We start from the raw sequence: 57,671 nt of genomic DNA on the forward strand, positions 1-57,671 counted from the left end.
TAATTGTAGTGTCGATGTCCTGTTTATTCAAGATGAGCAGCTCATATTCTTCGTTGATCACTTTGAACACTTCGGACTGGTAAGCAGCAGGCGGGATAATTTTGGACGCCTTGGACATCGCCAATACGGAGTTGAGCGAAGCTTTGTCGACTTTCTCCGGACTCTTCGTTTTGGACAAAATGGTGTCGATCATCGCGCTCATGTCGCTGTCCTTAACCTTGCTCCACGAAGGGATGTTTTTGCCTTGTACGATTTGACCTTCCGTCGTGTACCAGCGAACGAATTTGTAAGCCTCTTCCTTATGCTTGGAGCTGGCCGCTACGGACACATAGTCGGTCGTAACCGGAGTCAGACCGGCTGCGTCTCCAGGAGCGTTCTTAGGATAAGGAGCAACTGCGACATTGAAGTTCAGCGGGAACTGATCCGTACCGCCAAGCTCGGTATTCATCCAGCTGCCGATGAGCAGCATACTGGCGTTTTGGTTAAAGAACTGCGCGCGGTAAGCCAGCTTCTGCGAAATGATATCGGTGTAAGGAGTGGCGGATTTGTCTTCCTTCTCCATCTTCACGCGCATTTCGAGCGTTTTCTTGAACAGCGGACTGTCCAGGTTGGATGTGCCGTCCTCTTTGAGGAACTCGGTGCCGGTCGTTTGGTTGCCCATCGCGAGCTTCATGAATTCCATCCAGCCGCCGCCTTGCGGACCGTGGAAGTACGTGCCGTAACGCTTAGTAGCGCCTTCGCCCTTGGTCAAGGTTTTGGCATACGTCATGAACTCGTCCCAGGTCCAGTCCTTCGGCACCTTCAAGCCGGCCTCATCCAAATGATTTTTGTTCAGCAGCACATACCAAGGATTGAACTTGCCCGGCAACGCGTAAACCTTGCCGTTCAGCGTCGTGTCGACCTTGTATTCATCGGTCACTTTGTAGTTGCCGTCTTTGGCGATAAAGCTGTCGAGCGGCTCCGCCATGCCGAGGGAAATACGTTGCGCGTAGGAAGCAGGGTCCGAGAACATCAGCACGTCCATCGTGTCGCCCGAAGCGGCAGCGAGGTCGAGCTTCTTGAGCGATTCTTGCGAGTCGCCTTTCTCGGAAAGAACGACTACTTCCACTTTGATGCCCGGGTTCGCTTTCTCGAACGCCGGAATCGTACCGGTCCAGTTGTAGCCGACTTCATTGCCGAACGTGTATAGCTTGAGCGTTACCGGTTCTTTCGGCGGTGTGCTGCCGCCAGGCGATGTAGTGCTGCCCGAGGTACCGTCTCCGCCATTGCCGCAAGCCGCCGTCAGCATGCTGACTACAACCGCTGTGCTTGCTATTGCCATCCATTTTCCTTTGAACACCAGGAACCCCTCCCTAAAGTGTGAAGCTGTTTGTGTGTTTAGTGTACTCATTTTTGAATTCGATTCCATGCTTCAATCTTGACTAGTTTTGTTACTTTTTTGACACCCGGATGGTGGCAGGCTGGCCAAGGCTTACCCTTTCACGCCTCCGGTAGCGATTCCTTCAATAACACTTTTTTGACCGATGACGAAAATAATCAAGAGCGGAATAATGGCAGACACAGCCGCCGTCATGATGAGCGAATAGAACGCTCCGTTGATGGAAGTGAACTTCTGCATCGCGAGCTGGATCGTATAGAGCTTGTCGGTCCGCAGGAAAATCAGCGGATTCTGGTAATCGTTCCACGTCCAGATGAAGCGCAGAATCGCGTAAGTGGCGATAGCAGGCTTAACCAGCGGAAGCGCAATTTTCGTGAAAATGGTCCAATGACCCGCTCCGTCTATTTTCGCCGACTCGATGAACTCGTTGTGGATGCCCATGAAAAACTGCCGCAGCATAAAAGTACCCAAGACGCTGAAGCTGCTAAGCAGAATCAAGCCGATATGGCTGTCGAACAGGCCGATGTAGCGGTACAGAATGAACTGCGGGATCAAGATCGCTTGGCTCGGAACCATGTATGTGGCAAGGACGATCAGGAACAAATAGCTGCTTGCTTTGAATTGGACCTTCGAAAAGCCGTAGGCGGCCATGGCGCTTACCAAGGCGGAGATCGCCGTCGTGGCGACCGTTACCTTGATCGAGTTCCAGTAATATTTGTAGAAGGGGAACTTGCCGACCCATACTTCCTTGTAGTTGGCCCAAGCGTTCCAGTGCTCCGGAAGCCATTGAATCGGGTAGGTGAACACTTCCCCCTCCAGCTTGAACGAAGCGGACAGCATCCAGAAGAAAGGAAGCAGGAACGCGATACTGCCGGCCAGCATAATCGCTGTGACGATAACTTTCGGTATTTCAATGCGCGGCTTCACGGAATCGGCCTCCCTCTCTTAATAATTTACCCATTTTTTCTGACCGATCCATTGCAGAATCGTAATGATGAACACGCACAGGAACAGCACGATGGCCATCGAGGAGGCATAGCCGATCTTCAGGTTGATGAACGCCGTTTCGTACAAATACCACACGATCATCGTCGTCGAGCCTGCCGGTCCGCCTTGCGTCAGCACCGCGATCAAGTCGAATACTTTGAAGGTGGAGATGATGCCTGTGATAAGCAGGAAAAAGGAAGTCGACGACAGCATCGGGAACGTGATGGAGCGGAATTGCACCCAACGGTTCGCTCCGTCGATTTCAGCCGCCTCGTACAAATCCTTCGGGATCGACTGCAGACCGGCCAAGTAGACGATCATGTTGAAGCCGATCGACACCCAGACCGAGATTGTCATCACGGAGATGAGCGCGAAGGACGGATCCGCAATCCACTTCGGCGGGTTCTCGATACCGATGGCCATCAGGAACTGGTTGATCGGACCGAACGAAGGGTGGAACAGCACCTGCCACACGACGGCTACCGCCACGACGCTGGAGATGTAGGGCATGAAGTAAGCGACTTTGAAGAAGCTTTTGAAGTAGACGAATTTGTCGATAATGATCGCGAGTGCCATCGAGATCGCCAAGTAGATCGGTACGACGAGCAAGAATATCGCGTTATTGCGCAGCGACTTCAGGAACGTCGCGTCCTGGAACAGGCGGTCGAAGTTTTTCATCCCGACCCACTTGAAGCCATTGAAGCCTTGAACGAAGTTCCAATCGCCGAATGAGAGCAGCACGGTGGCGAGGATCGGCAGGATGGTTAGGACGGTAACCCCGATCAGCATGGGGCTTACGAATAGAAATCCGGCCAGCGTCTCGCGGCCCTGGATCGATTTTTTGCGGCGCGGACGCGGCTGAGCCGACGGGATGGCTGTACTTTCGGCCACGGTGACCACCTCATCTTCGTTTGTAATGTAGAGTTGCTTTTTCACTCATTATAGTGGATCAGGGTGAAGCGGGCTTAACAGTATATTGCCCAGTTTCACAACTATATTGACTTTTGCAGCGAGCGGCTGTGAACAAAAGGAAAAACCGCCGCTGAAAGCCGGACGGTTTAAGTAGAACGACATTATTATGGCTTGCGAACCGTTGCAAAAAGCTTGTCCAATTCGACAAAAACGCACGGGAACCTCTCCGAGGTCAGCACGTCGCCGATATCTACGCCATACGAGTGGCTTAACAACAGCTTGTCGCCTTGATGCACGAATTGGTCGACGGTAAAGTGTGTCGGATCAACAATCCAATATTCGGAAACTTTATGCTTTTCGTATTGGCGCTTTTTCCGGATTTTATCGTTGCTGCTGGTGCTCGGCGACAAAATCTCTACGACCAGATCGGGAGCTCCTTCAATTCGAGCAGGCTTGATGATATGTTCTCGCTCGTGAAGCACCATGACGAGATCCGGCTGGAAGCTGTTGTCCTTATCCAGGTAAACGTCAAGAGGCGCGAAAAGGATGGTTCCGTTCGTATGACATGTTGCGTAAATTGCAAGATGAAGCTGAGCGATCACTTTTTGATGCGACACCGTTGGAGCCGGCGATAGATCGTACCGCACCCCTTCAATGATCTCATAACGCCCTTCGATAAACGGGTTATGCAAGGTTCTGTCGACCGGCTCGTAGGAATCCATCTGCTCTTTGACCCGACCGGGCTTCTGGACCGGCTGGTTTCTTGGATTAGCCATAGTACGCTCCCCTGCCGCTATAGGCAAGCTTATTTCCTATTATTGTACTATTGAACCAAACGCCAGTCTATCTCGTTGTAGTACGCCGTGCCTGCTCGATCCACTCGAACAGGTGGTCTAGCACTTGTTCGTCCTCCTCACGCGGGAATACGTGACCGCGCCCTTCGTAGATGCTGAGCGTGTAGGGCTTGCCCGCTGCGCTTAGCGCCTCGGCGAGCCGGTAGGCATGCTCTACGCCGACGTGTTCGTCGACGGAGCCGTGAATGATCAGCACCGGCGAGCGGATGTCTTCGGCCCAGTCGACCGGCGAACGCCGTTCGTATGCGGCCGGGTCTTTGCGCGGGTGGCCGACCACGCGCTTCAGCATGCGGCGGAGGTCGACGCGCTCGTCGTATGTGAGGCGGAGGTCGCTGACGCCGCCCCACACGACGACCGGGCCGACGCCCTCGCACTCGCGTGCCGCGAGCAGCGCCATCATGGCGCCGCGCGAGAAGCCGATCAGCGCCGGCGCGAGCGGCTCGGCCTCCGGCAGCGCGCGGACGAGCCGCACGGCCGCGTACAGATCGTGGCGGTCGTCGCCGCCGAAGTCTTCGCGGCCTTCGCCGCCCTCGTTGCCCCGATAGAACGGGGCAAACACCGTGTACCCGCGTCGCGCCAGCGTCACAAGCCGCGCCACGCGCACCATGCCGACGCCGCGGATGCCGCCTCGGCAATAGATGAGCGGCGGCCTGGCGCCTCCGTCCGCCCCCGTCATGAGGTACCCTTTCACTCGCAGCCCTTGGCTCGTATATGTAACCCGCTCCAACCGCAAGCCTTCGGCGGGATCCGGAAGTCGCTCGCGTTCCACGTTCAGCGCCGCCACCTCCGCTTCGCCTCCAGCCGCCCTACTCTCACTTTCCCCTTCCACCGGCCGTCCCCCACTCTCATTTCCTTGTTTCGCCGCCCGTTTTCCGCTTTGACACGTTCCAGCCGCTTCGCTAGACTAGAATTACCGTAATCACCCGGTTGACTTTGGATTAGTTTAACACGCGAAAGGCAGTTGATGCACATGAACCCGGTTTTCGATCAAGAATTCGATGCGCTAGTAGAGAAATTCGCCGAGCTGGTGACCGGCAAGAGCAATACCGAGATGGTCGACAAGATCATCAAGTGGTCAATCTACAACCACATTCATAAGAGCATGCCCGCGCTTACCGCGCATTGGGGACAAACCCATCCGGAGGCGAAGCGCGAGGTTCGGCTGCTTTTCGAGGAGATTCGCGATCTGAACCAAGCGCAGCGCGCGCATGCCCAGACGTCCGGCGCCACAGGCGCGCCGAAGGAAGAGGAGTAGGTATTAGTAGCAAAACCGTCCGGGGAGACACCGATCAGTTCCATGGTCGTTGAGTTCCGTTGGTGCGGAGGAGGGCAGGCTATTGGGTTCCCATCGCACTTGAAATTTCGTGCCTGGGATGGAGCAGGTTAAGGTGGCACCAGATTTCAGGGGCGTCCGCTTCGCTTCTCCACTCTAGTCCTCGCCCTCTTTGGTTCTTCTTTTGTCTATGCCCCCTCCGTTTTTCTCAGAAATAATAGCGCTCCGAAAGTGACTGTCGATTGATTGTGAATAAACTTGAGCGAGACTAAAAATGCCGCATAGCTATCCGCCAATCCCACCAAGTAGACCAGTTTTACCCTACTTCGCATCCATCCGTCCGTACAGTCCGCTTACGCCCGCCGGTTGAAATCGCCGCACTTCCTGGAAGAATAATACAGCACCGGTCACTGCTATATAGGTATAAAGCATCATGAAATTAAGAAAAAAGTAGCAGGGGATCGGAAAAAAATGAAGAAAATCTATATAGACGTATCTCTTTATGGTGTTCAAAACAAACAACTTGGTGCTGCGCGGGGGTATTCGCGTACAATCTGCCGCGTTTCACGGGGCAAAAAAGTTTGGAGAAACCGGATGCCTCTCTTAGATGGTGCGAGGAAACCCTTGCCCCGTCTGTATTGACGAATGCCGAGAGGCTATTATTAGGGGGGAGGAAGTTTCGAACCGAAATACGGGGTTCTTGAACTCGAAGGCGGAAGATTTTTATCGCGAGCGGATTTCTTTATGGGGCGGTCTTTTTGCTTTCCTAAAAATGGTGATCGATGCAACGGCTCCTTTGCTTCCGGTTTCCACTTAATTCTGATTGCGGTTACTATTATGCCAGAAATCCATTACAATCGGAGAGGATGTTTGGGGATGCGCAAGAAAGTTTTTTCCCTTTTTGTGATTATCAATATGGTTTTTGCTTATTTTTTTGGGACCGTTTTCGCGGATGGGGGGCCGGTGCAAGCCGGCGAGTTCACGGTACAGGGCGATGCGGCAAGTTACAATTTTGACGCTGGGGCTGGGACTCTATTCATAAAGGGAGCCGAGGTTTTAGAGATATCCGGAACGACGGCTATACATAAGATCGTGGTGAAAAACGGAATTTCCGCCAATCTTGTTCTGGACAGTCTGAACATTGACGCAAGCGACTATGGCGGCTGCGCGTTCGCGGTCGAAGCGGGTGCTACGGCGAATCTGAGGCTGCAAGGCAACAATTCGCTGAAGAGCGGCGGAGGTTGCGCAGGGTTGAATGTGCCTGACACCGCGACACTTGTAATAGATGGAACGGATGATGACAGTCTGACTGCAACGGGCGGCCCAAGAGGCGGTTCGGGGATTGGCGGGAATGCCGGCAATCCCGGGGAGCCGGGGAGCAGTAACGGCGCGTCGGGAACACATGGCAGCAAAGGAGAAGCCGCCGGGGATATCAGGATCAAGGGCGGTATGGTTATTGCGACGGGAGGAGTCGGCGGCACCGGCATCGGCGGCGGCGCAGGCGGCGCGGGTGGAGCGGGCGGCGATGGCGCGGATGGTATGGATGGCGCGCATAGCGTCGCCGCTACCCCCCAGTCAATAAATGGAGGAGACGGCGGCAACGGCTGGCGCGGAGGAGACGGCGGCGACGGCGGCAACGGCGGAGCGGGTGGCAACGGTGGTGTGATTGCAATAGCCGGAGGGATTGTACGCGCATCGGGTTCCGGCGGCAGTGCGGATATCGGCGGCGGTGCCGCCGGAATTGGCGGTGCCGGCGGTTTTGGCGGCAACGGCGGTTTTGGCGGCAACGGGGCGGACGGATACGCCAATCAGGGAGGCGACGGTGGCGACGGCGGCGGCCGCGGCGGCAACGGGGGCGCCGGCGGTTTTGGCGGCGATGGCGGTAATGGCGGTACAGGGGGTACGGGGGGAAGCGGCGGCGCTGTGAGCATTACCGGCGGGACGGTCGTCGCAACGAGCATCGGCAGCGGCAACGGCGCCGCAGGCGGCATTGCCGGCACGGGCGGCATTGCCGGCACGGGTGGCGGTGGCGGTGCCGGCACGGGCAGCGGCAACGGCGGTTTTGGCGGCGCCGGCGGAATGGGCGGCAACGGCGGTTTTGGCGGTAACGGCGGTTTTGGCGGCGCCAGCGGGACGGTCGTCGTCATCGGCGGATCGGTGAATACGTCCGGTCCGCACGGCGGAAGCGGCGGTACGGGTGGTGCGGCAGGCGGTGCGGGTATTGCGGGTACCGGCGGTAAGGCAGGAGCGAACGGTATAGCGGGTGCCGGTGGGCTCGCCGGAAGTCCCGGTACGAAGGGGGCCGACGGCAATGGCGGAGGAAATACTGTTTTTTCCAACGGATCCGGTCACGGCAATAGGAGCTTGGCGTTATACGTGCTGACCGTCGGCGCGCCGGCGACGGTGAATGCTTCTGTATACTCGCTGACGACACAACCGATGCTTGACTATGACTATGGCGTCCAAGGGATGCGGACGGACGACTTGGGGAAATTGTATGTCCACTTGCCGGACGGGATCGATACAGTTTATGTCAAGAGCGGGGATACGACGTACGAAGGTACGGTATCATCTGATACGCCCCATTTAGCGTTGCTCCAGGCTCAAAGCTTCACTATTTCATCCGATATATCGGCGGCGGACTTCGGTGCCGTTACGGCAGATTATCCGACACAGCCTGTAAAGATCGTTACGATCGCAAACACCGGCAATAAACCGGTGACGCTCAGGCAACCTGTGGCCGCCCATTACGAAGTCGGTCTTCTGAGTGGGACGACGATTGGCACACCGGATACGGCAACGTTCACGATAAGACCCAAAGACGCCTTGGCGGCAGGCAATTATGACGAGACGATCACAGTTTATACGGAAAGCGATACGGAAACGACGATAGAGGCCAAGTTTACGGTTAACGCCGCGCCGTCGAACGAGCCTTCTGAACCGGACAAGCCTTCAGACGGCAATACGGGCGGCCCCTCGGCGCCGGCAACGAACCCGCCAGGAGTAAATGTACTGGTCAATGGCAAAGTCGAAAGCGCGGGAATCGCGACGACAACGGAACGGAACAACCAGACCGTCACGACGATCACCATCGATCCGAAGAAGCTGGATGAGAGGCTCGCGGAGGCAGGTCAACATGCGGTCGTCACCCTTCCAATTACTTTGGAATCCGATGTTTTCATTGGCGAACTGAACGGACAAATGATGAAGAACATGGAGCAGAAGCAGGCGGTGCTGGAAATCAAAACAAGGAACGCCGGCTATACGCTGCCTGCGGGACAAATCAATATTGATGCCATCTCGAATCAGATTGGCCGAAGCATAGCGCTCCAGGACATCAAGATTCAGATCGAGATCGCCGCGCCGACGAAGGATCAGGTGAAAAATATCGAAAACGCGGCAGAGAAAGGCGCGTTCACGCCAGTCGTTCCTTCGATAGATTTCACGGTCAGAGCGGTGTATGGCGACACGACAGTCGAATTGTCGAAGTTTACCGCCTACGTGGAGCGCGCCATCGCGATTCCGGACGGCGTTGACCCGAACAAGATCACGACGGGCATTGTCGTCGAAGCCGATGGCACGGTGCGCCATGTGCCGACCCGGGTTATGCAGGTCGATGGCAAGTACTTTGCCACCATCAACAGTTTGACGAACAGCTCCTATGCCGTCGTCTGGCATCCTCTAGCATTTAGCGACGTGGCGACACATTGGTCGAAGGAGGCCGTCAACGACATGGGCTCGCGCATGGTCATCGAGGGAACGGGAGGCAGCCAGTTCAGCCCTGACCGTGACATCACCCGCGCCGAATTTGCAGCGATTATCGTTCGTGGACTGGGGCTGAAGCTGGAGAGCGGCTCTGCCTCCTTCTCGGACGTGAAAGCGACGGATTGGTACGATAGTGCTATTCAAACCGCTTATGCCTACGGTCTGATCGACGGGTATGACGACGGGACATTCCGGCCGAATGACAGGATCACGCGCGAACAGGCGATGGCGATCATCGCCAAAGCGATGAAACTGACCGGACTGCGGGACAAGCTCGCTGCGCAATCGGCGGAAAAAACGCTTCATGCGTTCGGAGATGCGACTGCGGTAGCGGCATGGGCGAAGAACGGCGTTGCTGACACCGTGCAAGCGGGCATTGTATCGGGCAGAAGCGCGGATACGCTAGCGCCGCAGGCTTACATGACTCGCGCCGAAGTGGCGTCAACGATTCAGCGACTGCTGAAGCAATCCGGATTGATCTAACCGGGAGTAGAATCGGCCACGGCAACTGCTGCCGCGGCCGATTTTGTCGAATGCGCTCCTTAACCCGGACGAGCCGGAATATATAGACGAAAAAATGGTTACACCCGATCTATCCCGTGTCGGACCCGGCTGCGCTGTTTATAATGAAAGAAGGCGGACTCCTTGACCATGAGAATGTATCACCGAAAGCCGCCAGAACAACACGGGATACCTGTTAGCCTCAACTGAGAAGGCTCATCAGGACAGGAGGATTCACATTTGGATTTGCAAGCATTAGGCTGGACCCCGGAACGGGAAGCCGCCTTTGGCCCTCAGCGCGTGAAAGGCTATATTGCCGGACGCGTCGCGCTGGAGCATAAGCATATGTACCGCGTCTATACCGAACACGGCGATCTGCTCGCCGAGGTGTCGGGCAAGCTGCGCCACGAAGCGTTGGGACGCGGCGATTACCCCGCCGTCGGCGATTGGGTCGCGCTGGCTGCGCGCGTGGAAGAAGGCCGCGCCACCATTCACGAGGTTTTGCCGCGGACAAGCAAGTTCAGCCGCAAAGCAGCCGGCAGCGCCATAGAGGAGCAGCTCGTCGCCACGAACATCGATACCGTCTTTCTGGTGACGGCGCTGAACCAGGACTACAACTTGAGACGGCTCGAGCGTTACCTCACCATCGCTTGGGAGAGCGGTGCGTTCCCCGTCGTCATCCTGAGCAAAGCCGATCTGAGCGACGATGTCGAAGCCGCCGTCCGCGAAGCCGAAGCGGTCGCGATCGGGGTGCCGGTCCATGCGGTCAGCTCACTGGAGAGCGTCGGTCTGGAGCTGCTGCAGCCTTATCTCGGCCCCGGCAAGACCGTCGCCCTGCTCGGCTCCTCCGGTGCCGGCAAGTCGACGCTGATCAACCGGCTCTACGGCCGAGATATCCTCGAGACCGGCGACATCCGGCATGGAGACGACCGCGGCAAGCACACGACGACGCATCGCGAGCTCGTCGCGCTGCCGGCGGGCGGCCTGCTCATCGACACGCCGGGGATGCGCGAGCTGCAGCTGTGGAATGCCGAGGAAGGTATGGAAGTGTCGTTCCGCGACGTGGAGTCGATTGCAGAGCAATGCCGCTACCCGGACTGCCGGCATCGCTCGGAGCCGGGGTGCGCGGTGAAGGCGGCACTGGACGACGGGACGCTCGAGTCGAGCCGCTACGACAACTACGTGAAGCTCCAGAAGGAGCTGGCGTACTTGGCGCGCAAGGAAGATCGCACGCTCGCCGCCGCCGAGAAGGACAAGTGGAAGAAGATCCACAAGGAAATGAAGCATCGCAACAAGCCGCAATTTTAGCGGTCTAGTAAGTCAAAACTCCAACACCTCGATGTGTTGGAGTTTTGTGCATGAATTGTGTTTTGAACAGTGTAAAAAGACGTGCCTCTCGGCACGTCCGGTGTCCACCCAAACCTAACTAAACCAGATCAAAATGCAGCGACGTACGTGTGCCCGAAGCAACGTCCTTCACCTCAACCCGCCATGTACCGGCCCGTTCATTCAGCGGTACGCGCAGCGTCTTAGCCGTCGTCGCGCCGCTTACATTGACATTGTGCGAATACATCCAATGGTACTCGCCGGATGGGTCGTAAAACGTCACACTGCAGGTGCTGCTCCAGTCCGGAATCAGCCGGTCGGTCAGCACTTGGATGCGCAGCTCGATCGGTTCCCCTCGGCGCTGTACCGAATCCAGGCCGACTTCTACCGCCTCCACCTTGCAAGGCAGCGCCGTGAGCAGCAGCGTATCGCCTTGCGCCAGCTCCGTCCGACACACATCGGTGTACCCAATGTACGAGCCTTCCCGCATATTGTACAGGTGCGCCTTCTCCTGCAGCTCCAGACGAAGCGCTTGCGGCTTAATCGCCGACACCCCGTCCGCTCCCCCGAGCGCGACGCCGTCCGCGCCGGTCTTCATCTGGACCGCGTTGCGTAGAATGCCGAAATATTTGGAGCCGCCTACGCCCTTGTAGTAGAAGGACTCGTAGCCGCAATCCAGCGTCTCGCCTTCCGCCGTCTTCAGCTCGGCATACTTGCGTGCTTCGGACAATCCGATCGACTTGCGAAGCAGCTCCCTCAGCTCATGGCCGATCGGGTCCAGCCGAATTTCGCTGTATTTATCAAACCCCAGGTTCAGATAAATGCCTTTGCCCTGACCGGCCTCGTTCACGGTCACCAGTGGGATGTAGCGGTTCAAATCGTCGACGAACGCGGCGACGCCGGTATCCGCACGAGTGCCCTTCTCCGCTACGGGGACGCCGAAGCCGTTGGCAATCTGCCCCTTCGTCTTGTAGCCCGGGACGTGCTTGAAATAAGGGAAGTCCGCGTTTGCGAAGCACGATTCGTCGCAGTAGAAGCGCATCATATACGTCGTCGTCCGTTTGATGCCGAACAGCGCATCCAGCTTGCCGCTGTCATACTCCCGGCAATGCTGATCCATGATGCCGGTCTGGAAATCGCCGATGATGACCCCGCCGGCTTCGACGAACTTGCGGATTTCCTCCGCCTCCCGATCGCTGATCGCGATCGAATATGGCAGGATGAGCAGCTTGTAGCCTTGCCCCAGCAGCGCTCCGTCCTCGATCTGCGGCGATGCGAGCAGCTGGTACTGATAGCCGAGATCCTCGAGCAGCTGCATCCAGCCGGCGCGGTTGCGCTCGAAGCGGAGATGCTCGCCTTTCATGTAGCTGCCGTGCACGGAGCTCATCGAGTAGTGAAGCGCAATCCCCAGATGATCGCGGGTCGATCCGTACAGCAGCAGCTTGCCGATCCCTTCGCGGCGGATCTCCCGCGCAATGATGCCGATGTCCCGTGCCGATTGCGAGAAAGTGAAGTCCGGATTCAGAATCGAATGATCGTGGAACAGGCTGTACATCGTTAGCCCGTGGAACAAGCCGTTCCAGACGAAATGCCGCGCCGACACCCCTTTGTTCCCGTAGCCGAACCAGCCGCCGATCGCCGTTTCCGGCTGTGCGAAGGAGCGGTGCATCTCATATTGATGGCCGACCGAATAGGACTCGACATAGCCGACATGCTTGTGCAGCTGGTAGTAATCGTAGCCGGAATAAGTAGTGGAAGCTTGGCAGCCTGACAATCGCGTGACGCCTTCCGGATCGATTTCCCGAATCATTGCCGTGATCCGCTCGTAAGAGCCGGCGAAGCTTTTCTCCATAAACAAGCGGTGGTCGCCCCACGACGCATAGTCGCCGGTTTTGCGCGCTTCTTCGAACGTGTACGGCTCCACTTCCTCCCATGATGCGAAGGCCGTGTTCCATACTTGATTCAACTCGTCCAAATCCGCGTATCCGCTCTTCAACCACTCTCGCATGTCGCTCATGCAGTACGGACAGAAGCACAGATCCAACTCGTCAATGTATGCCGTGACCGAACCCTCGTCATTCGCGAAGTAAGACAGCGGGCGGAAAGGCTTGTTGCGTGAGACATCGTGCCGTACCTCTTCCCGGAGTCCTTCCCAGAAGGACGGATCGTTGAAGCAAGGCACGCGGTGCAAATATTTTTTGTCCATGGTCTGGAAATATTGTTCTTTCCGATCGGCATAAGGCTTCCGGTTGTACCAGTATACGCCCATCCCTTTCACTCCGGACTCGACGGACAGCCGGTTGCTGCCCGGGAACAGGCCGGTTACCCCCAGTTCGCGAAACCGCTTGCCGGTCAGCTTGTCGAACTCGCCCAGTCCCCGATTGCTTGCTACGAGGAACATCTCGTAGTCGTCCAGCAGGCGGTTCTCGGCAGGGACGAACACGCGGACTGTCCGCCGATCAATGAGGAAGCCGTCCACGCGAATGTCGGCATGCACATACATGTAGAGCGACGAATTGGCATACACAGGCAGCTCGAACGATACCGATGCATCTCCGTCGATCGGAACCTTATGGACATGGTGCACATAGTCGAAGAAGTCGATCAGCGTCAACACGAGTTCCCCGCGGCCCGCCGGCACATCCACTTTTCCGGTAATTTGCTCGCCGGCATTAATCAGCTCTTGATCTACCTGAAAAGCGGAAATTTGCGAAACAAGCGGATGCTCGATCACATAAGTCGCCCAATCCAGCACGAGCCCGTCCCGCTGTAGCCGCACATCGGCACGGAACTGGCCGCCTAGATGCAGCGCGCTCGGCAGCTCCAGACGCAACTCCTCGCCCGCTTCCAGCTCCGCAACAACTTCATCATGCGCGTTCAGCAGTCGGCAAGACAATGTACAACCGCTCTGGACTCCGCCGTCGATGAGAACCTGCAGCGTATCGCCGTTCAGCTCGAAGCCGGCGATCCGGGTGTCCGGCTCCTTGTCGGCCGCCCAAATAATGCTCTTGCCGATCAACCCGTAGGCGTATTCCTGAAACTTGAACGTCGCGCCGCTTTGGCCGCCTTTCCATTTCTCCATATTCGAATCGAAGCAGCTGCTCGTAGCAAATCCGTTATGGTTCGGCGTCACATCCTTCGGATGGTAGCCGAAGGCGACGACGCGGCCGCGGCCCACTTGCTTCACCGAAGCGATCGGCAAGCCGGACTCGGAGCGAAGAATCGTCTCTGCCGCCGGGTCCAGCCCATACTCGTAATAGCCCAGATCCTCGAAAGGGAACAGCTCGATCGGAATCCCGCTCGTAATATAGTGTGGCGTCGCTTTCTCCCAGCGGTCCTTGCGGATTTGGTCGAAGGCGGTCAACGGATAGTTCTTGTGGTTGATCACTTCTTCGACTGTCGGAATTAGCGGGGACAGCGTCTCCAGCTCTGCAGACTTCGGGAGGTCCTTGCCGTGAAGCGGGCGAATAAGCACCAAACCTGCCCCTGCTTCTACACGGCGCAAAATCGCTTCCTTCGTCTTGGGCGTGAAGAAACCCCATCCATTGATGACCGGCACGACCAGCACGTCGAAATGCTCCTCGGACGTCACAGCCGCCTCCATGTTGTTGTACATGATACTGGAGTCCCACTGATGGCCGCGGATGTCGTAGAAATCCCCCAGGCCCCATTTGTTCAGGTCCCACATCCGATCGACCGTAATCGTCTCGAACTCGTAATCCATCCGTTTGATCAACTCGACGACTTCAATCCCATACAGGACGCTTGGGAAAAACAGCACTTTGATTTTCCCTTTGGCATAGGGCTTCGCCCATAAGGGATTGTTCGTTTCGACTTCCAGCGAATATTCGATGTCATACTGCTTCTGAATCATACGACGGCCACCTTTTCCGCGGGTTCGGACCCGAGTGTTGGAATCGTTTCGTTGACGCCGAGCCACTCCAGCTCCACTTTCTTCTGAGTGCCTCTGATATAATCCGCATAATCCGGCGAGTGCCGCTGCTGCGGACAGGCTGCGATCCGGTTGCAATAATGAAGCGCCAGGCCCAGCTTCCCCAGCTTCTCGTGGCAGATGGCGAGCAGCAGCCAGAAGCGGATGTCGCATTGCTCCCAGGAACGGGCCAGCTGCGTGTTCGATCCGTACGATGTCGCTTTCTCGAGACAGCGGATCGCCTCATCCCATTGGCGCGCTTTCATGGCGATGTCGGCTTTGCCAAGCCATGTCTGATGCTGCAGCAGCTTCAGGTTCATATCCGGGTTCTCTTCGATCTCCCATGCCCGGAAGCTGCGAGTTTCCAACAGCTCGACCGCTTTATCGTAATCGCCGGTATCGTTGTACACGGTGATCAGCACGCGAGCCAGCTTCTCGTCAACTCGGGAAGGATCGGGGATCGCTTCAATCAGCTTCAAGCGCTTGTCGATCCAGCCCCGATCCCGATACAGCCGGTTCAAGAACAGCACAATATCGGGGTTAAAAGGTTGAAAGCCCAGCCCTTGCTCGAGGCAGCCTATCGCTTCATCCGATCGCCCGACGGCGATGAGGGTGAGGCCTAGGTTGCGGTATACGACCGAGGAGCTCATCCCCGCCTTCACACACTCGCTCCACATGGCGATCGCCTCAGGCATCCGTTCCACAGAATAATAGATCAGCCCGGCCAAATAGCGAGCATGCACGGCCTCGGCACCTAGCCGTGCGATCGCATCTTGAACCGCATCCAGCGTCAGCCCGAGCGTCGGGAACACGTAATCGATGGAGCTTGACTCCGCTTGTCGGTATTGCTGTTCCGCTTGGTCGAAGCGGCCTTGCAGCGCGTGCAGCCTTCCCAAGTGGTACAAGACTAGCGGGTTTGCCGGCTCCGTCGCAGTTGTCTGGACGTACGCTTCGAGGAGGGCCGACTGCGCCCCGAGATCGCCGATCTCGGCGTAGAACTGCACGGCGTGCAGCAAATCATGGATGCTGAACCAGCCTATCGTTTGGCGTTCGGATACCGGGGATTGCAGCCATTGCTGCGCTCTCGCGATCCAATCGAGCGGGTATTCGCCGAGATAGCGCTCCAGCACCGTCTGCGCCTTCTTTGGGCTGCCTTGCTTCCACAGCGCATAAGCGTACAATATCTCGGTCGTCTCGGATCGGCCGAAATCGTTCGCCGCCTTCTCAAAGTACTGCTTCGCCTTCGCATAGTCGCGGTCGAGCAGCGCCATCTTGCCTAGCAGGATGCAAGCCTGCGGCGCCACGGAGCTCGTGTCGTTGACCTCGAGCAAGTATGGCTTGGCTTCCCGGCGATCGCCCATCAGGAACATAATCAAGCCGGCATAATACTGCGCCTCCTGGCTTTGAACATTGAGCGCCAGGACTTGCATAATCGTTTGCTTGGCGCTGGCAAGGTCCAGCATTTTCACTTGCAGCACTGCTTTGCGAAGGTACGCCTCCAAGTATGTCGGATTCGCCGCCAATAGCTCGTTCACGAGACCGTAAGCTTCCTCGTAGCGCATGCGGCATTCCGCCTGGCTAAGCCGGTACAGCAGCGTCTTCGTGTCATCGTCCTGCTGAATTTCCGGCAGTCCGTTCATTTGCTCGGCAGCGGCTTCGTTGTTGCGGATGATGTAGTCGATCGCCAGCTCGCCGTCCTTGTCATATAGACGCAGACGAAGAACGCTCTCCGTAAACGCCTCTGCCGGCAACGGGATGTCCCATTGCCCCGGCTTGTTCGGCGCCCAGTCTCCGTTTGCCTCGAAAATCGGCAGTGAGTGCGCATCGTTTAGCAGGAGCAGCTTGGCACCATGGAAAAGTTCATTGGGATGCACTTGTAGGGCTAGCTTCAATTCGCCGGCGGTGGCGGTTTCTTCCACCTTGGCCGTCACGATCGCTTCCTTGCACGCATAGGTGAACGGTCCGGTGTTGATCGCCTGGAACCAATATTCCTTCCATGTATGGCGTTGATAAGGGGCCAGCCACGTGAAGGCGTTCTGCGTCTGCACGTTCCCGGATTGATATTCTACATAAGGGCCGTCTTCCTCGGTCAGCAGCTCGTTCCACAGCTTACCCAGGTCGGCGTTGCCCCAGATCCATATTTTTTTGCCCGGCGCTTCCATATGATCCGCTACATGCACCGTCCCGCGACCGAGCTCGTCGTCGTACACACCGAAGAAATCATCCTCCACCCGCGACCCGAACCAACCCGTCAACCGACGGTATTGATCCGCCCGGCGCAGATCGACGCTGCCTTCATACGGCCAGGGGTACCGCTTGCGCTCGAACTCTTCGATGTACCATTTGATCGGGTAGCGGAGCTCCATGTTGCGGGTTTCCGGGTAGCTGGACGTGTTCCACACGAAAAAACGCTGCGGCACCGCCGTCGGATTATGAACGCGCATAATTTGTTCGATATAGGCTTTTTCCGGATGAAGGAGCAGCTCCACCGAATACACTAGGCCGGATGATCGATCCGTCTCGCCCAGCACGATCGAAGCCGTCCCGTCGCCGTTCTCCCGGCAGACCGCTTCAAGCTCCAGCATGCAAGAAGGCCGATGCGCGCGGGGAAAATTGAACTCGATGCCGCCCGACGTCCAGGCTCCCGTCAGCCCGACCAGTTGGGGTTTTACAACGCGATTGAGGTAAAACACTTGCTCGCCGTTCCGCTTGTCCAGGGCCGAATACAGCTTCGCTCCGAGCTTCGGCAGGACGGTCACCTTCAAGTACTCGTTCTCGAGCACCAGGCCGCGGTATTCTTCCAGCACACGCTCGTCGCTCAGCGAGTCGAACATCGGGTAAGGATAAGGCTTCTCGAAGCGAAAGCTGCCGATCGCAGGATTCCGGTCCGCAGCCTCCATGGGGTACGTGGGGATAGTCAGGCGCTCTTCATATGCTTTCGTTGCAGTTCCAGGCATAGCGATGGCTCCTCTGATTCCAAGAATGGAAAAACGGATAGGATAATGTCGATCTCCACCTTTAATCTACAGCAAATAACATCTATTATCAGCACTAATATTGCTTGTTTGGCTATATTTTTCGATATATATTGCGAGTGTCGCTACAAAAAAAGAACCTCGATACGAGGCGGGTGGGCGACAAAGCGCTAAGGCTTTGGACGTCCAGCCGATCGTGTCGGAGGCTCTCTTGTTCGTTGACGGGTTAGGGGAGCAAGTTAAGGCTTGGCTCTAGGAATCGAAGTCGTCACGTACCGCTCGTCCAGGATAAGCTTGGCGATGTACAGCACTTGCCCTAGATGCTCGGAGAAATGCGCTGCGCTGGCGAGCAGCACATCGAGATGCGTTCGCTGCTTGCCGCGCACCGACTGCGTCTGCTCCAGTTGGTCCGGGGACATGCCGGCGATCGTGCCGGTCAAGAGCTGGAACGACTCGCGAACGAGACGCTGCAGCTCTGGCTTGGCGAGCCGAACATCGAGCGCGAACTCGGCATCGCGGTCGCGCGTCGGCGGCTCGCCGAGGATGCCGGCGCTGACACGCTCCGCCACGTTGCCGCGAATGTGGACGACGAGGTTGGCTATGCTGTTGCTTTCCTCGTTCGGGCGCCAGTTCAGCTGCTCCTCACTGAGCTGCTCGATGGCCGCGAGCCAGCGTTTCTCGATCTCCTGGAATTTGGCGATCATCCAATCTGTAACGAGTTTGGCGTTCATGCGATCCGTCCCTTCCGGTTGAGATTAGACTTGAGCTTGCGATTGGGATTGCAATTCGGATTGGGATCGGGACTGCTCCAGCGCCCTTTGGGCTAGAGCCAGTCCGCCGCACAAGCCGGCGTTGTCTCCGAGGCCCGGCGGCACGATGTACTCGGCGATCCGCTCGGACACCCACTCGCTCTGGACATAGCCGTTCAGCAGCTTCTGCACTTGCTCGTAGACGAGCGGGAACAGCTGGCGCTGCTTGCTGACGCCTCCGCCGAACACGATTCGCTCCGGCGACAAGTACAAGATGGCGTGCACGGCTGCCTGCGCCAAGTAATAAGCCTCGATTTCCCACACCTTCGCATTGTCCGCCAGCTCGTGACCCTTGACGCCCCAGCGCTTCTCCAGCGAAGGTCCGGCCGCCATTCCTTCCAGGCAATCGCCGTGGTATGGACAGACGCCGGCAAACGTATCCTCCGGATGGCGCTTCACCGGGATATGGCCCATCTCGGGATGGACCAAGCCGTGCACCAGCTTGCCCTCTACATAGACACCGCCGCCGATCCCCGTCCCGACTGTGATGTACACGCAGCTGCCTAATCCTTGGGCCGCACCCCAAGTGGCTTCCCCGAGCGCGGCTGCATTCACGTCGTTGTCCCAGCCGATCGGCACATGGATCGACCGCTTCAGCTTGCCGAGCACGTCGCATTGCGCCCAGCCCGGCTTCGGCGTCGTCGTGACATAACCGTATGTAGGGCTCGCCGGGTTCAGATCGATCGGGCCGAACGAACCGATGCCGATGGCGTCGATTTCTTTCCCTGCGAAGAATGCTTCTACTTTGGCCAGCGTCTCTTCCGGCTGCGTCGTCGGAAATTCAATCCGCTCCAGTACTTCCCCATGCTCATTGCCGATCCCGCATACAAATTTGGTGCCGCCTGCTTCAACCGATCCGAATCTCATCTAGGTGGTCCTCCCCAATTGTCTACTTCTTGTTTAACAGCTTTACCGCGATGCGCTCGAACAGTGCCGGGAACAGCGCGAACAGCTTGGCGCCGAAGCCCATCGTCCAGGGCAAATCGACATGCGTCCGCCTGCGATCGATCGCGTTCACAACGGCGTCCGCCACCCGCTCCGGCTTCAGCATGAACGCCTTGATGTTGTTCACGTATTCGCCGCTCGGGTCCGCCTGTTGAAAAAACGGCGTGTCGATCGGCCCCGGATTGACCGCCGTCACGACGATGCCGGTGCCGTGCAGCTCCTGGCGGAGGCTGTTGGTGAAACCGAGCACCGCGTGTTTGGACGCCGCATACGCGGTCGACTTGGCGGAGCCGATCTTGCCGGCGATCGACGCCACGTTCACGAGCTGCCCTCGGCCGGCGCGCCGCATATGCGGCAGCACCGCCTTCGTGCAGCGCACCGTCCCCATGTAGTTCACGTCCATCATGCCCGTGAAGTCGCTGAGCGGCGCCTCGTCCAACCGCTTGAACACGCCGTAACCGGCGTTGTTGATCCACACGTCGATCCGGCCGAAGTCGGCGATCGCCTGCTCCACCGCAAGCTGCACCTGCTCGTCCGACGTGACGTCGAGCACGTACGTCCGGCAGCGCTCGGTGCCGCTGTCGGCGGCGCCTGCGGCCGAGCCCTGGCTCTCTGCCGGGGGGCTGGCGTTGCTGGCGGTTCGCCCGGCACTTTCGCCGGAGCGCACAGTGCTGGCCCGCCCGGTGCTACTGCCGCTAGTGCTGGCTGTGCCGGCGCTGGTGCTCGCTTCGCGGGCGTTGCTGCCGCTAGTGCTGGCTGTGGCTGATGCGACTCGCTGCGCCGTCGCCTGCAGCCCTTCGCGGTTGCGGCCATACAGCACCAGCCTTGCCCCCCGCCGAGCCAGCGCCACCGCGATCTCCGCCCCGATCCCACTCGACGCCCCGGTGATGGCAATAATCTGATCTTGCATCGATTCACTCACCTCTAGCTACTAGAATACCACAAGTTGCCTGGAATTCGTGAGCAGTTCTACGTGGCACCGAAAAGTGGCCAGCGAGTCCGATTACGTGCCCTACCTGCCACCTAGCACAATCACCGCCCGCTCCCGCCCAACCTGCTACACTCGATCCCGATAACCTGCCCCACCTGCCACCTAGCACATTCACCGCCCGCTCCCGCCCAACCTGCCACACTCGATCCCGATTACGTGCCCTACCTGCCACCAAGCACAATCACCGCCCGGCTCCCGCCCAATCTGCCACACTCGATCCCGATTACCTGCCCCACCTGCCACCTAGCACAATTACCGTCCGGCTCCCGCCCAACCTGCCATACCCGATCCGATTCCCTGCCCCACCTGCCACCTAGCACAATCACCGCCCGGCTCCCGCCCAACCTGCCACACTCGATCCTGATAACCCCCCGCTTCTCCCCCACAAGCAGCTCTCCTCCACACACACACACACACACACACACAGCCCAAATAAGAAAAACCATAAAGGAATATCCCCTGATGGTCTTTGGTCGTGGCATTCCGTTAGCGCGCGGGGAGGACAGGAGGCAATGCTGTCAGGGTAGGGACTCTAACAGCGGCGAGTATGCGGACCATACGGCCCTTATTTGTGAACAAAATGGCTAGTTTACGGGGTAAGCGGACCTACGATGCGTTATTGGGACCAAAAGTGAGGTTTTGAGGGGGCGAAAGGGCAAATAAGCGCATCTGTGTCTGCCAATCCAAACCTCAAGCTACTTTAGGATGAAATAAGGACTTCTATGTCCGCTCCGAGCTCGGCCTGACGCATCACCAACCCCCTTTCCCTTCAAATAGCTCCATCCACTAAGCAGAGCGAGCGGGCTTATTGTCCTTAACCTGACAACATTGGGGCAGGAGGAGGGGTTCCGACCGGCTGTTGGAAGCATGTTTCTTGATGGAATCGGAGCTAAAGTGGGACCCTGCTTACTGAGGGAGGCGGACGTTTCGCTCCTCCACTCCCTCCTCCTGCCCTCTTCTGTCCTTCTTTGTTCATGGCGTTACGTTTATTCTGAAAAATCGTCCCAGGCCGCCGCATCCCCGCAACCAGCTCTACCCGCTCGAGGCGAAGAGCATTCCCGAGCAGCGTGGCGCCTTTACCCTTGTTCCCTAGTCCGAAAAAGTCGGACTACCACGCGCCTCTTCGCCCGGAACAGCTCTGTAGTCCGAATCGGCCGAATTAGAGCGGCGTTTTTCAAGAGGCGCGTGTGGAAACGGCTCTGCAAATGGGAGAAGTCGGACTAGAGACCGCTTCCCCCTTTCCTCCCGACACGGAGTCAGGAAAAGTCGGACTGGAGCGTATGCGGCCTTTTCATGCGCTCTATTAAGAAGCCCTGATCGGAACAAACACCAGTCCATTTTTGCGGGTGTACCTGTCTCTCACCTCACCGTGCTTAGCAAGCGGCACCCTCACCCTTTAGTTCTGTAAAGGATTTACACTTTCTGCTATGCAAAAAGAGGCCTGTCCCAGGCCTCTCCACACTTCAACCCTATGTAATCAACACATGAATGTTCAGCTCGCCGATCGAATCCATAATCAGCGGGATCGTCAGCGCCTTCTTCGGCGTGAATCCGGCGGCCGCGGCGGACTGGATCAGCTTGGGCGGCGTAATGTCCACGCGTACGCCCTGGTTGTACAAGATCGTGCTCGCATTGCCGCTGATCATGTTGCCCAGCTCCGAAATCGCGCTCTGCGTCATCTCGTCCATCTCGGTGATATGGTAACCGCCCATCATGGCGGATACTAGCTTCAAAGCCACCACTTCGTGCAAGCCGAAAACGATGTCACCCTTCATCTGACCGGTCATGCCGATCTGAATCCAGATATACTTTTCCACAAATTTAACATCCTTCACGCCAAGCTGTCCGGTTGTGGGCCGTACGGAGATAAGCTGCTCCAATACGATTCTGGCGGATTCCAGGAAAGGATTGATATATTCGGCTTTCACAACGTTGTCCCCTTTCGACAAGTTTCACTCACGATGTTTCCAAAATGTTTCATTTCCCACCATTATACTTTAGTTTTCCAACCCTGTATACGGTTTGTACAACCTTGTTTCGGATTTGCGTCCGGGACTTAAGACTCATTTTATCATAAACCTACTCCCCATTACCCGGGAAATAGGATGCATTTCTGAACAAGCCTTATTAAGATTTTCTTAAGAACCGCCCTCCTAGTTTTTTAAGAAATGTTCTATATAATAAGATCGTTACCAGCTAACCCGCCCGCCAGTCAGCCAACAAGCCGACAGAGAAAGGAGCCCCATTCCAGATGGCATCCGATACTATCCTACTAGTGGACGACGAGAAAGACATTCTCGACCTGCTGGGAATTTACTTGAAAAATGAAGGCTACACCATCCTCACGGCGTCTAGCGGCCTCGAAGCGCTGGAGCTGCTGAAGCAAAAAGCGGTGGACCTGATCATCCTCGACATCATGATGCCCCGTATGGACGGCATTCAAGCTTGCCTGAAAATTCGCGAGCAGCGCAACATGCCCATCATCATGCTATCGGCGAAAAGCCAGGATATGGACAAAATTTTCGGCCTTAGCTCGGGCGCCGACGACTACATGACGAAACCGTTCAACCCGCTCGAGCTGATCGCCCGAGTTAAATCGCAGCTCCGCCGCTACAAAAAGCTGAACATTGCCTCCCCGCCGCAGCAGGACGAGCTCGAAGTCGACGATCTGACGATCAACACCTCCAACCACGAGGTCCGCATCGACGGGCGAGAAATCAAGCTGACCCCGCGCGAATTCGCCATTCTCGAGCTGCTGGCCCGTAACCGGGGCATCGTCTTCAGCATTCAACGCATCTATGAGAGCGTGTGGAACGAAGCCTTTTACGAATCCGACAACACCGTCATGGTTCACATCCGCAAGCTGCGCGAAAAGCTCGAAACGACGCCAAGACAGCCGAAATACATCAAAACCGTGTGGGGGGTAGGCTACAAAATTGAAAAATAGATCGATGTTCAATCCTATGTTCTGGGTGCATCTGGTGATCGGGTTGGTCAAAGATATAGGCCAAATGGTGTACAAGCACGTGGAGCACAGCCTCCGGCTGCAATTGGTGCTCGTGTTCGCCGTCTGTTTCTTCCTGGCGCTTGTGTCGGCTACGGCCTCGAGGCCGTTTTTTGAAAATGCGAGCAAACATCCCGTCATCGAGTACCGGTCCGGCGTCAAATTGATCGATTCCCGCTCCTTGTCGATCCTGAATAACATACAGCGCGAGTTGGATCCCGACCATGACGGTCGCTACAATGAAGGGGTGTTCCCTTCGCCGGGCGCACCTATTCCCGTATTACCCGACAACATGTCCGCTCCCGCTAATCCGTTAAGACTGGGCGGCTCGGCAGACGAACGGATTACGCACATTATCGAGCAAGAACGTTGGGGATCGCTGAAAATCCTAATCGCCGACCTGGACGGCAAAGTACTGTACAAGTCCGCAGGCGCCTCGGAAAGCCAAATCGACCTGCACGGCGTTATCCGCAACGCAATGAATTACCGATTGGAGAACTACATGTATGAGAACAAGGAATACGTTTCGTTTTATCCGCTCAATATCGGGACTACCCGCACTTATTTGATCGTATCTGGGTTGCCGCAGCCGAATATCGAATATCGCACATCCAGAAGCGCCCTGCCTAACTTGCTCGGCACGATCGTGTTTATCGCCAGCTTCTTCTTGCTGACCAAACGCAAAATGCGTTACATCGAGGAGCTCGCCAGCGGGCTGATGGAGATATCGCGCGGCAACTTGCATTATCGGGTATCGCGCAGGGGCAACGATGAGCTCGGCAGCTTGGCCGGCAGCATCAACGAGATGACCGCGGAGCTGCAGCACACGATTGAGGAGGAACGGGTCGCCCAAAAAACGAAAACCGAACTGATCACGAACGTGTCGCATGATCTCCGGACGCCGCTGACGCTCATCATGGGCTATCTCCGGCTGTTGAAGGACAAAAATTTCGAAAGCGAGCAGCAGGCGTCCGAATATTTGAACATTGCGTTCTCCAAATCCGAGAAGCTCAAGACACTCATCGACGACTTATTCGAGTATACGAAGCTGGCTCACAAAGGGGAGTTTCTCTCGACTGAGAAAGTGTGCCTGAACGAGCTCATGGAGCAATTGATCGAGGAGCATGTGACGCATGCGGAGCAAAATGAGCTGACGATCAAGCGCATCCTGCCGGAGGAGAAGCTGTTCGTACGCCTCGATCCCGACAAAATGATACGCGTATTCGACAATCTGATCACGAATGCGGTCAAATACAGCATCACGCCAGGCATCATCAAAATCGTTGTCTTCAAGGACAAAGGTCATGCGCTGATCTGCATCAGCAACCAAGGCTCGCCGATCCCGCAGGCGGAGCTCGAGCGGCTGTTCGAGCGGTTCTACCGCGTCGACGCCTCGCGCTCGTCCGAGACGGGCGGATCGGGACTCGGTCTCGCCATCGCCAAGAGCATCGTCGATTTCCACGGCGGACAAATTTGGGCAGAATGCGAAGGCGAGGAGATCCGGTTCTACGTGAAGCTGAAGCTGGACGCTTCGTTGTAAGCCAAACAAAGCGGCGGTCTCTTAGGAGACTGCCGCTTTGTGGTATCTAAGGTTCATCTTCCATTCGCAACTGCAATTGCAGTATGAAACAAATCATCATCGGATACGCTAAGCCACTGGCTATTCAAAGCTAAGAACACCTTGGCACACATGTACGAGGTTCGTTTGTTCCCGTCACAAAAGAGTTGTTTTGTTGCAAAACCCTCCATATATAGCTGCTTTAATAAATAAACCGGGGTAATACTCCAATTCGCCGAAACCATCAAATGGTTTACCTGCCATGAAGTCTATTAGCCCCGGTTCGTATTCACCATTAAGTCCACCGTAACGGCGAACCATCTCATTATGAATATCTCTTATATCACTTGCTGTCAGAGGCACGGTCAATTTTTAGACAGCCTCCTGAGAGCTGAATCGTTTTCTTTGCAAGCTTTGTCCACTATTCGAAGAATCTGCTCTTTCCGAGCAAGCGCTTCTTGTGCGGCTTTACTGTCTTCCTTACGTACTGCCATATCCTCTTCCTCCTTACCCAAGGACAATCCTCCTAGTCTATTGGAATAGAACTAGTTTGTCCGCTTTGCTTCACGCCATCCAACGCACCGCCTTCTTCCGCCTCTTGCTTCTGCACGAGGCGCTTGTACATCGTGTCGCCGAGCATCAGCGACTCGTGCGTGCCTTGCTCGACGACGCGGCCGCCGTCCAGGACGAAGATAATGTCGGCGCCCCGGACAGTGGACAGCCGGTGCGCGATCACGAGCGTCGTCTTGCCGGCGCGGACGCGATCAAGCTGCTGCTGGAGCTGGCGCTCCGTCTCGAGGTCGAGCGCCGACGTCGCCTCGTCCAGGACGAGCAGCTCCGGATCGCGCAGCAGCGCCCTTGCGATCGCGATCCGCTGGCGCTGGCCGCCGGACAGCGTGATGCCGCGTTCGCCGAGCTCCGTCTCGAACCCCAGCTCGAGACGCTCGATCGTATCCAGAATGCGCGCTTGCTCACAGCATGCTCTTAGCCGCTCCTCCGGCACGCCGCTCAAGCCGAACAGCAGGTTCGCCCGAATCGTGTCCGGGAACAGGAACGGCTCCTGGAAGACGATCGACGTCTTCTCCGCCCAGCTGTCGCGAGCAATGTCGCTCAGCGGGGAGCCGTTCACCCGGATCACCCCTTCGGTCGGCTCGAAAAACCGAACAAGCAGCTGCGCCACCGTCGACTTGCCTCCGCCGCTCGTACCGACAATCGCGGCCTTGCCGCCGATGGGGATGTCGAGCTGCAGCTCGTTCAGCACGGCGCCCGCCTCCTCCGAATAGCCGAACGTTACATGCTCGAAGCAAAGCGAACGGATCGGCCCGTCTAATCGAACACGGCCTTCCACAATCCGTTCTCCCTCCAACAGCTTGCGCAGCCGTTCGGCGGCGGCGAGGCGGCCGGGCAGCGCCATGAAGTTGGTGAACAAGTTCTGGAACGAGTTCATCAGCTGCGCCGTGAGCTGATACACGACGAGGAACGTGCCGAGACTGATCGTCTCCTGCAGCACCCCGTATCCGCCGATAGCGAGGATCGCCACGTGGATGCCCCATTTGAGCGGCTCACTTGATAGGATTTGGCGGTTCACGATTTTGCCTTCGGCCATTACTTTCCCGTAATACGATTGGAACAACGACTCCAGCTTCTCCGACTCCCACTGCTGCCTGTCGTAAGCGACCACCTCTCGCGTGGAGGAAATGCTTTCTTCAATATGGACAAGCAGCTTGGACCGCTCTTCGTACATGGCTTGGGACGCCTGCTTCAGCCGGGGAGCGAAATAGTAGCTCAAGAGCATGTACACGATGCTGAGCCCGGCGGATGCCGCAAGCACTAGCGGACTCATCATCCCCATGATGCAGAAAAGCAGGACGACATACGTCAAGTGCTGAATCGTCCGAGTCATTTGATGTGCGATCAGAAAGGTGACGTTGTGGCTGTCATGTGTCATATGCTGCATGTAGGCGCCGATCCGTTCCTTCCGAAACACTCCCATCGGGATGCGTTGCATATAGGCGAGCAGCCGCTCGCCGAGGACGGATTTCACGCGGCTGATGCACAGACCCAGCAAGGTCGCCACCCCGACCCACAGCAGACAGAACATAACGAACAGCGCGATGAAAATACCGATGATCCTCGGAAGGCGATCGTACTGACCTTGCAGGAACACATCGTCCACGAGCCACTTTTGTACCCCGATCGTGCCCAGTGTGACCGCCGCCTGCACGAACATGAAGAACAAACTCGCGAGGAACAACCACCGAATCGGGTAAACGATGCTGAATAACCAGCTTACATTAGCTCTCATTGGCGCTTCCCTCCTTCCCGGTCTTCGACGGCTTTTGCTCCTTCTCCATCTCCTCCATCTCCACCACCTCGGCACTGCCTGCTCGTTCTCCTTGCTGCTCGCCTTCCAGCAGCTGGTAGAACAGCCCCTGCTTCCGCACCAGCTCCCGATACGTCCCCTGCTCAGCCACCTCGCCGTCATCGACGACCACGATCCGGTCATAATCCATGACCGTGGACAGCCGATGCGCGACGGCAATCGTCGTCCGCCCTTCGAGCAGCCGGTCGAGCGCCAGCCGCACCTCCCGCTCGCTCGTCTGGTCCAGCGCGGACGTCGCTTCGTCCAGCACGACGATCGCCGGCTGCTTGAGCAGCATGCGGGCGATCGCCACCCGCTGCTTCTGGCTGCCGGACAGCTTGATCCCCCGCTCGCCGACGAGCGTATCGTATTGCTGCGGCAGCTTCAGGATGAAGTCATGCGCATAGGCGGCGCGCGCCGCTTCCACAATTTCTTCGTCCGTGGCGGCCGGCCGGCCGAAGCGAATGTTATCTCTCACCGACGAGCCGAACAAGTACGTCTCCTGGAACACATACCCCAAGGCGCCGCGCAGCTGCGACAAGCTAAGCTGGGGCAGCGGCACTCCGTCCAGGCTCACCTCGCCGAAGAACGGATCATAGAACCGGCCGATCAGCTTCAGAACGGTCGATTTGCCATGGCCGCTTGCGCCGACGAGCGCTACTTTTTCTCCGGGACGCACGTGAAGGTGAAATTTATAAAGCACGTACTTCTTGTTTGGGTAATGGAAGCTGATCTCTTGCAACCGTAGCTCGCCGTGGATCATCGGCAATGTCACGGGGTGCTCCGGCTCCTGTACCTCGGGCTCCAGATGCGCAAACGCGTACAGCCTCCTCGCATGAACCATCAGCGCACGCTGCTCCGTTATGTCCGTCACGATGTTCGTCATCATCAGCAGCCCGTTGAAATAATAAAGTATGAAAGCGACGAACGCCCCCACCGACAAGCTGCCGTCCCGAATCCTATAAGCGGCGTACACGAACACAGCCACCGCCCCTATGTAATACATCAGACGCCGAAACGCGTCGCGCGACGACCAGACGATCCAGAATTGGACGGCATTGCGTCCTATCTGCTTCCACAGCATAGCGTAGTTGTCGAACGCCCAACGCTCCGCCCCGTATGCCCTCACTTCACCCAGCCCGGACAGCAGCTCGTAAATGCGCCGTTCAGTCTGCATATAGAGCGCGTCGCCTTCATCAATAAGCTTCATCGTTTCTTTCTCCAGGTAAGGCCCGAGCACATAATAGAAACAGAACGAGACGAGCATGATCAAGGTCAGCCTATAGTCGATTCCAGCCATTAAGAGGATGCTGAGTGCGACGAAAATAGCTTTCCACACGATCTCCGGCAAGTAGCGGCGGTAAATTTCCTGCACCTTGGACACGTCCGTATTGAACAGAAACAGTGAATCGTTCACGGTGCTCTGCTCGAAGTAGGAGAATCCGAGCCACCGCAGTTGCTGAAAAATATGCTTGGTGAGGTCAAAGGACGCTTTCTCTCGGAGCACGCGCTCCAGCCGATTGCGAAGCGCCATAAACGCGAACATGATGACTAGAGAGACGCAGAGGCCTATAAGCAGCCAGCCGAACAAGGCATAGTCCCGGTCGGGCAGCACTCGGTCGACGAATATCTGGATCAGCTTGGGGATCAGCAGTTCGACGCCGACGATAACGAGCCCACTCACGATGAGCAGGAGAAGCGGGTTGCGGTAAGGCTTGACGAACGAAATCATCCACCGGTAGACGCGAAATCCGTGAATCAGCCGGACGACGGGCGGATCTTCATTGATGACGGGTTGAGGCGATAAGCTCATTTGCTGGTGAATCCTCCTTATAGTGACGGTGCGATCATTCCTGTATGGGACAGATGCCGATTGTGTGGTGCTATTATGGTATGGTTGGGGTGATGCATAGCTCCAGTTGGCACGGTTTTACAATATTCTACAATTAGTTCGCGATCCCTCCCGAAATAATGGAAAATAATGAATATATTAATTTTTACGTGGATTTTTAGGTTGGCTGAAACGGGTTGTCCAGCAAAATTTGGACGGGACTTAAACGAGTGTTCTGCTTTAGTACGGTTTCCGGACCTAGCTGTAGAATGCTGAGGGATTGCAACTGACAATTTCTTCACCCACCTTTTAACAACAAAGGATAAACATAGCGCCTTCCGGTCAACCTAGATCGTATCCATTCAACACGGTTGCTCTACATCCCGCCGCATTCGGCAGGTTTTGCTTTTCCCCGCGCCGTTCTAGCGGTACAATGGGAGCAGATGGCTGCCCAGACCGGGCGGACGAACTTGAGGAAAAGAGGATGGCACAATGGCGATTCGCAAAATAGAACATGTCGGAATCATGGTGAGCAGCATGGAGCGCTCCCTTGCTTTTTATCAAGAGGTGATCGGGCTGGAGCTTCAGGGGAAGCTGCTGCATACGAACGGCGTGATTGAGCTCGCTTTTCTTGGCGTGCCGGGCACGACGGAGACGGTTGTGGAGCTGATCGCAGGGTATACGGGAGAGCTAAGCGAGGAAGGTCGCGTGCATCATATCGCCTTCACGGTGGACGATCTCGATGCAGAGACGGAGCGGGTGGCGGCGCTAGGCGTCCGGTTCCTCGAAAAGGCCAGCACGACGTTGCCGAATGGCGCGCGCTACCGCTTTTTCTATGGACCGGATGGCGAGCGGATCGAGCTGTTCCAACCGGCTGCTTAAGCTACAATGGGGATAGCAGAAGGAGTGGTTGCTCTTGAACATGAACCAGCTCGAAACGTTGGTGACGATATCCAAGACGATGAGCTTCCGCAAAGCCGGAGAGCTGCTCAATTTGACGCAGCCTGCCGTCTCCGCTCAGATTAAGAGTCTGGAGGACGAGTTCAAAACGGTACTGATCGACCGCAACCAGCCGGTGACGCTGACGGACAGCGGCAAGCTGTTTCTCGAGCATGCGGAGCGGATCCTGCGGGTCGTAGAGGATTTGAAGCAGCGCTTGTCCGACCTGAACCAGACGCCGCAAGGTCATATTCACCTGGGGACGACGACATCGATCGCGATGCAAATTTTGCCTCGTGTGCTGTCTTATTTCCAGAACCAATTTCCTATGATCAAGACATCCATCCACTCCATGTCGTCCACGCAAATTATGACGAGTGTGGAGAACGGCTCGGTCGATATCGGCATCGGGTATTTGCTGGAAAAAAATCCGCATCTCGAAACGTCGATCCTTTATTACGATTCATTCGAGCTTGTCGTGTCTCCGGATCATCAGTTGGCGAAGCGGCCTCATACGACGATCGAATCGCTGCGGGATATCCCGTTTATTATGCTGTCGCCGGATACGGCCGGGCGTCGGTTTGTCGATCAAGTGTTCCGCAAATTCCGCATGGAGCCGCACATCGTCATGGAGCTGTCGAGCAGCGAGGAAGTGAAGCGGATGGTGGAGCTGAACCTCGGGGCGGCTATTATTTCGAAGCTGACGGTCATCAATGAGCTGCGGCTTGGGACGATTCGGATGATTCCGGTGGCGGAGCTGGAGATCAATCATCCCGTTGGTGTCATCTATAAATCTGGCCGGTATTTGAGCTCGGCGCTGCAGCAGTTTTTGAGCGACTTGAAAGGGATGCCGGAGACGAATTTTATCGGATCGGAGTGACGCAAGTGTACAAATTCGATTTGCATACGCACCATGAGCGATGCGGTCACGCGGTCGGCGGCATACGGGATTACATCGAGGCGGCGGTATCCGAGGGGCTGCAGGTGATCGGCATCTCCGACCATTCCCCCTACTTCGGCGGCGAGGACGACAAACCATGGCCGGGCATCGCGATGGGCAAAAGCGAGTTCGACATTTACGTGGCAGAGGTACTGCGGCTAAAAAAGCTCTACGCCGGCCAAATCGAAGTGCTGCTAGGCGTGGAATCAGACTTTTTCCCCGAGCATACGCAAGTTTATCGCAACGTGTATGAGGCTTACCCTTTCGACTACATCATCGGCTCCGTGCACTTGTCGGGCGGCGTGAGCATTTTCAATCGCAACCGATGGAAAGGGCTGAAGGATGCCGAGAAGATCCGCCAGAAAAATATTTACTACGAGCTGATCCAACAGTCCGCGCGCAGCGGCATGTTTCAGATTCTCGGACATATCGATGCGATGAAAGGCTTCTATCCTGCTTTCTCTGCGATTCAGACGCGGGCCGTCGAGGAGACGATGAAGGTGATCGGCGAATGCGGCATCGCAATCGAGATCAACACCTCGGGCAAGACGAAGGACGTAGGCGGCTGGTATCCATCCGACGACATCTTGGAGCTGGCGTTGCATTATGGCGTAGACGTGACGTTCGGCTCCGACGCGCACAAGCCTAGCCGGGTCGGCGACGATTGGGAGCAGGTGGCGGCGCGGCTGCGGGAGATCGGGTTCAAGGACTGGGTGTTTTTCCGGCAAAAGGAGCCCGTGCGGGTCGCCCTGTAACGGATGAAGAACATGAGAAGGCCGCTGGTATCTTGGCAAAACAAGACTCCAACGGCCTTTTTGACTTTTCTGCGCTTCCTACCTCTGACGCTTCCGCGCGATATTCGCATAGAAGGCGATCGCCGCAATAATCATCGCGATAAACCCGACATTGCCGGCCGCCTCCGGATTCATCCCGAACATCATGCACAAATTCGTCACCAAGCTTCTCGTCAACAACGCCGTCGCAATCAGCAGCAACGGTCGAACAAAATTATACCTTTTCATCCTTTACCTCTCCCCTACTCTTCTCCAAGTGGCCCCCCCGCAACAATAGCAGCCCCGGTCGTACTTGTCCAATGGTTTGGAAACGCTTTATTATTAACCCTCGGCAACGCCAAGTGGTGAGCATCTCCTCTATACTACGGACAACCTGCCAAAAGGATTCGTTTTCGGCGCGTTTGGGAGAAATTGGCCCTATGCGTGCGAAAAGTTATGGTAGAGTACTAGTGCTAGTGGTTCCGGAGACCGGGAGCGCTGGCGGGTGCGGAGACCGGGAGCGGGATTGGTGCTGCGAATGGTGAAGGGGGTACGAACAAAAGTATCCAGTCTGAGTACCAAATTTCCTTAATTGAGGAGCAAGGGGCCATCTGAGTACCTAAGTTAACAAAATCGGAAGCTGGGTTCGCGATTTGTTTAATTTGGTACTCAGATTGGTGGAGTAGACGCCGATTAGCGAAATTTGGTACTCCACGCGAGTAATTTGGTACTCACGCTACTGTTACTTTATTTTACTTGGACAAGCCAACTCACCAGCTAACCCAGCTAACCCAGCTAACCCTGCTAACCCAGCTAACCCAGCTAACCCAGCTAACCCAGCTAACCCAGCTAACCCAGCTAACCCAGCTAATAGTTATTCTCCCACCAACCAAGTAAATCTGCTACTTCCAGTACATTTAGTTACTCCTCCACCTCCCCAGCTAACCCAGCAAATCGAGCCGATTTACTCCCCCTCCACCCAACCCGCCATCCCCCACTACCTCAAGTAATCAGCGGAAGTTCACCGATCAGGTCTCTGGCGTAGGTGTTCTGTTGGCGCGTGGGGAGGGCAGGAAAAGGGGTTCCGACTGCTGTTGAAATCATGGCCCTTGGATTTGTTACGTTTTTCTGAAAAACCGTCCCCTAGGACGACGATCCGTGATCATCCTATTCCGCCGGATTTCCGCAACCAGCTATACCCGCTCGAGGCGAAGAGCATTCTCGAGCAGCGTGGCGCCCATACCCTTGCTCCCTAGTCCGAAAAAGTCGGACTCCCGCGCGCTTCACCGCCCGGGGGTATGTAAAAAAAGACGGGCTGCTCTAAGAGCCAACCCGTCCCGTCTCCCCAAAACTACCCCAACAGCGCCTGCAGCGGCAACGTGTACAGCGTCGTCCCGATGCCGAAATACAGCTGCTTGCGATCCGGCGTAACCGACGCCTTGTCGACGATGCCGGGCAACGCGGCGCGCGCCTCGCAGCGGCCGGAGGCCGTGTCCAGGACGAGCAGCTCGTCCGGCACGAACACGAGCAGCTCGCGCTCGCTCACGGCGCAGAAGCCCGTCGCCCGCCGCCCCAGCGCGACGTCGCCGCCGTCGACAAAGCGCAGCGCGTCCGGGTCGAAGACGCGCAGCGCCTCGTCCACCGCGAGCCAGACGCGGCCGCCGCAAGCCGCCAGCTTGCCGGCCTTCGCTCCGTTCGGCAGCGCCTCGCTGTACACGACGTCGCCGCCGGTCGTGAGCACGCCGAAGTGACACACTTCGTCCTGCGCCGCCAGCCCGTTGCCGCCGAGCGTCGAGACGAAGTAGACGTAGCGGTCATCGGCCGCGAGGCTCGAGACATGCTGCGTTGCCAGCGGATTCGCCCAACGCGTCAGCTCGAGCGTGTCGGTATCGAGCCGCGTGATCCCGCCGCCGTAGACGCCGTACTTGGCCGACCAGCCGGTCCAGATCGCGCGGTCGGGCCCGACGATGCTGTGGCCAAGCGGACGAATCCAATCCGGGCCGACTGACTGCAGCGTGCGCGGATTCACGTTGCCGAGCTGGTCCCAAGGCTTCGACGGGTCGTACACGATATGGTCGCCGCCGGAATAAGCCGTCAAGAACAACCGCTCACCGACGAATTGCATGCCGTACACTTCGCCGCCGCCGTTACAGACGACCGAGGAGTTCCAGTAGCTGCCGTCGCGCGGATCGTACTTGAAGATCGTCTGACCGAAGCCGCTCGAGCCCCATACACAGCCGTCCGGCGCGATCGTCAGCCCGAATATATGCGTAGCCGGCGCTTCCACCGGAATACGCTGCAGCCCCGGGCTGTCGCCGGCACCGCTTGCAACAAAATAATCTTGGCCCCGCACTCCCACGTATATTCCGCTCGCGAGCGGGATCGCCTCCCCGCGCTGCGAGGGACCGAGCTTCACCTCAACCGCACCCCGACGTACCTCAACCGAATCGGCAGCTAAAGGCTCAAACGTCTTAGAATCGAAATACAGCATCTCCTTACCCGACTTGATGCTGAAATATTGTTCATTCGTTTCGACAATCATGGCTAAATCGTTCGTCTTATGGACCAGACGGCGCTCTTGCGTCTCCATGTTCCAGGCCGTCACGAACACCTCATCCATACCGCCGGTCACAATGATGTGTCCAGGCACCGCACCGACCGTACGGCTGTACATGTTTTTCGGGTTGTCCGACATCTTGCCCATATTCGTCAGCACATGAGCGACCGGATCGTAGCGCAGCAAGACGCAGCCCGGATACGTGCTCCCGTAGAGCATCCCGTCTTCCCCGCACGTGAAATTCCACACGTACGTCTCATTGTCGTCGCGCAGCGGCTCCGCCCATGTTCTGGACCGCAGATCGAGGCTGTGCACGTACCCTTTGCCCGGACAAGTCCCTACAATCAGCTTCTCGTTGTCCCAGTTGTACAGCGCCCAAGCACCGCTGTCGCCGGGCAGCAGGATGGATTCCCCTACTCCCGTCTCCACATCGATCAGAACAATGTTGCCTGTGGCATGCGCGGCGAAGTTCGACAGGACGAATTTCTCCCGGCCGTCGAGCGGATCGATCAGACTGGTTTTCCCCAAAATACAGAAATTGCGGCATGGCTGAGCAACCGACTCGGGCTGCAGCAGGACGCTAGCGTTCATTGGCAGGTTCACCTCTCGATTAGGTTCCGAAAAAAAGGGACCTCGCGGTCCCCTCTTCCAAATGAAATTAGCCTTTCACCGCGCCGACGAATTGGCCGTGGATGAAATATTTTTGCAGGAACGGATAAATCACAATGATCGGAAGGACCGTCAGCATAAGCGCAGCCATCTTCAGATTGTCCGGATGGATCGTCTGCTCGCCGGGCGCATTGACCGTCGTATCCTCCAAGCGGGCGAATGCCAGGATGCCCCTTAGCTGATATTGCAGCGTCCACATCGACTTATCCTTGATGTAGAGCAAGACGCTGAACCATTCGTTCCAGTAAGCAACGGCACTGAAAATAACGAAAGCCATCGTCATCGGCAGCACGAGCGGGAGTACGATTCGGAACAGCAAGGAGAACTCTCCGGCCCCATCGATCTCAGCCGACTCCAGAATTTCTTTATGCAGCTGATCCATTACGTTTTTGTACACAATAATATAGAACGGACTTACGATACCCGGCAAAATAATCGCCCAGTACGTGTTGTTGAGCCCGATATTGTTCACGAGCAGATAGGAAGGAATCAATCCGCCGCTGAAAAACATCGTGATCAGAATATAAGTCATGGCCACCTTCTTGCCCTTGAAGTGCTTATGCGACATGGCATAAGCGGCGCTCAGCGAGATGATGATGGTCATCGCCGTCTGGATCACCGTAAGTCCTACCGTATTGATGAAGGACCGCAGAAAGGTGTAATTGGCTGCCAGCTTCATGTAGGAATCCAACTGGAAGCCAACGGGCCACAGCTTGACTTGATTTTGTAAAATCGCCTGATAGCTGCTGAAAGATAATGCCAATGCGTTGATGAACGGCACTAGAATGGAGATGCAGAACATAATAAAAAATGCATAGTTGAATGTCTGGAAGATGATTCGGCCAGGACTTTTATAATGATGCATGGGAACAGTGCCACCTCCTTGTTCGACTGCCGGTTAGTACATCCCCAGGCCCATCCAACGCTTCGAGATATAGTTCGAGCTGATCAGCAAAATAAAGTTTAGTATGCTCTGAGCGAAGCTGATTGCCGTCGTGAGACTGTACTGGGACGATTCGATACCCGTTCGGTATACATAGGTACTGATAACGTCCGACACCTCGTACACGAGAGGATTCTGCATCAAGAAGACCCGTTCGAACCCGATTCCGAAAATGCTGGCCAGCTTCAACAGGAAAAGCAGGACGATCATCGGCATCATATGAGGAATGGTGATATGAATAACTTGCCGCCAACGGCTGGCTCCATCGATCCAGGCCGCTTCGTACAAGGAGCTGTCAATCCCCGCGATAACGGCAAAATAGAGAATGGCTGACCAACCGACGCTTTTCCATATATCCGCATATACCAAGATGCCTCTAAAGATACTGGGGTCGGCCATAAAATAATGAGGCTCGAAACCAAACCAACCGATAAAAATGTTGAAAATCCCCGTCGAGGGCGAAAGCACTTGAGTGAAAATACCGGCCACGACGATCCAGGACAAAAAGTGCGGCAAATAAGAAATCGTTTGCATAACGCGCTTGAATGTTTTCTGATAAAGCTCATTGGCGAGTAAAGCGAAAACAATCGGGGCTGTAAAGCCGAATACGATGTCGTAAAAATTGATGAGCAGCGTATTCTTCATGATCGACCAAAATTTGGGGTCATTCAAGAAATACCTGAAATTCTCAAAGCCGATCCAGTCGCTGCCCAGTATCCCTTTATAAATCGAATATTTCTGAAACGAAATGATAATGCCGTACATTGGAATATAGTTGAAGACAAAGAGAAATAGGAATGTAGGAGCGAATAAGAGGTAAAGCGACAGGAGCGACCTAGGTCGCATCCTGCCTCTCTTTGGCTTTACCGTACTTGGATTGTGCTCCTGAACCGCGATCGTTTCTCGCAATTGCGCGCACCTCCCAATTTGTTGAACGACCGCTTACCAGCCTGCCTTCTTGAAGCCTTGTTTGACCAGGTTGTCTTTGTTGGCATCCAGGAATTTTTGCAGCGGATCGTATTTGAGAGCGCGGTATTTCTTCTCCCAATCGGCGATTGCGGCGTCAAGATCGGTCGCCGACATACGGCCCATGATGAACTCAGTCGTGAATTTATTGATGGCTTGCATAATTTCGGCGTTTTTCTTCAATACTTCGTCCGGCTCGGAGTAGCCCGGAGGCGTTTCCAGACCGATCGCTTCGGCTTCCTTCTGCATAGCCTTCATGCCGTTCGAGATCATCGTGTAGTTAGGCGTACCCAGCTTCGCTTCGAAGTTCGCGTTTTGCGCGTCTTGACCGTCCGTGTAACCGAACAGGAAGGCGAACTGGCGCTTCCATGTATGATCTTCGGCGCTCATCTTATCCGGATTCGCTACGCGCTTGCCGTCCTTCATCGTGTAAGTGTCGCCTTCATTGCCCCAGAAGATCTTATCCTTCAGCTGCTCTTGAGCGAAGCCCTCGATTACCTTGAAGGCGCGGTCCGGGTTCTTGTTGCTGGCCGGGATGAACAGGCCGTGCCCCGAAATCGGCAAGCCTACGCCGGCAATGGCGTACTTGCGATCCTTAAGAGTAGAAGGATATGTCGTAAGCGGAGGCGCAACTCCCCAAACTTGTTCCTTCTGATTGCCCGTAGCTGTCGGCAGCGTCATAGAAACTTGATAAGGCAAAATTTGGTCCATCCCGTTCCATTGGAACAGTACGTTTTTCTCCGCCAGCTTGGCGAAATACTTCGTAGCATCGGTAGTAGCGAACTCTTTATCCAGAATGCCCTCGGAGTACAAGGTCTGCATCACTTTGAGCGCTTCTTTGAACTCCGGCAGCGCGACGTTCGGAATTACCTTGCCGCCGACGATCCGGTAGCCGTATGGCAAAGCGCCGTACATACCGAAGATCGGACCGCCGCCATAGCTCCAAATATTGTCGCCGACTGGGCGGACTGCCATAGGGGTGGAGTCCGGTTCGGCCTTCTTGATCTTCCTCAGCAGCTCTACCCACTCTTCGACCGTGCCCGGCCATTTGCCGGCGTTGTATTTCTGGATCAGGTCGAAACGAGCGAGTACGCCAGTCCCTTGAGGACCTTTGTCATAGGCCATTGGAATCCGGAAGTATTTGCCGCTGATCGGATCTTTGCCCAGCTCCATCATCGCAGGAGTAACTACCTTTTGCAGCATCGGCGAAGCGTCATAGTACTTCTTCAAGTCAATGAAAGCGCCATCACGAGCGGCTTTAAAAGTCTCATCCGGAATCGTCGAGTGGAAAATATCAGGCAGTTTGCCGCTTGAAAGCACCAGGTTGTGCTTGGTTGTATACTCAGCATAAATCGGAATGTCAAATTCAAGATCCACATTCGCATAATCTTCCACAAGCTGAATCAACGGGTTGTTGCTGCGGTCTACGGATTGCGGAGTCTTAATCCCCGCTTCGTTGTAGAACATCGTCATCTTAATTCTCTCTTGTTTCGGTGTGGCGCTCGCGGCTCCGCCGGAAGGGCTAGGCGAAGAAGTATTCCCGCCGGAAGACGAGCAACCCGCGATGACCGTTCCTAACACCATTGTAGAAGCAAGTACAGCTGGGACCCATTTTCTTGTTTTTACCATCCTGTTTTGACCTCCTATTTTTTAGTTGGAGCAGGGATGCCTGAACATGCTGTCGGAGATGTAAAGCGCTTTCAGATGCATAAAGCAGAGGCTGCAAAGATGCGAGAATATTCCCCCTTTTTCGACAAATACCTGTACCTAAGCTGTATGCAACAATTACTATGTTATCATAACAAAAAAAAATGTGAAGGTCAAAAAGCAAAATCTTTAAGCCATTTTTTTAACCAATCGTATGTTTGCAACTCGACTTTGCCCTCTACCTGATTTGTACCCAAAATCACTCCTGCCGACAACAGGGAAATGTCCCCAAATGTCGAATTGATACAAGCGACCGCCAGGAAATGGTTTTGGAATAGGAGTGGACGAACGTTATGAAAGCAATCATCGTGGACGACGAGCAGCCATCGATCGATATGCTCAAGATATTGCTTGAAGAGGACGGGCGAGTGGAAGTTACGGGGACGTATCGCAAACCGGCGGAAGCGCTGGCGATGCTGGACAAGCTGAAGCCGGACGTCGTTTTCCTCGATATCCAGATGCCGCTCATGAACGGCTTGGAGCTGGCCGAGCTGATGCTGGACGCGCATGACGAGTTGGAAATCATTTTTGTCACCGCCTACGATCATTACGCATTGGACGCCTTTCAAGCGAGCGCTATCGATTATTTGTTGAAGCCGATCGCGGAGGCAGGACTGGACAGAGCTATCTCCCGGCTGTTCAAGCGCAAGCGTACGGTTGTTCCCAATCCGGCCTCGCTACAGCCACACGTGTACATCCATTGCCTGGGCCGGCTTGAAGTGACGGTGCGTGAGTCCGCACACGTCCCAGCCTTGCGAACAACCAAGGCGCAGGAGCTGCTGGCATACTTGTACTTGAAGCGGGATAAGGAGGTCAGCAAGTGGGAGATTATAGAGGACATTTGGCCGGAATGCTCGAAGGAGCAGGCGCATTCCCATTTGCACACTACGGTTTACCAGGTCAGGAAGCTGCTGAAGCAGCAAGGCATTCACGCCGCGCTCAGCTTCCGCAATGCGCATTACCGTCTGAATGCCGCGGGATTGGCCAGCGATTTGGCCTTATTCTCCCGCGCCTTCGACAAGGAAATCCGAATTACGGCGGCCAATGCGCCTTACTACGAGCAGTGTCTCGACTTATACCAAGGCGATCTATTCGGCGTCTGGAGCTATGCCTGGAGCTTGCCCGCGCGAGAGAAGCTCAGAGAGCAGTACGCTTCCCTAACGAAGCAGCTTTGCCGCTTTTATTTGCAGTCGGAGGATTACTCCCCGGCCATGCTGCGCATGCAAGGGCTGATCGCCGTTCAGCCCTTGGACGAGGAAGCTTATGAACTTCTTTTGCAGCTTGATTGGAAGAGGAATGACCGAACCGCGTTTGTCGCCCACTATCGCCAGCTGGAGCAGGTGCTGCACACCGAGCTCGGTCTGGTGCCGAATGAAACTACCAGACGTTTGTACGAGGAATGGTTTGCAGCAGCTGATGAGGAAAGGTGAAGCATGTACCTGACAACGAAACGATTGCAGACGATTCTGCTCTGGCTGTCGACGCTCGTGATCATCACAACGATCGCAGTCCCCGTGTACAAGGAGCTATCGGAGCCCGGCGTAAAGGCCGTGAACGGCGTGCTCGATTTACGGTCCTGGGACGCGAATGGTTCAGATGTTGTCAAGCTGAACGGCGAATGGGAATTTTATTGGGACGAGCTGCTGGAGCCTGCCGACTTCGAAAATGCAGACGGCAAGCTTTCCTCCCCTTTGTGGACGAATGTGCCGTCCAGCTGGGATTCGCTCCGCCTGAACGGCGATCCCTTGCCCGATAGCGGCTATGCCACCTACAGGCTGCACATTGAGATGCCTGTGGAGCATGGCGTATTCGGCATTAAGACGACCAACATCCGCGCCTCCAACCGAATCTTCGTCAACGGTGAAGAGATTGGCCGTAGCGGCAAGCCCGCCGCTTCGCCTGATGCCATTATTCATCGGAACACCCCCTACGCGGGCTATTTCGCGATCGACTCCTCGAAGGTCGAAATCATCGTGCAGGTAGCCAGCTATAAGAGCTTCAATAGCGGCATCGTGCAAGCGATCTCGCTCGGCAATCAGCATGCGATTTCCGCATTCAACAATTACAACATAGCATTGGACGGCGGTTTGGCTTGGGGATTTCTGACCATGGCCGTCTACTTCATCGGCATTTACTTTCAACGCAGATCGCACCGGGAACTGCTTTTTTTCGGCTTATGCTGTCTGGCTACGATGATGTTCATTATGACGCATTCGGAACGGCTGCTTACACAGCTGTTTCCTGAGCTGTCCATCATGGGCCAGCTTTATATCGAGGACATCACGGGGCTCCTGATGATGTACTTCTTTTCCCGCTACGTTTATCATTCCTTTCCCCGGATTTATCCGAAGCGGCTGATTCGGATTCTGGAGGGCGTCGGCGCTCTGGGTGTTGTCGCAGTGCTGTTCACATCAGCCAGCTACAACGGCCCGTTCGTTCTCGCCCTATCCCTCACGATCCTCGTCGTGATGCTCATCAACAGCTATTACATGGCCAGAGCGGCCTGGCAAGTCGAAGACGGCTCGGCTTACTTGTATATCGGCATCCTCGGGGCGCTGGACTTCGTTATCGTCAACTTCCTGAACAACATCTGGAAGCTGGAGGAGCACTACATTTTCCCTGCCGCCTTGCCGATCATCGTGCTGTCGCAAGCGCTATATATGTCCAAGCAGTATACGAGATCGTTCCGGACGATTCAGGATCTGTCCACGAAGCTGTCGGCTATCGACAAGCTGAAGGATGAATTTCTCGCCAAAACGTCGCATGAGCTGAAGACGCCGCTTAACGGCATTATCAATATTACGCAATCCCTGCTGGACGGAGCCGGAGGCGGCGTGAACCACGCACAGGCGGGCGATCTCAAGCTCATTGTTAATACAGGCAGACGGTTGTCAACGCTGGTCCATGACATTCTTGATTTTTCCAAAATGAAAAATCATGATTTGCAGCTGCGGCTCTCCCATTTTGACTGTTACATGGTCGTGAATGTGACGATCGAGATGTTCAGCCATATGGTCAAAAACAAACCGATCTCGTTCGTCAACGAGCTGCCTGGAAACTCGTTCGCAGTTTACGCAGACGAAAACCGGTTTATGCAAATTGTGTACAATTTGCTCGACAATGCGGTCAAACATACGCATGCGGGACATGTGACGGTGTCGGCGAAGCAAGAGAACGGATTCGTGTATTTGACCGTTTCCGATACGGGGGTGGGCATCCCTGCCGAAAAGTTCGAAGACATTTTCAAATCCTTCGAGCAGCTTGAGCCGAGCCTGACACGCAGCCACAGCGGAGTCGGATTGGGGCTGGCGATTACACAGCAGCTCGTGGAGCTGCACGGCGGTGAAGTTCGCGTGGAATCGGAAGTGGGCGTCGGGACGAGGATGACGTTCTCCGTGCCGGCCGGCCGCATGGAACAGCGCAATGACAGCGAAGCGGACAGCAACTCAGACAACAACTCAGCCAGCGACATGGACAGCGTCAGGACGCCCCAGATGTACGAGATTGCGCCCTACGCCGCGGTAACGGTCGAGCCTGGTACAGCAACCGAATCCTCGTACGCGATTCTTGCCGTCGATGACGAATATAGCAGCCTGAAGGCCATCTCGAATCTGCTGACTGTAGCGCAATATTCCGTAACCGGCGCGACGAACGGGGAAGACGCGATAAAGGAACTCATGAAGGGCGGCCAATACGATCTATGCATTCTCGATATTATGATGCCGGGCATGTCGGGCTTCGAAGTGTGCAGGGTCATTCGCGAGAAATACTCCCTGCTCGAATTGCCGATCCTGCTCGTTACCGCCAAGAGCCAATATAGCGATTTGGCGGCTGGGCTTGCGGCCGGGGCCAACGATTTTCTGGAGAAGCCTTACAACCATATGGAGCTTAAAAGTCGGGTCGCAACGCTAGTGCAGTTGAAAAAATCCGCGGATGAGCTTGTACGCAAGGAATTGTCCTTCCTGCAAGCGCAGATCAAGCCTCATTTTATTTATAACACCCTGAACACGATTCTCTCTTACAGCTATACGGATCATCAGCGTTCGCGAAAATTGCTGCATTACTTCAGCACCTACTTGCGCAGCTGCTTTGATTTCAAAGAAACGGACGATTATGTCCCGCTCGAGAAGGAAGTCGCCCTGCTGGACGCCTATATGGAAATCGAAAAAGCGCGTTTCGTCGATCTGCTCGACGTTCGGATGCACATCGACCCTGCTGTATTGAAAGTGCCGATTCCTTCGCTGATCATTCAGCCTCTTGTGGAAAACGCCATCCATCACGGAATTATGAAGAAGGAGAACGGCGGCTGTCTGACGGTTGCCGTTGCGCCGGATGGCGATTCGCTGCAGATCGAAGTAAGCGATGACGGCGTCGGCATGACAAGCGAGGCGGACGAGGCCGGTTTGGGGGGTTCGGGCGGGCAGCGGCGCGGCGTGGCGCTGGATAACATCCGCAAACGGCTGTTTCGTTTATACGGAAGCCCGCTTATCATCCGCAGCGAGTGGGGCAAGGGCACATCCGTTATCATACGCATACCATTCCGCAGGACGATCCAGGCGGGAGACCGGAGCAAGTAGCCGGCCCCGCTTGGGTCTTTTTTTTTGTCCAGAGAATGTCCAGAATACTTTTTTATAATCGGGAGCAGCAAACTTCATTTGTCTGGGAGGATAAGGGAATGAATTACCGCAGATTAGGGAAACGACTGCTCATTCCGCTGCTCGTTTTATTTGGCGCAATTGCTTGGCATACGTCCCTCCCGCAAGCCACGCCACCTGCGCTCGATGCGGCGGAAGCCGATAAAATTCGAGTATTGAACGAATATTACCGTGTTTCCGATTTGCATGCAAAAGGATTTACGGGCCGAGGCGCGCGAATCGCGATCGTGGCGTTCGATACGTTTCAGCGTTCCGACATTGAGACGTTCTCGCGGCAATTCGACTTGCCTGAGCCGGACATCAACGTCATCTCTCTGTTCGGCGGCGCCATTCATCAGGGAGTGGCAACCGACGGCCATAAGGAAACGACACTGAATATAGACATCGCGCACGCAGCGGCTCCGGACGCGGTGCTGGACGTGTATTCCGTTCCTCCCTCCGTACCATTCTCCATTCTCCTGCAAGCCATTATGGATAACGGACAAGCTCAGCTCGTTACGTTCTCATGGGGACGCGCTCCTAACATGCGAGATGACGAACGCGCCAACGAAGTGATTGAAGAGATGCGCAAACGAGGGATCACCGTGTTCGCTTCGACGGGCAATAACGGTGCAACGGCAGACAATAAGCATCTTCTATCGCCCTCCTATTTGCCGAATGTCGTAGCGGTTGGAGGAACCGTCGTGGCGCGCGATCCGGCATCCGGACGCGCAGTTGAATACGATTGGCCCCTCTCGGTCGGAGGGTGGAGCGTCAAATATCCGTTGCCGCTCTATCAAGCGGGCGCCGCGGAGAAGCTGACGGCGGAAGGCCGAAAATACCGCATGCTGCCGGACATCGTCGGCCCCTCCGTCGTCGTAACCGCAACCGAATCGCCGAATTCGGAGCGGAGCGGGATTCCGATCTATGTCACGGATCCTTTAACAGGGGAGGGCCAGTGGGACCAGGCAACCGGGACAAGCGTCGCCGCCCCCTATGTGGCCGGTATATTTGCCAATATAGTCGGTGGACTGGGCAGAGGCTTGGGGGACCTTCATGAGCCGCTTTACAAGCTGATGGAACAGCCAGCCTTTAACCGCGTGAAGGCCGGCAACCATGAAGGCGTCTTTGAAAGGGGGGATTTCTATTCGATGGCAACGGGACTCGGCAGTATCAATGCCTATGAAATGGCGGTCGCACTGGGCTTGATTCCGGAATAAGAGCCGCTTTGAAATGATTCCCAACATTTATTTTAAGGAAGGATGTCCTCCATGAATCGACGCTTTAAACGTTCTGTTATACGGTTGGTTATCATCGCGTGCATGCTGTTGACCGCTATTCCGCTTAATATTGCATACGCTGTACCGACTCTTGCGGACCCTCCCGTCACATCCGCCAAAACGTGGTTCGGGTCCTTGTCGGTTTCAGCCGGCCATCTGGAAAACCATGGGAATGCCACCTATACTTTGACGTTGACAGGCCCGTCGGTAGAAATAACTTATACAGCCGATTTCCAATTTGACACAGTCGAATACGAGCTGAATGGCGCACATGGGGGTACTGCTCCAGTCACCATAACCGCCGCTCTCCATGCGAATGAAGGCTCGACGCAGAGCATCGTTTTTCACAATGGCGAAGAAGATGTTCCCATTACCGTTCACTTCTTGTCCGTGACGACGTCGACGAATGTGAGCAACACCGATACGACAGCTTTCCTCATTGGAACAGCGCTCGGCGGCTTCGGCATGTCAACGCCGGTCGGATTCGAATATTCGGAAGATGCGAATTTGGCGAATAGCCTGACAACGAGCGAGGTTTTGTCGGGCAACATGATCTACGGAGCCTTGTCAAACCTGAAACGCGGCACGACGTACTACTACCGGGCTTATGCCCAGATTGGCGGTACGAAGGTGTACGGGGAGGTTCGATCCTTCATAACCGCGACCATGACCGGGATCGACGTGAAGGATGCCAACAACCAGGTGCTGACGAAATCCCCGGCTACGTTCAATTACAATACGACCGTGTACGAGGTGCATGTACCGCATGGCACGACGACCGTGAGCGTAGTCGAGTCCGTGTACTTGGGGACCGCTCTTGAGCCATTGGATGCAACATACGCGGTAAATGGCGGTAGTTCGGCTTCGGAAACATGGCAGTCGCTATCGGACGGCAACATGGCGGCGTCTCATCAGGTCGCTATAACGGCGGATTTGACGACCGTTTGCGTAAGCGCTTTGGCGTTTACAGGTCAGTCTACGCAGCCGAGCGCTTGCGCTTCCGGACAATTTGAAGTCAAAATTATTCGCGATGCTGCGCCCAGCTTGTCCGTCACCACTTCGGCCAATGTGAACAACACCGATACGACAGCGTTCCTCATAGGAATGACGGACGGCTTCGGCATGTCGACGCCAGTCGGGTTCGAGTATTCGGAATATCCGAACTTCTCGGCCAAAGAAACGACGAACGAGGTTTTGTCGGGCAACATGATCTACGGAGCTTTATCGAACCTGAAACGCGGCACGACGTACTATTACCGGGCTTATGCCGTGTTCGAAGAAGTGAAGATGTACGGAGAAGTTCGATCGTTCACGACAGCTACCATGACCGGCATCGACGTGAAGGGTGCAACCGGGAACGTGATGACGAAATCCCCGGCTTCCTTCAGCTACAGTACGACGGTGTACGAGGTGCATGTACCGCATGGTACGACGACCGTGAGCGTAGTCGAGTCCGTGTACTTGGGGACCGCTCTTGAGCCATTGGATGCAACATACGCGGTAAACGGCGGTAGCTCGGCTTCGGAAACGTGGCAGTCGCTATCGGACGGCAAAATGGCGGCGTCTCATCAGGTCGCTATAACGGCGGATTTGACGACCGTCTGCGTAAGCGCTTTGGCGTTTACAGGTCCGACTCAGCAGTCCAGCGCTTGCGCTTCCGGACAGTATGAAGTCAGGATCATTCGCGATGCCGCGCCGCCTGCACCGGAGCCGGAGCAAACACCGATTTCTACCCCGACGAAAGCCATACTCGTACTGGACTCCGACCCGAACCGGAAGGACCAATCGGCGAAAACGGCGATTACCCAAATCATCGGAACGGATTTGACGATGTCGGCCAAGCTGATGACGGCGAACGGAGTGCCTTTGAATATTCCGGATATTCCTATGGGCGCAGACGGGTCGTTTAGTCTGAACAACGTGCCGCCAGGAGAATACAAGGTCGCTCTGAGCGTCGTTGCGCCGACAGGCGAGAAGCTCGCCGGATGTATCGCGAAGCTGATCGTGAACAGTAACGGGAGCGCCACCCTTGAAGCGGGTCTCATCGACCCTTACGGGATTGTGACGGATGCGGTTACCGGTCGAACGATCGACGGAGCGAAGCTTACCCTGCATTGGACGGACACCGAGTTAAACCGTTCCAAGGGCAGAAAGCCCGGCGATCTGGTTGTACTGCCGATCTTGCCGGACTTTGCTCCGAACCAGAACCGCGATCCGCAAATGTCCGTAGACGGGGGACAGTACGGCTGGATGGTATTCCCGGACGGGGACTACTATATCCTCGCTGTAAAAGACGGATACGACACGTTCGACAGCCGCAAGGACTTGCGCGACGAGCTGCAGGGAGACGATAGCTATATTAAAAACGGCAACATTCACGTAGGCACTTCGATTGTGCAGTACAGCTTCGCCATGCAGCCGAAAATCGTCGGCTCCGGCGAACACAAGCCGTACATGCTCGGTTATCCGGACGGCTCCTTCCTCCCGGAACGCGGCATCTCGCGCGCCGAGACGGCGGCGATTCTGAGCCGCTTGTTCACGGCGAATGCAGACCAGACGGCAACCTCCGTTGTTCCATTCGCAGACGTAGAGAACACGCATTGGGCGGCGGATGCCATCGCAGAGGCAGCCGCGCAGCTGTGGATGGTCGGCTATTCGGACGGCAGCTTCCGTCCGGAGCAGCAAGTGACGCGTGCCGAGTTCGCGCAAGTTTTGCTGAATGTGAAGAAATGGAGCGAGACGGCGGAAACCGCCTTTACCGATGTTAAGGGGCACTGGGCTTTGAAGGCCATTGCCGCGCTGCAGAAGCAAGTTCATCTCCCGGGCTACCCGGACGGCACCTTTCGCCCGGATCAACCGATCCAGCGCGTGGAAGCCGTCAAAGTGTTCAATCAGCTGACAGATCGCCAGCCATGGTCGGTTCAGGCTGCGCCGAGATGGACGGATGTCCCTGCGGGACATAGGGACTTCAATGCAATCATGGAAGCGTCCGTGCCGCATGACTACGATCGGTTCGAGCTCGGGTTTGAGAACTGGACGTCCAAATAAACGCTTCAAAACGAAGAGCTTGCGGCACTCGGCCGCAAGCTCTTCGTTTTGGGTTGGAACGGGCGTTTCTTGTGTTCTGGCCGTCGCAGAATATCGAAGAATTACTTAAATGACAAACAGGTCGATAAACTCGCGCACCGGAGTCTGCGCCAGCTTCTCGGCATCGCGGCATAGCGCCAGGATCGCCTTCGCTTGTTTGGTCGGAAACCGGGTCATTACATTAGCTTCGAATTTGTGTATCAAGAGCGGAATGCCTTCCGCCCTTCTGCGCCGATGGCCGATCGGATATTCCACTCCCACCTTTGCCGTCGCCGTTCCATCGCGGAAAAACACCTGTAGGGCATTGGCGATCGAACGTTTGTCAGGATCAAGATATTCGCGCGAGTAGCGCGAGTCCTCCTCCGTCACCATCGTGGAGCGGAGCCGGTCGATACGCGGATCGGCCGCCGCCGCATCCTCGTAATGATCGGCGGTCAGTTGGCCGTGCAGCAGCGCGATCGCCACCATGTACTGGAGACAGTGGTCCCTGTCAGCCGGATTGTGAAGCGGACCGGTTTTGTCGATGATGCGGATCGCCGACTCATGCGTCGTAATCACGATCCGGTCGATTTCGTCGATCCTCCCCTTTACTTCCGGGTACAGATGGATCGCGCATTCCACTGCCGTTTGCGCGTGAAATTCGGCAGGGAACGAAATTTTGAATAGAACATTCTCCATTACATAGGATCCGAACGGCCTCGCCAGCTTAAACGGTTTGCTTTTGAAAAGAACGTCGTAGAATCCCCACGTCTTCGCGGTCAATGCCGACGGGTAGCCCATCTCTCCCTTCATCGTCATAAGGGCGAGCCTCACCGCACGGCTGGTGGCGTCGCCGGCGGCCCACGATTTGCGAGGGCCGGTGTTAGGCGCGTGCCGATATGTGCGCAGCGGATGACCGTCGAGCCAGGCGTTGGAGATTGCGGACGCGATGTCCTCTCGCGTCCCTCCTAGCAGTTGGGTGACGACGGCGGTCGACGCTACCTTGACGAGTATGACATGGTCCAGGCCGACGCGGTTGAAGCTGTTCTCCAAGGCTAGGATACCTTGGATTTCGTGCGCTTTGATCATCGCGGTCAGCACGTCGCGCATTGTAAGCGGATGTGTCGCGGCGGTGGTGCGGGTTCGGCTGAGATAGTCGGCTATGGCGAGGATGCCGCCCAAATTGTCGGAAGGATGGCCCCACTCGGCGGCCAGCCACGTATCGTTGTAATCGAGCCAGCGGATCATGCAGCCGATATTGAAAGCCGCAGCGATCGGGTCGAGCACGAACGACGTGCCGGGCACACGGGCCCCGTTCGGCACGATCGTGCCAGGCACGACCGGCCCGAGCAGCTTGGCGCACTCCGGGTAGCGCAGCGCGAGCAGCCCGCAGCCAAGCGTATCCATCAGACAGAGGCGGGCCGTCTCGTACGCCTCCTCGCTCTCGATCGCCGCCACCGCCGCGTAGTCGGCTATGGCGGTCAGCAGCGCGTCGGGCTCGGGACGGGCGCCGGTAGCGATAGGTCCTGACATCTGTTGCAGTCCACCTCCTGGGGTTAGCTTCGCTCCTCCAGCAGCAGCCACGGCTGCGGCTCGGGACCGTCGTAATCGGCTCGCGGGCGAATGAGCCTGTTGTTGCCGCGCTGCTCGATGACATGCGCCGCCCAGCCGCTCGTGCGAGACAGCACGAACACCGGCGTGAACAGCGGCGTCGGGATGCCGAGCAGCCGATAAGCCGAAGCGCTGTAGAAGTCCAGATTCGGGAACAATCGTTTCTCCCGCCGCATGAGCTGCTCGATCCGCTCGGAAATGTTATAGATCCGGAGTGTGCCGGCGGCCTCAGCTAACCGGCGTGACCAACGTTTGACGATGTCGGATCTGGGGTCCGAGACGGTGTAGACGCGGTGGCCGAAGCCCATGATCAGCTGCTTGCGGGAGAGCAGGCTGAGTACGCCTTGCTCCGCCTCCTCGGGGCTGTCGTAGGCGTCGATAAGCTCCATCGCCGCCTCGTTGGCCCCGCCGTGCAGCGGTCCGCGCAGCGTGCCGATGCCGGTCGCGATCGACGAGTAAAAGTCGGACAGCGTGGAGGCAGTGACGCGGGCGGCGAAGGTGGAGGCGTTGAACTCGTGCTCCGCATACAGCGTAAGCGAGACGTCCATCGCCTTCTCGTGCAGCTCGCTTGGCGCCTGCCCGTGCAGCAGGCGCAGGAAGTGCGCGGCGACGCTCTCCTCCGGCGTCGCCGATGCGGTGTCGATGCGCCGCCCGGAGCGGTGGTACTGCTGCCAGTAGAGCAGCATCGAGCCGAAGGCGGCCAGCAGTCTGTCGGCCACCTCATGGGGGCCGCGCCTTTGCTCTTCGGGCTCGAAGGCGGCTAAGGCCGAGCAGCCCGTGCGCAGCACGTCCATCGGATGCGCGGTGCCGGGCAGCCGCTCCAGGATGGCGAGCAGCGGCTCCGGCAGCTCGCGTTTGGATGCGAGGCGGCGGCGGTACATCTGCAGCTCGGTTTGGTTGGGCAGTTTGCCGTACAGCAGCAGGAACGCCGTCTCCTCGAAGGAGCCGCGCTCCGCGAGATCTTCTACCGAGTAGCCTCGATAGTGAAGCCCATGTCCTTCCTTGCCTACGGTTGAAATGCTCGTTCGACCCGCGACAACATCGGCGAGTCCCCCGGTTTTGTTAGCCGCCATCCCCGTCCTCTCCCTTCGGATTCGTTGTTCCGTACAGCTCATCGAGCTTCCGTTCGTACGCGTAGTAGTCCAACGTATCGTACAAGTTTGTGCGGGTCTGCATCCGGCTTACGACTGCCTGCTGGGTTCCATCGCGGCGAATCGTACGGTACACCTCCAGCGCTGCTGCGCTCATCGCCCGGAAAGCGGAGAGCGGATATAGAGCAAGCGAGACGCCGACGCCGCGCAGCTCCTCCAGCGTGTAGAGCGGCGTCCGACCGAACTCGGTCAAGTTGGCGAGCACTGGCACCTGCACCGCCTTGGTGAAAGCGTGATACTGCTCCAGATCGGTCATCGCCTCGGGAAAAATCATATCGGCGCCCGCTTCGACGCAAGCGCATGCCCGTTCGATCGCCGCCTGCAATCCTTCCACGGCCAGGGCGTCTGTGCGGGCCATGAGGACGAAATGCGGATCTTCTCTCGCATCAGCCGCCGCTTTAATCCGGTCGACCAGTTCGTCTTGACTCACGATCGCCTTGTTCGGCCGGTGACCGCATCGTTTCGCCGCGATCTGATCCTCGATGTGAATGCCGGCCACCCCGGCGCGGGTCATCTCGCGGACGGTGCGGGCGATCTGGAAGGCGCCGCCGAAGCCGGTGTCCGCATCGACGAGCAGCGGCAACGGGGTGGCGCTTGTGATGCGCCTCGCATCCTCCAGAACATCGTTCAGCGTCGTGATACCGAGATCCGGAAGGCCGAACAAAGCGTTCGCGACCCCCGCCCCGGACAAGTACAAAGCACGAAACCCGGCCTGCTCCGCGAGCAAAGCCGAATAGGCGTTGATCGCGCCTGCCAGCTGCAACGGCCGCTCTTCATGGACCGCTAGCCTTAGTCGCTCGCCCGGCGAAGATCGGGATTCATGGCCTCCGGGTGGTTGTGATGGTGCCATAACGCTCACTCCTTCAGCAGGTGATTGCCGATTACGATCCGATGAATCTCATTCGTTCCTTCGTAGATTTGCGTCACCTTGGCGTCGCGGAACAGCCGCTCGAACGGCAGCTCCTTCGACCACGCCTCCGGCCCGAGCAGCTCGATCGCCTCCCCGGTAACGGCGACGGCCGTATCCGAGGCGAACAGCTTCGCCGTCGACGCCTCGCGCGTGCAGGGACGGCCCGCTTGGCGCAGGCAGGCGGCGCGATAGACGAGCAGGCGGGCGGCCTCGACCTGCTGGGCGAGCGCGGCGAGCTTCGCCAGCACGGCACCGGCACGGGCGCTGTCGGCGCCGGTGGCGCGGCTGCGGCTGGGGCCGCCGGGCGTGCCGAGGCCGCCTGGGCAGTCTGCGCCGATGCGGCTGTTGCGGCTGTCCGGCAGCAGCCGGGTGGCGGCCGCCTCTAGAGCCGCCTCGGCGATGCCCAGCGCCTGCGCCGCGATGCCGATGCGCCCGCCGTCGAGCGCGCCGAGCGCGACCGCGAAGCCCGCGCCTTCTTCGCCGAGCCGCTGGGCCGCCGGCACCGAGACGCCGTCCAGCTGAAGCTCGCCTGTGTTCGAGCCGTGCAGTCCCATCTTGCGCTCCGGGCGGCCGACGCGGAACCCCGGCATACCCGGCTCGAGCAGAATTGCGGTTATACCTCGGGCTCCTCTGCCCGATGCTGTCACGGCGAATGTCAAATACAAATCGGCGGCTCCGGAATTGGTGATGAACACCTTGGAGCCGTTCAGTATGTAACGGTCGCCTTCACGAGTCGCCGTCGTGCGGATCGATGCGGCGTCGGAGCCGGCCGACGGCTCGGTCAGCGCGAACGCCCCCAGCCACTCGCCCGCCGCCAGCCGGGGCACATATTGCCGCTTCTGCTCCTCCGTCCCATGCGACAGCAACGGCAGCGTGCCTACCGACGTATGCACCGACAGGATCACCCCGAAGGTCGCGCTTGCCTTCGATAGCTCGTGTATGGCCGCGATGTAGGACACGAAGTCCGCGCCCGCCCCTCCCCATTCCTTCGGGATCGGGATGCCCATCAACCCTTCGTCCGCCATTCTCGCGACGAGCCGGCGGGGAAACGCATCGTCCCGCTCCATATCAGGCAGGCATGGGACGATCTCTTGCCGGGCGAACGTCCGCGCTTTGCGCCGCATCGCCTCTTGTTCGTCCGTGAAACGCAGCTCCATCGCGACCGACGCTCCTTTCTCAGGGCTGGACGGCGTACGTGTAGAAGCCTTTGCCGGATTTCCGTCCGAGCCAGCCTGCCGCCACGTATTTGCGCAGCAGCGGGCAGGGCCGGTATTTCGAGTCGCCGAAGCCCGCATAGAGCGTCTCCATGATCGCCAGACATGTATCGAGACCGATCAGATCGGCGAGCGCAAGCGGTCCCATCGGATGGTTCATCCCGAGCTTCATCACCTGATCGACCGCTTCCGGCTTCGCCACCCCTTCATATACCGCGAAAATCGCTTCGTTGATCATCGGCATTAAGATCCGGTTCGCGACGAAGCCGGGAAAATCGTTCACTTCCACGGGCGTTTTGCCCATTCGTTCAGCCAACTCCATCACCATTTCGCACACCTCGTCGGAGGTCGCTGCACCGCGAATAACTTCCACCAAGGGCATCACCGGCACCGGGTTCATAAAATGCATCCCGATCACCCGATGAGGTGTCGATGTAGCGGCGGCAATTTCCGTAATCGGCAAAGAGGAGGTGTTCGTCGCCAAAATCGCCACCGGTCGACAAACCCGCTCCAGCTCGCGGAAAATAGCAGCCTTTACCGCCACGTTCTCGGCCGCCGCTTCGATCGCCACCTCCGCCGCCGCACACGAATCGGGCTCCAGCTGCTCCAGTACTTGAATGCGGCTTAATGCTGCCGCTTGATCGGCTTCCGTTATCTTTCCTTTTTGCATGGAACGCTCCAGAGCCGCCTGGATTACAGACAGACCATGCCGCACCGCTTGTGGCTCGCGATCATGCAGCAGCACCGTCAGTCCGCGCTGTGCCGCCGTTTGCGCGATGCCGCTTCCCATCTGACCGGCGCCAATTACCAGGATCGTTCGGATGTCCATGCGCCTCACCCGCCCCCTGTCCCCTAAGCATCTACGCGTATCAAGAGCGCGTCGCCTTGCGCCCCGCCGCTGCATATCGCCGCTATGCCGTATCCGCCACCGCATCGCTCCAGCTCGCGGATCAGCGTCAAGACGATGCGCGCCCCGCTCGCTCCGATCGGATGGCCCAAAGCGATGGCCCCTCCGTTGACGTTCACTTTTTCCGCATCCCACTCGAGCATATGGCCGCATGTCAGTACGACCGCTGCGAACGCTTCGTTGACTTCGAACCGCGCAATATCGGCGATGTCCAGGCCGGTTTGCTTCAGCAGCTTGCGAATGGCGAGTGCCGGGGTAGCCGCAATATACGGGGCTTCCGCTCCGACGGTCGCATGCCCTTCGATCCGCGCCAATGGCCGGTCCGGCCCGTAGCGGTTCTCCGCCTCCGCTTGAGACATGACAATCAGCGCCGCCGCGCCGTCGTTCACACCGGGCGCATTGCCTGCCGTAATCGTCCCGTCCGCCATATAAAGCGGCGTCAGTCGGGCCAGCTTGGCGAGATCCGTGTCTGCGCGGGGACATTCGTCGAGCGGCATACCGCTTCCGTTAGCGCCAGACACTACAGCCGCTGTTGCAGCTGCGGCTGCACTTGCGGCGATTTCCTTCGCAAACCGCCCCTCGGCTGCCGCCGTCAAAGCCCGCATATGACTCCTCAACGCCCACTCGTCCTGCTCCTCACGGGTGATGCCATACTCCTTCGCCACCCGGCTGCCGTGGACCGCCATGGGAACGTTTGCAAAAGCACATTGCAGCCCGTCAAGTGTCATCAGGTCAATGAGCGCCGTATCCCCGGTCCTCAGTCCCCATCGCACTTGCCGGTTCAGCGCATACGGCGCTCCACTCATGCTCTCCATACCGCCGGCCACCGCCACCTGGACGTCGCCCGCGCGGATCATCTGATCCGCCATCGTAACGGCGCGCAAGCCGGAGGCGCACACCTTGTTGATCGTATCCGCAGCGACCGTCCAGTCAAGGCCGGCCAGCCGAGCCGCCTGGCGCGCCGGATTTTGCCCGGCCCCGGCCTGCAGCACCATGCCCATGAGCACCGCGTCGATGTCTGCAGCCGCCACTCCGGCCTGCTTGATCGCACCGCCGATCGCCTCCGCTCCCAGCTCCACCGCTTTCCGATCCTTGTGTATGCCGCCGAACCGGCCGAACGCCGTCCGGGCTCCTCCGACGATAACGGCCCTGTTCGTTTTCCCCCCTGCTCCCCCTGTATGACCACGCCCTTTTGGACTCGTATTTTCGCTCATCGTTCCGCCTCCTTCCTCCCGTCACTCCTGCCGGGATCGCAACCAGCTTTCTAAACGGATCAGCCCTGGCCCCTCTTCCGCCTGCAAACAACGAGCATCCCTCATCAACCGTTCCACGCCATATTCCCTTATGTAACCGTAGCCGCCGAGCACCTGCACCGCCTCGACCGTAATCCCTTGCGCGGCGCGAACGGCATAGGAGCATGCCATCGCAGCCTCCCCGGCAAACGGCAGTCCGGTATCCGCCCTCCAGGCAGCCTGATAGGCGAGCAGCCGGGCGGCATCCAGCTTCACGGCCATGTCCGCCAGCTTGAACGAGATGCCTTGCTGCTGGCCGATCGCCTTGCCGAACTGCTTGCGCGTCTTCGCATAATTCCCTGCGGCATCCATCGCAGCTTGCGCAATGCCCACGGCAACGGCTGCCGTGCCGAGGTCCGAGAGCGCCGAGGTCCAACGCGCCATTTCCTCGATTTGCGAAGAGCTGGCAGGGAGAGCCGCTTGCTCGCACTGGTCCAGCCGGATCGGACCTTGCGGGAAGGAAGCCAAGCCGAGCTTGCGGATCGGAGGACCGTGGCCGAAGCCTGAAGCTCCTTGCTCAACGGCGAACACGCCCCAGCGCTTCTTCCTGCGCTTTTTCCCTTGCTGCGATCCGGACTTCCCTTGCCAGGCAAAGACGACATACACATCGGCCTCCCCGGCCAAGTCTACGCAGTCACTTCCGCCATTCAGCACCAAGCTGTCACCGGCTTCATCCGCTTCGTTCCAGTTCACCTGCCATGTAGTGCCGTCGGCTGCCGACAACCGGGGTTGCATCGGCAAGAACTTCGGCAAGATCCATGATCCAAGCTTGTCGCCGACCGCCAACTGTCGAACTAGCCGCAACAGTTCGCCATTGGCGTCGCCTCCGTTGCCGTCATCGCCACAGCCGCCGCTGAGCCGAACAAGCGCGCCGCAGCAAGCATGATGCGCCGCTAGGACCGCTCCCGTGGAGCCGCAAGCCCTCGCCAGCTCCTCGATGGCGACGGTCATCGCGACGAAGTCGCCTCCCGCGCCACCGACCTTCTCCGGCCAAGGGATGCCGGCGAGCCCAAGCTCGCTCAGCTTGCCGAACAGCTTGCGGTCGAACCGCGCCTCCTCATCTCGCTTGCTCGCACCGGGCGCCACATTCCCCTCCGCGAAAGCCCTCACCGCGTCGCGGATCATTTCCTGCTCCTCCGTCAATTGGAAACGCACAAGCGCCCCTCCTCTCGGCCAAGGAAATTACCGGCTCGCCCACATTCGGACAGACTTTGACGCCTTTCGCGCTTATTCCAGTCTATGAGCCCTCCGGGAAGCTTACGCCATCCCTTTGTAAAAAGGGACCTTCGGTCCGAAACTTCACACGTTACTCCGTACCGCCACTCCACCGTAACCCCAGACAAGCCTGGCCCTGCAACTCGCAGAGCCGAGCGCCTCCCCCGTCAGGATGTCGAACTGCAGGCGGGCACAATTAGCCGGTTTCGAGTAACAATTCTGCACACAGGCGTCCCTTTCAGCACAATTAGCCGGTTTCGAGTAACATTTCTGCGCACAGGTGTCCCTTTCAGCACAATTAGCCGGTTTCGAGTAACAATTCTGCGCACAGGCATCCCTTTCAGCACAATTAGCCGGTTTCGAGTAACAATTCCTCACGCGGCCTTCCACGGCTCCCGTTTTGGAAGCCTTTCCGATCTCGAGCGGACACAGATGACCTATTTCCTCCCAACCAGTCTCCCGCATCGGATTTTCCACTTCCTCTTCCTGCCCTCTCCAGTCCTTCTTTCGTTCATGGCGTTCCGTTTTTTCTGCAAAACCGTCTCCTAAGGCGATCCATGATCGGCCCCTTCCGTCGGATTCTCGCAACGAGCTCTATCCTCCACTCTATGCGAGGATTTTCGAGCGCCGTGGCGCCAGCACCCTTGCTCCCTAGTCCGAAAAAATCGGACTACCGCGTGCCTCGCCACCAGGAAAAGCTACGTAGTCCGAATTTGCCAAATTGGAGCGACGTTTTCGGAAGGGGAGTGCGGAAACGGCTCTGCAAGTGGGAAAAATCGGACTAGAGCACGTTTCCTCCATCGCTCCTGCCACGCAGTCCGAAAAAATCGGACTAGAGCGTACAGAGGACTTTTCATGCACCCGCCACTGCAGCACAGGACCCGGGCATTGAAGGTCATACGCAAAATGGGTCAGATTTAAAAGCCCTGCCATACTTTATCCAGAGCTCTGCGCCGTCTATAGTTTCCTTTACAACAAAAAAACGCCGGACCAAGACTCTCCAGTCTCGATCCGACGCCTATTCACAAACCGGTTACAGCTTCAAAACAACCCGACCCTGCTCATCCACCGCCGCCACGCCACGTTCCGCAGCTAGCTCGATACCCGTACGGATCGCGCGGTCCAAGGCGGCGCCGCTGCGCTGGTAGCCGAACGCCTTGGCCACCTCGCGGACGAGGTCCTCATGCGGCAACGAAATTTGCCCGGCCAGCACATAACGGACGGCGGCAGCGATTTCTTCCGGCGGCAAGTCCTCCGCGCTGCGGCGGTCGTTCTCATCCTCGGCCGGACGGAACTGATCGTAGCCGGACGGATCGATGCCGGGCGGCCAATAATACATCCGCTCGTCATGCATTGTCGTGATCCACTCTACGCCGGCGAACAGCTCCTCGAAGCGCTGCTCGAGCTTCGCGCCCATCCGGGCGATGCCCCATGCCTGCAGCACGCGTCGGCAAATGAGCGCACGGCTGATCGGCCCTTCCTCCTCGATGACCTC

General features: G+C 57.1%; 40 protein-coding genes (2 of these 40 cut by a window edge). 12 read left to right on the plus strand and 28 right to left on the minus strand.

Going from position 1 to position 57,671, the window contains the following annotated elements; genetic code table 11:
• The 5 genes from PKO02S_RS02430 to PKO02S_RS02450 all read right to left on the minus strand — a co-directional run.
• On the minus strand, positions 1–1,339 hold the 5' portion of the coding sequence (locus PKO02S_RS02430) for an ABC transporter substrate-binding protein (RefSeq protein WP_373865177.1). The gene continues 50 nt to the left of window position 1, outside the view; only the first 1,339 of its 1,389 coding nucleotides appear in the window; the start codon lies at positions 1,337–1,339; the stop codon falls past the left edge of the window.
• 132 nt (positions 1,340–1,471) lie between these two features.
• Positions 1,472–2,260: a carbohydrate ABC transporter permease gene (locus PKO02S_RS02435; protein ID WP_174819869.1), complete on the minus strand. Its 789-nt coding sequence runs from the start codon at positions 2,258–2,260 to the stop codon at positions 1,472–1,474.
• Positions 2,261–2,323: 63 nt separating this feature from the next.
• A complete protein-coding gene (locus tag PKO02S_RS02440) occupies positions 2,324–3,265 on the minus strand; it encodes a carbohydrate ABC transporter permease (protein ID WP_373865180.1) in 942 nt (313 codons plus the stop codon).
• A 176-nt stretch (positions 3,266–3,441) separates the two neighbouring features.
• Complete coding sequence (locus tag PKO02S_RS02445; protein WP_127579499.1) at positions 3,442–4,053, minus strand: Uma2 family endonuclease; 612 nt, start codon at positions 4,051–4,053, stop codon at positions 3,442–3,444.
• Positions 4,054–4,120: 67 nt separating this feature from the next.
• The gene (locus PKO02S_RS02450; RefSeq protein WP_373865178.1) at positions 4,121–4,915 is read right to left on the minus strand and encodes an alpha/beta hydrolase family protein; all 795 of its coding nucleotides are present in this window, start codon (positions 4,913–4,915) and stop codon (positions 4,121–4,123) included.
• A 186-nt stretch (positions 4,916–5,101) separates the two neighbouring features.
• On the opposite strand from PKO02S_RS02450, the gene PKO02S_RS02455 reads away from it, so the two are divergent.
• The 3 genes from PKO02S_RS02455 to rsgA all read left to right on the plus strand — a co-directional run bounded on the left by PKO02S_RS02455 (position 5,102) and on the right by rsgA (position 10,978).
• Positions 5,102–5,386 carry a DUF2573 family protein gene (locus PKO02S_RS02455; protein WP_127579500.1) on the plus strand — a complete coding sequence of 95 codons (285 nt, stop codon included), beginning with the start codon at positions 5,102–5,104 and terminating at the stop codon, positions 5,384–5,386.
• 894 nt (positions 5,387–6,280) lie between these two features.
• Positions 6,281–9,652: an S-layer homology domain-containing protein gene (locus tag PKO02S_RS02465; RefSeq protein ID WP_246066799.1), complete on the plus strand. Its 3,372-nt coding sequence runs from the start codon at positions 6,281–6,283 to the stop codon at positions 9,650–9,652.
• 258 nt (positions 9,653–9,910) lie between these two features.
• Positions 9,911–10,978, plus strand: a complete 1,068-nt coding sequence (gene rsgA, locus PKO02S_RS02470; RefSeq protein WP_373865179.1) for a ribosome small subunit-dependent GTPase A — start codon at positions 9,911–9,913, stop codon at positions 10,976–10,978.
• Between the two features lie 118 nt (positions 10,979–11,096).
• Here rsgA and PKO02S_RS02475 read toward each other — a convergent pair whose 3' ends face one another.
• The 6 genes from PKO02S_RS02475 to PKO02S_RS02500 form a co-directional block, all read right to left on the minus strand.
• Positions 11,097–14,870, minus strand: coding sequence for a beta-galactosidase (locus PKO02S_RS02475; RefSeq protein WP_164821257.1), 3,774 nt, complete (start codon positions 14,868–14,870; stop codon positions 11,097–11,099).
• Positions 14,867–17,884 carry a DUF5107 domain-containing protein gene (locus PKO02S_RS02480; protein ID WP_127579502.1) on the minus strand — a complete coding sequence of 1,006 codons (3,018 nt, stop codon included), beginning with the start codon at positions 17,882–17,884 and terminating at the stop codon, positions 14,867–14,869. Before PKO02S_RS02480 ends, PKO02S_RS02475 begins: the two co-directional genes overlap by 4 nt.
• 257 nt (positions 17,885–18,141) lie before the next feature.
• Positions 18,142–18,633 (minus strand): DinB family protein, encoded by a 492-nt coding sequence (locus PKO02S_RS02485; protein ID WP_127579503.1) that lies wholly within the window; start codon positions 18,631–18,633, stop codon positions 18,142–18,144.
• 24 nt (positions 18,634–18,657) lie between these two features.
• Positions 18,658–19,578 (minus strand): ROK family protein, encoded by a 921-nt coding sequence (locus PKO02S_RS02490; RefSeq protein WP_127579504.1) that lies wholly within the window; start codon positions 19,576–19,578, stop codon positions 18,658–18,660.
• Between the two features lie 22 nt (positions 19,579–19,600).
• Positions 19,601–20,566, minus strand: a complete 966-nt coding sequence (locus PKO02S_RS02495; protein WP_127579505.1) for an SDR family NAD(P)-dependent oxidoreductase — start codon at positions 20,564–20,566, stop codon at positions 19,601–19,603.
• Positions 20,567–22,116: 1,550 nt separating this feature from the next.
• The gene (locus tag PKO02S_RS02500; protein WP_127579506.1) at positions 22,117–22,575 is read right to left on the minus strand and encodes a chemotaxis protein CheX; all 459 of its coding nucleotides are present in this window, start codon (positions 22,573–22,575) and stop codon (positions 22,117–22,119) included.
• 323 nt (positions 22,576–22,898) lie between these two features.
• Here PKO02S_RS02500 and PKO02S_RS02505 point away from each other — a divergent pair, with 323 nt between their 5' ends.
• Positions 22,899–23,594: a response regulator transcription factor gene (locus PKO02S_RS02505; protein WP_127579507.1), complete on the plus strand. Its 696-nt coding sequence runs from the start codon at positions 22,899–22,901 to the stop codon at positions 23,592–23,594.
• Positions 23,584–25,191 (plus strand): sensor histidine kinase, encoded by a 1,608-nt coding sequence (locus tag PKO02S_RS02510; RefSeq protein ID WP_127579508.1) that lies wholly within the window; start codon positions 23,584–23,586, stop codon positions 25,189–25,191. The genes PKO02S_RS02505 and PKO02S_RS02510 overlap by 11 nt, the downstream gene beginning before the upstream one ends.
• A gap of 174 nt (positions 25,192–25,365) precedes the next feature.
• Here PKO02S_RS02510 and PKO02S_RS02515 read toward each other — a convergent pair whose 3' ends face one another.
• Genes PKO02S_RS02515 through PKO02S_RS02525 form a run of 4 tightly spaced genes read right to left on the minus strand, consistent with a single transcriptional unit; the run spans position 25,366 to position 29,384 of the window.
• Positions 25,366–25,578, minus strand: a complete 213-nt coding sequence (locus PKO02S_RS02515; protein ID WP_127579509.1) for a Fic family protein — start codon at positions 25,576–25,578, stop codon at positions 25,366–25,368.
• Positions 25,575–25,703 carry a hypothetical protein gene (locus PKO02S_RS33570; protein ID WP_281280396.1) on the minus strand — a complete coding sequence of 43 codons (129 nt, stop codon included), beginning with the start codon at positions 25,701–25,703 and terminating at the stop codon, positions 25,575–25,577. Before PKO02S_RS33570 ends, PKO02S_RS02515 begins: the two co-directional genes overlap by 4 nt.
• Positions 25,704–25,735: 32 nt before the next feature.
• Positions 25,736–27,514 carry an ABC transporter ATP-binding protein gene (locus PKO02S_RS02520; protein WP_164821258.1) on the minus strand — a complete coding sequence of 593 codons (1,779 nt, stop codon included), beginning with the start codon at positions 27,512–27,514 and terminating at the stop codon, positions 25,736–25,738.
• Entirely contained in the window at positions 27,504–29,384 is a 1,881-nt protein-coding gene (locus tag PKO02S_RS02525; RefSeq protein WP_127579511.1) for an ABC transporter ATP-binding protein, read from the minus strand. The genes PKO02S_RS02520 and PKO02S_RS02525 overlap by 11 nt, the downstream gene beginning before the upstream one ends.
• Before the next feature lie 510 nt (positions 29,385–29,894).
• Here PKO02S_RS02525 and PKO02S_RS02530 point away from each other — a divergent pair.
• Genes PKO02S_RS02530 through PKO02S_RS02540 form a run of 3 tightly spaced genes read left to right on the plus strand, consistent with a single transcriptional unit; the run spans position 29,895 to position 32,036 of the window.
• On the plus strand, positions 29,895–30,284 hold the full coding sequence (locus tag PKO02S_RS02530) for a VOC family protein (RefSeq protein ID WP_127579512.1): 390 nt from the start codon (positions 29,895–29,897) through the stop codon (positions 30,282–30,284).
• 34 nt (positions 30,285–30,318) lie between these two features.
• On the plus strand, positions 30,319–31,221 hold the full coding sequence (locus PKO02S_RS02535) for a LysR family transcriptional regulator (protein ID WP_127579513.1): 903 nt from the start codon (positions 30,319–30,321) through the stop codon (positions 31,219–31,221).
• A 5-nt stretch (positions 31,222–31,226) separates the two neighbouring features.
• Entirely contained in the window at positions 31,227–32,036 is an 810-nt protein-coding gene (locus tag PKO02S_RS02540; protein ID WP_127579514.1) for a histidinol-phosphatase, read from the plus strand.
• Positions 32,037–32,114: 78 nt separating this feature from the next.
• Here the strand turns inward: PKO02S_RS02540 and PKO02S_RS02545 are convergent, their stop codons facing one another.
• From PKO02S_RS02545 to PKO02S_RS02565, 5 genes are all read right to left on the minus strand, one after another.
• Positions 32,115–32,303: a hypothetical protein gene (locus tag PKO02S_RS02545; RefSeq protein WP_127579515.1), complete on the minus strand. Its 189-nt coding sequence runs from the start codon at positions 32,301–32,303 to the stop codon at positions 32,115–32,117.
• A gap of 1,102 nt (positions 32,304–33,405) precedes the next feature.
• Positions 33,406–35,202, minus strand: a complete 1,797-nt coding sequence (locus PKO02S_RS02550; RefSeq protein WP_127579516.1) for an NHL repeat-containing protein — start codon at positions 35,200–35,202, stop codon at positions 33,406–33,408.
• 67 nt (positions 35,203–35,269) lie between these two features.
• Positions 35,270–36,145, minus strand: coding sequence for a carbohydrate ABC transporter permease (locus tag PKO02S_RS02555; protein ID WP_127579517.1), 876 nt, complete (start codon positions 36,143–36,145; stop codon positions 35,270–35,272).
• 33 nt (positions 36,146–36,178) lie between these two features.
• Complete coding sequence (locus PKO02S_RS02560; RefSeq protein ID WP_127579518.1) at positions 36,179–37,069, minus strand: ABC transporter permease; 891 nt, start codon at positions 37,067–37,069, stop codon at positions 36,179–36,181.
• A gap of 96 nt (positions 37,070–37,165) precedes the next feature.
• On the minus strand, positions 37,166–38,818 hold the full coding sequence (locus tag PKO02S_RS02565; protein WP_127579519.1) for a type 2 periplasmic-binding domain-containing protein: 1,653 nt from the start codon (positions 38,816–38,818) through the stop codon (positions 37,166–37,168).
• Positions 38,819–39,189: 371 nt separating this feature from the next.
• On the opposite strand from PKO02S_RS02565, the gene PKO02S_RS02570 reads away from it, so the two are divergent.
• From PKO02S_RS02570 to PKO02S_RS02585, 4 genes are all read left to right on the plus strand, one after another.
• Entirely contained in the window at positions 39,190–40,326 is a 1,137-nt protein-coding gene (locus PKO02S_RS02570) for a response regulator (RefSeq protein ID WP_127579520.1), read from the plus strand.
• A 3-nt stretch (positions 40,327–40,329) separates the two neighbouring features.
• A complete protein-coding gene (locus PKO02S_RS02575) occupies positions 40,330–43,473 on the plus strand; it encodes an ATP-binding protein (RefSeq protein ID WP_127579521.1) in 3,144 nt (1,047 codons plus the stop codon).
• A 98-nt stretch (positions 43,474–43,571) separates the two neighbouring features.
• On the plus strand, positions 43,572–44,750 hold the full coding sequence (locus tag PKO02S_RS02580) for a S8 family serine peptidase (RefSeq protein ID WP_164821259.1): 1,179 nt from the start codon (positions 43,572–43,574) through the stop codon (positions 44,748–44,750).
• A gap of 51 nt (positions 44,751–44,801) precedes the next feature.
• A complete protein-coding gene (locus PKO02S_RS02585; RefSeq protein ID WP_164821260.1) occupies positions 44,802–47,858 on the plus strand; it encodes an S-layer homology domain-containing protein in 3,057 nt (1,018 codons plus the stop codon).
• Between the two features lie 105 nt (positions 47,859–47,963).
• Here PKO02S_RS02585 and PKO02S_RS02590 read toward each other — a convergent pair whose 3' ends face one another.
• From PKO02S_RS02590 to proA, 8 genes are all read right to left on the minus strand, one after another.
• Positions 47,964–49,409, minus strand: a complete 1,446-nt coding sequence (locus PKO02S_RS02590; protein ID WP_127579524.1) for a bifunctional 2-methylcitrate dehydratase/aconitate hydratase — start codon at positions 49,407–49,409, stop codon at positions 47,964–47,966.
• A 23-nt stretch (positions 49,410–49,432) separates the two neighbouring features.
• The gene (locus tag PKO02S_RS02595) at positions 49,433–50,560 is read right to left on the minus strand and encodes a citrate/2-methylcitrate synthase (protein ID WP_127579525.1); all 1,128 of its coding nucleotides are present in this window, start codon (positions 50,558–50,560) and stop codon (positions 49,433–49,435) included.
• Entirely contained in the window at positions 50,550–51,488 is a 939-nt protein-coding gene (gene prpB / locus PKO02S_RS02600) for a methylisocitrate lyase (RefSeq protein WP_127579526.1), read from the minus strand. Before prpB ends, PKO02S_RS02595 begins: the two co-directional genes overlap by 11 nt.
• 5 nt (positions 51,489–51,493) lie before the next feature.
• Positions 51,494–52,705 carry an acyl-CoA dehydrogenase family protein gene (locus tag PKO02S_RS02605; protein WP_127579527.1) on the minus strand — a complete coding sequence of 404 codons (1,212 nt, stop codon included), beginning with the start codon at positions 52,703–52,705 and terminating at the stop codon, positions 51,494–51,496.
• 19 nt (positions 52,706–52,724) lie between these two features.
• Positions 52,725–53,591, minus strand: a complete 867-nt coding sequence (locus PKO02S_RS02610; RefSeq protein ID WP_127579528.1) for a 3-hydroxybutyryl-CoA dehydrogenase — start codon at positions 53,589–53,591, stop codon at positions 52,725–52,727.
• A 23-nt stretch (positions 53,592–53,614) separates the two neighbouring features.
• Complete coding sequence (gene mmgA / locus PKO02S_RS02615) at positions 53,615–54,883, minus strand: acetyl-CoA C-acetyltransferase (protein ID WP_127579529.1); 1,269 nt, start codon at positions 54,881–54,883, stop codon at positions 53,615–53,617.
• 21 nt (positions 54,884–54,904) lie between these two features.
• Positions 54,905–56,116, minus strand: coding sequence for an acyl-CoA dehydrogenase family protein (locus PKO02S_RS02620; protein WP_127579530.1), 1,212 nt, complete (start codon positions 56,114–56,116; stop codon positions 54,905–54,907).
• 1,093 nt (positions 56,117–57,209) lie between these two features.
• On the minus strand, positions 57,210–57,671 hold the final stretch of the coding sequence (gene proA, locus PKO02S_RS02625; RefSeq protein WP_164821261.1) for an anti-phage protein ProA. It continues 5,574 nt past the right edge of the window; the window shows 462 of its 6,036 coding nt (coding positions 5,575–6,036); its start codon lies beyond the right edge, outside the window; it ends in the stop codon at positions 57,210–57,212.

Source organism: Paenibacillus koleovorans NBRC 103111 (genome assembly GCF_004000845.1).
GTDB classification, from domain to species: Bacteria; Bacillota; Bacilli; order Paenibacillales; family NBRC-103111; genus Paenibacillus_AA; species Paenibacillus_AA koleovorans.

Excerpts from the sequence above, each read along its gene's own strand:
- PKO02S_RS02570 (WP_127579520.1), top strand. The coding sequence starts at position 39,190 with ATGAAAGCAATCATCGTGGACGACGAGCAGCCATCGATCGATATGCTC.
- PKO02S_RS02550 (WP_127579516.1), bottom strand. The coding sequence starts at position 35,202 with ATGAACGCTAGCGTCCTGCTGCAGCCCGAGTCGGTTGCTCAGCCATGC.
- PKO02S_RS02490 (WP_127579504.1), bottom strand. The coding sequence starts at position 19,578 with ATGAGATTCGGATCGGTTGAAGCAGGCGGCACCAAATTTGTATGCGGG.
- PKO02S_RS02530 (WP_127579512.1), top strand. The coding sequence starts at position 29,895 with ATGGCGATTCGCAAAATAGAACATGTCGGAATCATGGTGAGCAGCATG.
- PKO02S_RS02590 (WP_127579524.1), bottom strand. The coding sequence starts at position 49,409 with ATGTCAGGACCTATCGCTACCGGCGCCCGTCCCGAGCCCGACGCGCTG.
- PKO02S_RS02520 (WP_164821258.1), bottom strand. The coding sequence starts at position 27,514 with ATGAGAGCTAATGTAAGCTGGTTATTCAGCATCGTTTACCCGATTCGG.
- PKO02S_RS02435 (WP_174819869.1), bottom strand. The coding sequence starts at position 2,260 with ATGCTGGCCGGCAGTATCGCGTTCCTGCTTCCTTTCTTCTGGATGCTG.
- PKO02S_RS02565 (WP_127579519.1), bottom strand. The coding sequence starts at position 38,818 with ATGGTAAAAACAAGAAAATGGGTCCCAGCTGTACTTGCTTCTACAATG.
- PKO02S_RS02445 (WP_127579499.1), bottom strand. The coding sequence starts at position 4,053 with ATGGCTAATCCAAGAAACCAGCCGGTCCAGAAGCCCGGTCGGGTCAAA.
- PKO02S_RS02555 (WP_127579517.1), bottom strand. The coding sequence starts at position 36,145 with ATGCATCATTATAAAAGTCCTGGCCGAATCATCTTCCAGACATTCAAC.
- PKO02S_RS02495 (WP_127579505.1), bottom strand. The coding sequence starts at position 20,566 with ATGCAAGATCAGATTATTGCCATCACCGGGGCGTCGAGTGGGATCGGG.
- PKO02S_RS33570 (WP_281280396.1), bottom strand. The coding sequence starts at position 25,703 with ATGGCAGTACGTAAGGAAGACAGTAAAGCCGCACAAGAAGCGCTTGCT.
- PKO02S_RS02480 (WP_127579502.1), bottom strand. The coding sequence starts at position 17,884 with ATGCCTGGAACTGCAACGAAAGCATATGAAGAGCGCCTGACTATCCCC.
- PKO02S_RS02475 (WP_164821257.1), bottom strand. The coding sequence starts at position 14,870 with ATGATTCAGAAGCAGTATGACATCGAATATTCGCTGGAAGTCGAAACG.
- PKO02S_RS02575 (WP_127579521.1), top strand. The coding sequence starts at position 40,330 with ATGTACCTGACAACGAAACGATTGCAGACGATTCTGCTCTGGCTGTCG.
- PKO02S_RS02610 (WP_127579528.1), bottom strand. The coding sequence starts at position 53,591 with ATGGACATCCGAACGATCCTGGTAATTGGCGCCGGTCAGATGGGAAGC.
- PKO02S_RS02560 (WP_127579518.1), bottom strand. The coding sequence starts at position 37,069 with ATGCGACCTAGGTCGCTCCTGTCGCTTTACCTCTTATTCGCTCCTACA.
- PKO02S_RS02525 (WP_127579511.1), bottom strand. The coding sequence starts at position 29,384 with ATGAGCTTATCGCCTCAACCCGTCATCAATGAAGATCCGCCCGTCGTC.
- prpB (WP_127579526.1), bottom strand. The coding sequence starts at position 51,488 with ATGGCACCATCACAACCACCCGGAGGCCATGAATCCCGATCTTCGCCG.
- PKO02S_RS02585 (WP_164821260.1), top strand. The coding sequence starts at position 44,802 with ATGAATCGACGCTTTAAACGTTCTGTTATACGGTTGGTTATCATCGCG.
- PKO02S_RS02605 (WP_127579527.1), bottom strand. The coding sequence starts at position 52,705 with ATGGAGCTGCGTTTCACGGACGAACAAGAGGCGATGCGGCGCAAAGCG.
- PKO02S_RS02545 (WP_127579515.1), bottom strand. The coding sequence starts at position 32,303 with ATGAAAAGGTATAATTTTGTTCGACCGTTGCTGCTGATTGCGACGGCG.
- mmgA (WP_127579529.1), bottom strand. The coding sequence starts at position 54,883 with ATGAGCGAAAATACGAGTCCAAAAGGGCGTGGTCATACAGGGGGAGCA.
- PKO02S_RS02505 (WP_127579507.1), top strand. The coding sequence starts at position 22,899 with ATGGCATCCGATACTATCCTACTAGTGGACGACGAGAAAGACATTCTC.
- PKO02S_RS02580 (WP_164821259.1), top strand. The coding sequence starts at position 43,572 with ATGAATTACCGCAGATTAGGGAAACGACTGCTCATTCCGCTGCTCGTT.
- PKO02S_RS02485 (WP_127579503.1), bottom strand. The coding sequence starts at position 18,633 with ATGAACGCCAAACTCGTTACAGATTGGATGATCGCCAAATTCCAGGAG.
- PKO02S_RS02465 (WP_246066799.1), top strand. The coding sequence starts at position 6,281 with ATGCGCAAGAAAGTTTTTTCCCTTTTTGTGATTATCAATATGGTTTTT.
- PKO02S_RS02595 (WP_127579525.1), bottom strand. The coding sequence starts at position 50,560 with ATGGCGGCTAACAAAACCGGGGGACTCGCCGATGTTGTCGCGGGTCGA.
- PKO02S_RS02455 (WP_127579500.1), top strand. The coding sequence starts at position 5,102 with ATGAACCCGGTTTTCGATCAAGAATTCGATGCGCTAGTAGAGAAATTC.